Origin of the sequence: Aeromonas sp. s1(2024) (genome assembly GCF_040908005.1) — a bacterium.
GTDB classification, from domain to species: domain Bacteria; phylum Pseudomonadota; class Gammaproteobacteria; order Enterobacterales; family Aeromonadaceae; genus Aeromonas; species Aeromonas caviae.
The window spans coordinates 112361-167596 of record NZ_JBFOCW010000014.1; the positions used below are offsets into that span (position 1 = coordinate 112361).

A 55236-nucleotide genomic window follows, 5' to 3' on the forward strand; every position below is an offset into this window, starting at 1 on the left:
GGGGTGATGGGGTAGAGCATGACCACGACCGCTTCCAGCGCTTCCTGCATCAGGGCGCGATCCTGAGCGTCGCTGCCCAGTTTTGCCAGGTTGTTCATCAGCTCCATGATGGCAGCGATGGCGGTGTTGAAGGTCTGACGGCGACCCACATCGTCGCTCACCTTGGCGATGGTCTTGTGCAGCTCGCGGCGCACGGCTTTCTGGTCGCTGGTGAGGGCGGCGACGTCCAGTGCGGCAACGGCGCCACCGGATACGTGCTCGAAGGTGATGCGCCACAGGCGACGCAGGAAGCGCTGGGCACCTTCCACGCCGGAGTCGGACCACTCCAGGGTCATCTCGGCCGGAGAGGCGAACATCATGAACAGACGGACGGTATCGGCGCCGTAACGCTCGACCATCAACTGCGGGTCGATGCCGTTGTTCTTGGACTTGGACATCTTGGTCATGCCGGAGTGCATCACTTCACGACCCTCAAGGTCGACAGCCTTGGTGATGCGGCCCTTGTCGTCACGTTCCACCTTGACGTCGAGGGGGCTGACCCAGACGTTGCCGCCCTTCTCATCCTTGTAGTAGAAGGCGTCGGCCAGCACCATGCCCTGGCAAAGCAGACGCTTGAACGGCTCGTCGCTGTTCACCAGGCCCGCATCGCGCAGCAGCTTGTGGAAGAAGCGGGCATAGAGCAGGTGCATACAGGCGTGCTCGATGCCGCCGATGTACTGATCCACCGGCAGCCAGTGGTTGGCGGCCGCCGGATCCAACATACCCTTGTCGTAGTCCGGGGAGCAGTAGCGGGCGTAGTACCAGGAGGACTCCATGAAGGTGTCGAAGGTATCGGTCTCGCGGAACGCTTCCTGGCCGTTGTAGGTGGTCTTGGCCCACTCGGCGTCAGCCTTGATGGGGCTCTGGATGCCATCCATCACCACATCTTCCGGCAGCAGTACCGGCAGTTGATCTTCCGGGGTCGGCACCACGGTACCATCCGCCAGGGTCAGCATGGGGATGGGAGCGCCCCAGTAGCGCTGACGGGAAACCCCCCAGTCGCGCAGACGGTAGTTGACGGTGCGCTTGCCCTTGCCGAGCCCTTCCAGCTTGTTGGCGATGGCATCGAAGGCACCCTGGAAGTCGAGACCGTCGAACTCGCCGGAGTTGAACAGCACGCCCTTCTCGGTATAAGCCGCTTCGCTCACGTCGACGCCGCCATCAACCGGCTTGATCACCGCCTTGATGTCGAGGCCATATTTGGTGGCGAATTCGAAGTCACGCTGATCGTGGGCCGGAACCGCCATCACGGCGCCGGTGCCGTAGTTCATCAGCACGAAGTTGGCGACCCAGACCGGCACCTTGCGGCCATCCAGCGGGTGAATGGCGTAGAGGCCGGTGGCCATGCCCTTCTTCTCCATGGTGGCCAGTTCAGCTTCGGCTACCTTGGTGTTCTTGCACTCTTCGATGAAGGCGGCCAGCTCCGGATTGTTCTGGGCTGCTTGCAGCGCCAGCGGGTGACCGGCGGCGATGCCCACATAGGTCACACCCATGAAGGTGTCCGGACGGGTGGTGTAGACCTCGAGGTGCTCGGTCTGACCGTCGATATTGAAGCTGATGTTGACCCCTTCGGAGCGGCCAATCCAGTTGCGCTGCATGGTCTTGACCATCTCCGGCCAGCCTTCCAGATTGTCGATGTCGTTCAACAGCTCTTCGGCGTAGTCGGTGATCTTGATGAACCACTGAGGGATCTCTTTCTGCTCCACCGGGGTGTCACAGCGCCAGCAGCAGTTGTCCACTACCTGCTCGTTGGCCAGCACCGTCATGTCGTTCGGGCACCAGTTGACGGAGGAGGTCTTCTTGTAGACCAAACCCTTCTCGTAGAGCTTGGTGAAGAACCACTGCTCCCAGCGATAGTAGTCCGGCTTGCAGGTGGCCAGCTCGCGATCCCAGTCATAACCCAGACCCAGCATCTTCAGCTGGTTCTTCATGTATTCGATGTTTTCGTAGGTCCAGGGGGCCGGCGCCGTGTTGTTCTTGATGGCGGCGTTTTCTGCAGGCAGGCCGAAGGCGTCCCAACCGATGGGTTGCAGCACGTTCTTGCCATTGAGCCGTTGATAACGGGAGATCACATCACCTATGGTGTAGTTGCGAACGTGCCCCATGTGTAGACGACCAGACGGATAGGGGAACATGGAGAGGCAGTAGAACTTTTCCTTGTCTACTTTCTCCACCGCCTTGAAGGTTTTCTTGGCATCCCAGTGCTTCTGCACTGCTGGTTCTATGGATTGGGGAACGTATTGCTCTTGCATTGGTGACATCCGGATCTGTGAAATGAATAGATAAAACGGCTGGGAAATCCCGATAGAATACCCATATCCTGCGGCGGCAACAACCGCCAGCATCCGCCCGGTCTCGGGCCAGGTCCGGTACCCGCGAGGATTTGCAGAGCCGCGAGAGTCGCAACGAAGTGAGAATGGCAACCGCCGCCCGTATCCGCCGAGCCCGAGGTCAGGGTCTGGCTCGATCGGGATTCAGCAGAGGAGTGATGGCCATGGACAAACGTCGACAAGGGTATGAAGCCTTTATCGCCCAGCTCAAGAAGCAGTGGGAAGAGACGGAAGCGTTTCAGGGAGAGCGCCTCAACCGGATGATCGCCAAGGTGCAGGCCTATCTGGAGGCGGCCGGGGATCTGACCCAGGACGAGCTGGCGCTGATCGCCGAGTATGTGAAGCGGGATCTGGGCAACTATGACGAAGGGCGCAAGGATGAGCAGGTGGAGGAGTCCGCCTTCATGCTGGCGCTCAAGGACACCGCCTGGTCCTGGCTGGCAGACGTGACCGACCGCACCCAGGTGGAGTGGCAGGAGTTGGCGGACGAGCTGGAGCACAAGGGGGTCTACCGGGCCGGCGACTGGGTGGGGCTCGGAGTATTGGTGTGCGATCACTGCGAGTGGCGCCATACCGTGCTGCACCCGGAGCAGCTTGGCACCTGCCCCGAGTGCGGGGCCGATGAGTATCACCGTGAGCCGCTGTCTCCTTGAGCCGCCAGACTGTGCCAAGCCATAAGCCAAGCCATAAAAAGAGGCGCCCAAGGGCGCCTCTTTTGTTTATCGGGGTTGTGTGGTCTTAGCCCTTGCGTGCCCAGGGGTGGGCACGGGGGCGTAGCCACAGGGCCAGCCCCAGCAGGGCGGCGGCCAGGCCATACATGGGCCAGCTGCCAAAACGCAGATAGGGGGTCACGCCGTGGGCGGGGCGTACCTCGGCACGCAATACTCCAGCCTCGAACTGCGGGATCTGGGCGATGATGCTGCCGTCTATCTCGGTGACGATGGTAATGCCAGTGTTGGTGTCGCGCAGCAGCGGGCGGGCCAGCTCGAGGGCGCGCATGCGGGCGATCTCCATGTGCTGCCAGGGGCCGATGCTGGTGCCGAACCAGGCGTCGTTGGAGACGGTCAGCAGGAAGTCGGTATCCGGCTGCACGTTGCGGCGCACCTCGTCCGGGAAGATGATCTCGTAACAGATGGCGGCGGCAAACTTGAGCCCCTTGGCGATCAGGTTCGGCTGCACCTCGTCTCCCCGGCTGAAGGAGGACATGGGCAGGTTGAAGAAGGGGGCGATGGGACGCAGCAGATCTTCAAAGGGCACGAACTCGCCGATGGGCAGCAGGTGGTACTTGTAGTAGCGGTTCTTGTGCTCGTAGTAGTAGGACTCCTTGCCCTCAGCATCCTGTACCCCCATGCCGAGCACGGTATTGAAGAAGCGCTGCTGTTTCAGATCGTAATGGATGATCCCCGCCAGCAGGCCGGTGTCGTTCACCTTCATCGCCTTGTCCAGGCTCTCCAGATAGGTACCCATCTCCTTCTCGATGGCCGGGATGGCGGACTCCGGCCAGACGATGATGTCGGCATCCTGGTTCTCGCGGCTGAGATCCTGATACTTGCGCACGGTCGGCACCAGGGCCTCCGGATCCCACTTGAGGGACTGCTCGATGTTGCCCTGCACCAGCGCGACCTTGACCGGTTCACCCCGGGTCACCCAGTTGAGCTGCATCAGCCCCTGGGCGGCGCCCACCAGGGCGACGGGGAGCAGCAGCCAGGCCGGCTTGCGGTGCTGCCATACCAGCCAGAGGGCGGAGGCGGTGAGCAGCAGGGCGAGGGTGATGCCCTGCACCCCGAGAAGGGGAGCGAAGCCCTTGAGGGGGCCGTCTATCTGGGTGTAGCCGAACCAGAGCCAGGGGTAGCCGGTCATCACCCAGCCCCGCAGCCAGTCGGCCATCAGCCAGAGCGCCGGGAAGGCGAGCAGCCAGCGACTCCAGTGGCGGCCGACAAAGAAGCGGGCGAAGAGCCAGCAGGCCAGGGTCGGGTAGAGGGAGAGATAGGCGCAGAGCCCGGCCAGCAGCACGAAGGCGGCCGGCAGCGGAATGCCGCCAAACTCCGTCATGCTGACGTGGATCCACCACTGCCCGGGCAGGAACAGACCCATGGCGTAGCCGAAGCCGCGCCAGGCTGCCTGTTTGGGGGTGGCCTTGTCCAGCAGGGCGTAAAGGCCGAGCAGGGAGGGGATCACCAGGGGCCAGTAGCCGAAAGGGGAGAAGGCCAGCACGGCGATGGCGCCGCTGACAATGGCAAACAGGCTGGTCAGGAGTTTCGATTTCACGGGGGATCGGGGCTCGAATTGGACTGAATGGAAACACAATGGCCGACATCTTAACCGCAAACCGGGTCAACGGCGAGCCTCGCGGTCGGCGTGGGTCCAGGGGCGGTCGCGCGGCGGGAGAGAGGCAAAAAAAGCGCCCCTGACGAGAGGGGCGCGGGATGTGCGTGGTGCTGGGCGGGATCAGGACTCCGGCTGCGCCGCCGCATGATGCTCGGGGATCTTCACCTGCAACTGTTGCAGGCGACGGCGATCGGCGTGCATCACCTTGAACAGGTAGCCGTCGAGTTCGATCTCTTCACCCTTCTTGGGCAGGTGGCTGAAGGCGTGCATCACCAGACCGCCGACGGTGTCCACCTCTTCATCGCTGAACTGGGTGCCGAAGAAGTCGTTGAAGTCCTCGATCTCGGTCAGCGCGCTCACCGAGAAGACCCGCTTGCTGATGCGGCGGATCTCTTCCGGCTCATCCTCGATGTCGTCGAACTCGTCGTCAATCTCGCCGACGATGAGCTCCAGAATGTCCTCGATGGTCACGAGGCCAGAGACACCGCCAAATTCGTCCACTACGATGGCCATGTGGTAGCGCTCTTCCCGGAACTCCTTGAGCAGGCGATCGACCCGCTTGCTCTCCGGCACGATCACCGTGGGACGCAGGATCTTCTCCAGCTGGAGCGGTTCGCTGGCATGCTGGCCGCCAAAACCGAACGGCAACAGATCCTTGGCGAGCAAGATGCCCTCCACGTGATCCTTGTCTTCGTTGATCACCGGGAAGCGGGAGTGGCCGGATTCGATGATGACCGGCAGGAACTCGTCCACCGGCTGGGACTTCTCGATGGTCACCATCTGGGAGCGGGGGATCATGATGTCACGCACGCGCAGCTCGGCAATCTCGAGCACGCCCTCGATCATGTCCTTGGTGTCCTGATCGATGAGGTCCCGCTCTTCGGCATCGGCGATGACCTCTACCAGATCGTTGCGGTCTTTTGGCTCGCCCTGGAAGAGTTGGCTGAGTTTGTCGAGCCAGGTTTTCTTCGGCGAGCCGGTACTAGGGTGATCGTCGGTCATTTTCTCTCTTGGTTACTCGTATGAACACACTTGAAATCGTTGTGGCTATATGAGGATGGGCATCGGCTGTTTCAAGACGATGACCATCCGGTTCGTTACACTTCGTCGTTCAGATAAGGATCGGCGAAGCCCAGTTCCTGCATGATGTCGCGCTCGAGCAGCTCCATCTCCTCGGCTTCCTCGTCCTCGATATGGTCATAACCTAGCAGATGCAGACTGCCATGCACAACCATGTGAGCCCAATGGGCCATCAGGGGCTTGCCCTGTTCGACGGCTTCGGCCTCGACCACCTGGCGGCAGATCACCAGATCCCCGAGCAGGGGCAGCTCGAGACCCGGTGGCGCCTCGAAGGGGAAGGAGAGCACGTTGGTGGGCTTGTCCTTGCCGCGATAGGTGTGGTTGAGCTCGCGGCTCTCCGCCTCGTCCACCAGACGTACCGTCACCTCGGCCTCGGGCTGGAAGCCCAGAATGGTGCCATCGAGCCAGCATTGCAGCTGGGCCTCGGTCGGCAGGCCGTCCGGGCTGGCGCAGGCCAGTTGCAGATCCAGGGTCACGCTCATTGGGCACTCTCTTTGCTGGTGTTCTCGTTGCGGGGAGTGGCTGCGCTCTTCTCGGCCGCCTGCTGGGCATCGAATGCCTCGTAGGCCTGCACGATGCGGGCCACCACGGGATGGCGCACCACGTCCTTGGACTCGAAGAAGTTGAAGGAGAGGCCATCGACCCCCTGCAACACCTCCAGGGCGTGGCGCAGACCGGATTTGGTGCTGCGAGGCAAGTCTACCTGGGTGATGTCGCCGGTCACCACCGCCTTGGAGTTAAAGCCGATGCGGGTCAGGAACATCTTCATCTGCTCCGTGGTGGTGTTCTGGGCCTCGTCCAAGATGATAAAGGCGTCATTCAAGGTTCTGCCTCGCATGTAGGCGAGCGGCGCCACCTCGATGACGTTGCGCTCCATCAGCTTCTCCACCCGTTCGAAGCCCAGCATCTCGAACAGGGCGTCGTAGAGGGGGCGCAGGTAGGGGTCCACCTTCTGGGAAAGATCGCCGGGCAAGAAGCCGAGCTTCTCACCGGCTTCCACCGCCGGGCGGGTCAGCAGGATGCGGCGGATCTCCTGGCGCTCCAGGGCATCCACGGCGGCGGCCACGGCGAGATAGGTCTTGCCGGTCCCGGCGGGCCCGATGCCGAAGCTGATGTCGTGGCGCACGATATTGGCGATGTACTGGGCCTGGTTCGGGCTGCGGGGCTTGATGAGACCGCGCTTGGTCTTGACCGTGACCTCCTTGCCATACGGCAGGGAAGGGGCGGGTTCGTCGTCCTGCTCCAGCACGCGGGACTCCTGCACCGCCAGGTGCACCATCTCGGGGGTGATGTCACTCACCTTGCTCCCCTTGAGGGGCTGGGTTTCCACATAGAGGTGCTTGAGGATGACGGCAGCCGCCTCCACCTGGGCCTGCTTGCCGATCACTTGGAAGTGGTTGTCCCGGTAGCTTATCTCGATGCCGAGACGTCGCTCCAGCTGCTTGAGGTTGTCGTCAAAGGGTCCGCACAGGCTGGCGAGGCGCTGGTTGTCGGCGGGTTCCAGATGCAGATTCAGGGTGGAGATGTGTCGGCTCAAGGTGTCCTCTTATCGGTTGTTCCCCCGCCACGGGGCGGGGGAGAGAGTCATCAATGGGGTCTGAAGGCCGCAACGCCCAGATCATCGGGCACGTTGTCAGGACGACGGGCGAGGATCTCGCTCGGGGCCGTGGCGATGCGCAGGTTCATTTCGTCCTCGCCGCGGATGAAGCGGCCGCGCAGGGAGTAGGGGCGTACGTCGGTGATCTCCACGTCGGCGAAGCCGCCGATGAGGCGGTGCGGCCCTTCGAAGTTGACCACCCGGTTGTTCTCGGTGCGGCCACTGAGCTGCATGGGATCCATCTTGGAGGGCCCCTCCACCAGGATGCGCTGCACCGAGCCCAACATGGCGCGGCCTATGAGCATGGACTGGTGATTGATGCGGTTTTGCAGTCGGGTCAGGCGGGCCTTCTTCACTTCCATGTCGACGTCGTCCGGCAGGTCCGCGGCCGGGGTGCCGGGGCGCGGGCTGTAGATGAAGCTGAAGCTCATGTCGAAGTTGATCTCCTCGATGAGTTTCATGGTGGCCTCGAAGTCTTCGTCCGTCTCGTTCGGGAAGCCGACGATGAAGTCGGAGCTCATGGTGATGTCGGGACGCACGGCGCGCAGGCGGCGGATCTTGGACTTGTACTCCAGCACGGTGTGCGGGCGCTTCATCATGGTCAGGATGCGATCCGAGCCGCTCTGGATGGGCAAGTGCAGGAAGCTGACCACCTCGGGGGTATCACGATAGACCTCGATGATGTCGTCGGTGAACTCGACCGGGTGGCTGGTGGTGTAGCGAATGCGGTCGATGCCGTCGATGGCAGCCACCAGGCGCAGCAGCTCGGCGAAGGTGCAGACCTCCCCGTCGAAGGTCGGCCCCCGGTAGGCGTTGACGTTCTGGCCGAGCAGGTTCACTTCGCGCACCCCTTGCTGGGCGAGCTGGGCGATTTCATAGAGCACGTCATCCAGTGGCCGGCTCACCTCCTCGCCACGGGTGTAGGGCACCACGCAGAAGGAGCAGTACTTGGAGCAGCCTTCCATGATGGAAACGAAGGCGGTCGCCCCCTCGGCACGGGGTTCGGGCAGGTTGTCGAACTTCTCGATTTCGGGGAAGGCGATGTCCACCTGGGCACCGCGCCCCTCCTGCACCTGCTTGATCATGGTCGGCAGGCGGTGCAGGGTCTGGGGTCCGAAGACGATGTCCACATAGGGCGCCCGGCTGCGCAGGTTCTCCCCTTCCTGGGAGGCGACGCAGCCGCCCACCCCGATCACCAGCCCCGGTTTTTTCGCCTTGAGCTTCTTCCAGCGACCGAGCTGGTGGAACACCTTCTCCTGGGCCTTCTCGCGGATGGAACAAGTGTTGAGCAGCAGCACATCTGCCTCTTCCGGCTCCTCGGTAAGCGTGTAGCCATTGCTGGCATCCAGCAGGTCCGCCATCTTGGACGAGTCGTACTCGTTCATCTGGCAGCCCCAGGTCTTGATATGAAGTTTCTTGCTCATTGCTTCTCGTGACTGGTTTTGAAATCGGCAGGGTCAAAGGACCGGCCATTTTACTCCGCAATCCCGGTGCTGACCAGTCTGGGGCCGCCCGTCGCCATCAGGGCCGGCTTGTCGTCGGCAATTGCGCATCCCCCTCACTGTTTCTGCCGCCTCCTTGCGTTATCATGCCCCATTCGGTTCGGCCCTTGCCCCTTATCGCGGGGACTCCTTGCAGGAATCAAGTTATGGAACAGTGTGATATCGCCATCGTCGGCGCCGGCATGGTGGGCGCCGCCACCGCCTGCCTGCTGGCGGCAGAGGGGCTCTCGGTACGGGTCATCGAGACCCGGTTGCCCGAGCCCTATGCCCCCGAGCAGCCGCTGGATCTGCGGGTTTCCGCCATCAGTCAGGCCTCGGTGGCGCTGCTGACCCGGGCCGGTGCCTGGCAATATCTGCAGCAGATGCGGCTGTGCCCCTATCGCCGGCTGGAGACCTGGGAGCTGGACGGCTTCGCTACCCGCTTCGACGCGGTGGATCTCGGGCTGCCCCAGCTCGGCTACATCATCGAAAACCGGCTGATCCAGCTCGCGCTCCTGAAAAGGATGGAGGATTTCCCGACCATCCAGACCCATACCCCGGCGGCGGTGACGAGCCTGCGCCAGAGTGCGGATGACGCGGTGCTGACCCTGGATGACGGCACCGAGCTGCAGGCGCACTGGGTGCTGGCCTGCGACGGTGCCGAATCCCACACCCGGCGATTGGCCGGCATCGGGGTGTCGCGTTTCGAGTACCGCCAGCACTGCATGCTGATCAACATCGACACCGATTTTGCCCAGGAAGACATCACCTGGCAGCAGTTCACCCCGAGTGGCCCGCGCGCCTTCCTGCCGCTGCCGGGCCGCCATGGCTCCCTGGTCTGGTATGACAGCCCGGCCCGCATCCGGGCGCTGGCCGCCATGAGCAACGAGGCCCTGGCCGTCGAGGTGCGCCGCCACTTCCCGAGCCGCCTTGGCGGTTTCACCGTGACGGACAAGGGGAGCTTCCCCCTGGTGCGCCGCCACGCCAACGACTATCACGCCGGGCGAGTGGTGCTGCTCGGGGATGCGGCCCACACCATCAATCCGCTGGCGGGGCAGGGGGTGAACCTCGGTTTCAAGGACGTGGCCTGCTGGACCGGGTTGCTCGGCAAGGCGGGGGCACAGTGGCACGATCTGTCGCTGGCCGGGCGTTACGAGGGACGACGCCGCCCTGACAACCTGCTGATGCAGTCGGGGATGGATCTCTTCTACGGGGTCTTCAGCAACGAGATAGGCCCCCTCAGGCTTGCCCGCAACCTGGCGCTGAATCTGGCGGACAAGGCGGGCCCCCTCAAGGAGATGGCGCTACGCTATGCGCTTGGGCTGGTATGAGGCAGTGCGTGGCACTGCCAGGTGCCAATCGGGTGGCATATCAATCCGTGTGATGGTGCCAGCCGGTTTTTTATATGGCCGCGAGGAGTGATCCAGGCGGCGCAGGGGCAAAACGGCCTCAGGCAAGGGGGGAGCACACCATGAACAAGGCATTGCTGGTGATCGATTTCATCAACGACATCGCCCACCCGGACGGGCGCATCGCCGCCTCGGCGGCCCAGGTGATCGAGCAGAACGCCATTGTGCACGCCAATCAGGCGCTGGCTCATGCCCGCGCTCACGGCTGGCTGGTGGTGCTCATCAAGGTGGGGTTTGACGAGGGCTATCTGCTGCAACCCAGGGGTTCCCCCATGTTTGGCCGTGCCCGGCAGTTCGGGGCCCTCTCCCTGGCGGACAGCGGCACCGACTTTCACCCGGATCTCGATGTACAACCCGGGGATCTGGTGCTGACCAAACCCAGGGTCAGCCCCTTCTACGGCACGGCGCTGGAGCCCGCGCTACGGGCCAATCGCATCGAGCATCTCTATGTGTGCGGCGTGAGCACCAGCTGGGCCATTCAGGGGGCGGTGCGAGATGGCCACGATCGGGACTACGCCATCACCATCCTGGAAGATGCCTGCGCGGCGGCGGATGCCGCAGAACACCAGGCTTCCCTGCGCATGCTCGGTCGCATTGCCGAGATCATCAAGGTCGCGGAGCTGCTCTGACCACTCGTATCTAATCCACTCATTTTTCATGCCAATGCTCTGTTGAAACCGAACCAATTTCGGGCAACATGAGTGGAACCGTACTGGCCACAAGGATGAGGACATGCGTTATCAGGGCAGGATCGCGAGCTGGAATTCACAACGCGGTTTCGGGTTCATCAAGCAGGAGCAGGGCGGTGCCGATCTTTTTGTTCACATCACCACCCTGCAATTCGATGGCAGGCCGCCGGAGGTGGGGGAAAAGGTTTCCTATCTGATCGGGAGCAGCAAGGATGGCAAGCCTTGTGCCGTACAAGTGTTCTTTCCCGACCGCCCGCTCTCGCTGGCTGGCGGACCTATGCCATCCATGCTGGATCGTGGGAGCAGGGAGGATTTGAGCCCTCGGGCACCACACGCCACCACATATAGAACCCGGGAGTATCATGCTCCTCGTCGCAAGGGGAGCTGGGGTGGCAAGTTAATCCCCCTATTGGTGCTGGCGGGGTTGTTCTCCCTCTATTCCCGCTTCTCGGCCGAGTTTGCCTCACTTCCATCCGCTCCCTCTTTTAGCCAGGAGGACAGTACTTCGAACAGTACGGTTCAGGTTCCGACTTTTGTTCGTCAGTGCGATGGCCGTCAGCATTGCTCCCAGATGACTTCCTGCGAGGAGGCGACCTGGTTTTTGCAAAATTGCCCCAATACCAAGATGGATGGGGAAGGAGACGGCATCCCCTGCGAGCGGCAGTGGTGTGGCCATTAGCCAGCCGTTATGTACTTCAGGATTCCGGTTCGGGCTGCGCTCCTCTCAGAGGCTGTGGCTCTGCGGATATGCCGCCCTGACCAGGGCCAGAAAGCGATCCCGGATGGGATCGGCAAATTCCGGGTTCCACACCAGGCTGATTTCCCATTCCGACCAGGGGCCGGAGAGAGGGTAGAGGGTCACCTCCTTGCCCGCGATGAACCCTACGCTGCGCGGCAGGATGGCGTTGCCGATACCGGCGGCCACCAGGGCCACCAGGGTCTGGATGTCTTCCGCCTCCTGGATGAGACCGGTCAGCCGGTTGGCGCCGAGAAAGCGGGCGATCTGCTGGCTGAGACCCGGGCAGCGATGGCCCACCATCTGCAGCAAGGGATCGCGGATCAGCGCCCGCTCCAGGTCGAAGTCCGGCCCTGCCACCTGGGTGGGGACGGCCAGCACCAGTCTGTCCGTCAGTAACCTGTGTTCCCTCAGCTGCGGCGCATCAGGCCGTCGCATGAAGCCCAGTTGCAGCCGACCCGCCAGCAAGTGTTCCTGCTGGATGGCGGAGGTGGTGTCCCGCAGGTGGACCAGCACGTCGGGGGCCTGCTGTTTGAAACGGGCCACCAGGGAGGGGGCCAGTGCGAAGCTGGAGAGCCCGAACCCGATGTTGAGGCGTCCGGCGGCACCGCTTGCCAACGCCAGGGCATGCCGCTCGAATCCCTTGCCGTGATCCACCAGAGCCCTGGCCTGGGGCAGCAACTGGAGGCCGATGGCGGTCAGCTCGGCCCCGTGGCGGCCCCGGTTGAACAGGGTGCTGCCGAGGGCCTGCTCCAGCCCCTGGATCTGCTTGGTCAGGGCCGGTTGCGTCACAAAAAGCCGGCTGGCCGCCTCCCGGTAGTTGGCACTCTCGGCCAGCATGACGAAGGCCTGCAATTGTCTCAGGTCGAATCTCATTCCATTTGGTTATCCAATGTGGCGATTTATTGATTATAAATTATCTAATCTCCTTGTTCTAATGGTCTCGAAACGGGCCTGCTTGCCCGCTGTTCAGCCACAAGGAGTCATGTCATGTCGAGCGAACGCTATCTGTTCTTGATCAAGGGGAGCCTGGTGATGGCTCAGCCGCTGGCCGCACCGGAGACCGGGGAACTGCTGACCAGCCTGTTGCAGCAGGGGTTCGTCGTCGCCCCCTTGCCGGTGTGGGCCAGCAATGCGGAGCAGGCGCTCGCCTGTTACGAGGCCGCTGCCCAGCGGCAGGTCTTCGCCGATGCGCTGGCGGGGAGAGCCCTGTGAGCGCGGTGCGCGTGAGGGCCGCGGCCCTGCTGCTGGACATGGACGGGACCCTGGTCCACTCCACCGGCGACGTGGAAGTCGTGTGGCGGCGCTGGTGTCAGCACCATGGGCTGGATCCCGCTCCCGTGCTCGCCATGTGTCACGGCGTGCGCTCACGGGAGGTGATAGGGGCCCTGGCTCCCCAGCTGGACATGGCGGTGGAGGTGGCCCTGCTCGACGATCTGGAGATGGAATACGCTGCGGCGCCGATGCCCCTGGACGGTGCCCGGCGACGGCTCGAACAGCTGCCGCCGACGCGCTGGGCGCTGGTGACTTCCGCAAGCCGGAGGGTGGCAGAGCACCGGCTGCTGCACGCCGGATTGCCGCTGCCCCGTCTCCTGGTGTGCGCCGGGGATGTGGTACGGGGCAAGCCGGATCCCGAGCCTTATTTGCTGGCTGCCAGCCGGTTGGGACTGGCTCCGGCCGATTGCCTGGTGTTCGAGGATGCACCAGCGGGCATCGCCAGCGCCCTGCAGGCGGGTTGCCAGGTGGTGCAGATGGGGGGAACAAGGCGGTATGACGACAGGCTCAAGGGCTGGCTGCGGGACTGGCGCGGGATCGAGATCGAGGTGGCACCGGACGGGCTCCATCTTCATCTGCCCGCCCCGCTGCCGGCAGAGGCAGGATGATGACGACAAGGGGCACACCATTCAGGCGCCGCAAGATTGCCCGATGCTGGGGGAAGCCTGCTCGGCCGAATAGCGTTCCACCCGGTTGCGGCCATTGTGCTTGGCCAGATAGAGCGCCTGATCGGCGCGAGAGAGCAGCTCGTCCAGATTGAAGGGGCCCTCTCTCTGGGAGGCGATACCGATGCTGACCGTGATGCAGACGGCGGGCTCGGCTCCCTTTTCTTCCCCTGGCTGCGCGACGATTTTTCGCAGCCGCTCGGCTACCGCCATGGCCTGCTCCTCGCTGAGGCCGGGCCAGATGGCCACGAACTCCTCTCCCCCCAGGCGACAGAAGAGATCCCCCGGTCGAAGCTGGTCGCGCACCCGGGCCGCGAAGTTGCTCAACTGGTTGTCACCCTCTTCGTGGCCGTGACGATCATTGATGCGTTTGAAATGATCGATGTCCAGCATGCAGATCGCCACAGGGTAGCGCTGCACCGTGAGGTGCTGGAGCAGTTCATTGGCGGCCGACCAGAAGCCGGCCCGGTTCAGCGCACCGGTCAGGTGATCGTGGTGGGCCAGGTGTTTCATCTCCCGCAGCAGGCTGTTGCGGGCCGCCATGATGCTGGCGGCGGTCAGGGGGGTGAGAGCGATCAACATGACCCCTATCCGGACGGAGAACATCCAGTACTGGGTCTGGACATCGTGATTGATGACGAGGTGGCCGTTTGAGAGGGCGATCAGGATCAGGGTGCTGTAACTCAGGGTCAGCAGGCTGGTGGCGAAGACGGAGTAGGTGACGGCGCACCAGAGCAGCGCCGGTACCGGGAAGGCGATGGATCCCGGCCCCTCGACGAGCAGGGTGAGCAGCAGGGAGGCCACCAGGCTCAGCAGCGGCATCAATCTGGCCCAGGAGAACTCGGTGCGGTAGAGGAGGGTGCGCCAGGGGGGCACGCTGTCATGGGGAGGCAGTGTCAGGAGCACCGGCAGTATGGTCATGTAGTTCACCAGCTCGCTGGCAAACCAGAAGCCCAGCCCGTAGAGCGGGGGGCCCAGAGACAGGATGGGATTGATGATGGCGCCGACCACGCCGGCGGCGAGGGAGGCGGCCAGGGTGTTTCGCAGCAGGAGCACGAGGGAGGTGGGGCGCCTGAGGAGCTTGTCGGCAGGCGCGAGCCGATGCATCAGCAGATACCCGACGCCGATGCCGGCCAGGTTGCCGCAGGTCAGCAGGATGGTTTTGAACAGGGGCTCGCCGATGAAGAGGGCGGCAAGAAAAAAGCCCAGTATGCCGCCGGCCCAGCCCGCCGGGGTGGCCAGGCGTGGATAGCGCACCATGCAGCCGAGCAGGACCGCATTGGCAGGCCAGAAGGCCGCCAGCAGGTTGGGGGGGCGGGTGAAGATGCCGATCAGCGAGAACAGCAGTACCAGGGCGGCGACACACAACAGAGCGGACAAGGGCGTCAATGTGCATGAGGTACGTTGGCGTGCGATGTCCCCCATGGGGACCTCCTGACAAGAGAGCGTTTGTTCAGAGTATGGCTGGCACGTGACAAGGGTGAACGAGGGGGAGAGAAGAAAACGCCCCCTGGTGGAGGGGGCGTGAAGGCTTACTTGAAGACCCGGAAACGCACGTCGTCGTCGATGAAGGTCTTGTCGCCGGCAGGTTGCTCTATGCTGCCAAAAGGCATCTGGGCACGAAGCAGCCAGCTGGCGGGCAGGTCCCACTCCTTGCGCACCGCATCGTCGATGAGCGGGTTGTAGTGTTGCAGGGAGGCGCCGATGCCCTCCTGGGCCAGGGTGGTCCAGACCGCGAACTGGGCGATCCCGGTGGCATGTTCGGACCAGATGGGGAAGTTGTCGGCATAGAGAGCGAATTTCTGCTGAAGATCCTCGATGACGGCGGTGTCTTCGAAGAAGAGCACGGTGCCAGCCCCGGCGCGGAAGCTGCCGTTGATCTTGGCTTCACTCTGGGGATAGGCCTCCGGCGGCACTATCTTCTTGAGCTCCGCCTTGACGATGTCCCACAGCTTGTGGTGCTGCTCGCCGAACAGGATGACGGCGCGGGAACTCTGGGAGTTGAACGAAGAGGGGCTGTGCTTGACGGCATCCTTGATGAGGGCGGTCAGCTGGGCCTCGGAGTGGGTCACCCGGTTGCCCAGGGCATAGATGGTACGACGTGCTTTGATCTGTTCGATAAACGGACTGCTCATAACATCTCCTTGGTTGATGAATCATCACCGCCAGCGTTGCCGACAAAGGTCATCTGGCTCCGATTTCTCGAGTCATCGACTATATCACCTTGCGGGCAATAAACCGTCAACGAGGAGTAATGACTGTTTCTACTTTTTATGGATATTCACATGACGGATGTGAATATGGCCGTGAGACACCTTGATATCTTTTTTATCATTAGCAGTGGATGTTAATGACTTCAATCAATATCTTTTGCAGATTTTTAATCTATAAAATTCATCCAATATGACATTTTATAGAGAGTGACATGACGGCGGCGCTGATCAAGGAACGCTATTACATACTGACTCCGCTGTCGTTTCTCCTGGGAGGGCTGGTGCTGATCGCCACCCTGTTGCTGGCGGCAGCCAGCTACCTGAGCAGCATCGACAAGACGGTGGCGGGTTACGGTCACATGCTGGCCGCCCTCGACGCCACCCTGCTCCAGGACATGGCGCAGGACAACCGCCGCCAGCTTGGCGTGCTGGAGGCGTCCCTGGACAAGCAGGCCATCGCTGCCGGGGCATCGGCCATCAATCCCATCTGGGCCATTGCCCATCAGTTCAAGTTCGATGCCCACTTCCTCTATTTCTACAACGCGCGCACCCATCGGCTCGACGGCTATCCCGACTGGCAGCAACCGGAGGGCTACCGGGCACAGGCGCGGCCCTGGTACCAGACCCTGTCCGGCGAGGGCGATGATCTCGTCTGGTTCGGTCCCTACCCGGCGTTCGATTCGGCTCGGCAGGTACTGACCCTCATCAAGCGGGTCAAGGATCATGAGGGGCAGCTGCTTGGACTGCTGATGGTGGACATGTTGTTCAGCGCCTTGCAGAGGGCGTTGCACCGGGCGGTGGGTGAGGATCCGGTGGCTCTCTACATCACCGAGCGCAAGGGCGGCAAGCTGGTGGTGGGGCACAATTTGTCGCTGTTGCCGCCCCGCCTAGAGCGGGAGACGCAGGCGGCCGGCCTGGACGGGTTCTGGGCAGGTCGCCACCTGCAACACGCTCTGGAGGGGATGGAGTGGGATCTCAACGTCTATCTCCCCCCCTCCCATTTTCATGAAAACCTGCAAGACACCCTGCTGATGGTGGTGCTGCCCGCCCTGGCATTGCTCTGCATCTGGCTGTGCAGCCTGTGGTTTCTGGTGCGGATCTTTCGCCAGAAGCAGGCGCTGGTGCAGGGCTCGCTCAGCGGCCTCATCCGGGATGAGGCGCGAAAGGAGATCCAGCGGCGTCAGCGAACCTGGTTCGTGCACGGCAGCCTGGGGGAGATAGAACAGGTGCGAAACAGCCTGCTGCAAGGGCAGGATGCCCTGCTCCACGACCCTCTCACCGGCATCCTGAACCGGCGAGCCTTCGATCAGCAGCGGGCCGGGCTGGAGCAGGCGGGGAGGCCCTACTGGCTGGTGCTGTTCGATGTGGACAACTTCAAGCGCGTCAACGACAGCTGGGGACACGGTGTGGGGGATGCGGTGCTGTTTCGGGTGGCCACCATCATGGCGAGAACCCTGGGGGATGAGCAGGTCTACCGCATCGGGGGCGATGAATTTGCGGCCTTGCTGCCCTGGGAGCAGGCGGAGGTGGAATGCCGCCTGACCCACCTGCTCGGTCGGGTGAAAGCCCTGAAATGGCGGGAGTTCGCCGACGCCATCACCCTGAGCGCCGGCGGAGCGCGCTATCCGGATGATGCCCTGACGCTGCTCGAGCGGGCGGATGCCTGCCTGTACGAGAGCAAGCACCAGGGGCGGGATTGCTGGCATCTGGCGGCGTCGTCGCCCGTTGACGGGGAGGTTGTGACAGTATCTGTCTGACGGTGATTGCTGCAAAAAAGGGCCTTTGGGCCTAGAAAAGGGTCATGACGGGGATGATTTCTCGTGTGACCTTTTTTTTTGATGTGGTTTCAGGTGGTTAGCCTGCTTTCTTGCATCGTGTCGCGAACCGGAGACAGGGAGGGCTGGCCGTGAGGTGCCCCTTGCGGCAGTGGCGCAGGTCAGGGGGCTTTGTATAGTGCAGGGAAAAATAATCAATCATCAGGTTTGACAGGAGTACCCCATGAAAATGAAACCGTTTGGCATGAGCGCACTGGCGCTGCTGGGGGCGTTGCTGTTGGGCACAGGACAGGTGCAGGCATCCGAGACCCTCAATACCATTCTCGGCGGCGGAGCCGGCGGGGTGGCGGGCACCATGATCGGCAAGGAGCTGGGTGGCGACACCGGCGCCCTGGTGGGGGCTGCCCTGGGGGGCGCGGCCGGTGGTGCGGCCACGGCCAATAGGGGCAACAAGAACGAAGCTGCGCTCGGCGGCGCCGTCGGTGCCCTGGGCGGGGCAGCCATCGGCAAGAGCGTCGGTGGCAGTACGGGCCAGCTGATCGGCGCCGGTATCGGTGGTGCCGGTGGCTCCGCCATCGGAGCCAGGACCGGGGATGGTCACGAGAGCCGCGGCGATCGCTATTACGATGACAGGCGCTATCACAAGCACCACAAGAAACACAAAAAGCACCGCAAGCACAGATGGCATGACGACTGATGCCGCGGCAAGCTGACCGACAAAAAGGGGCCTTTGGCCCCTTTTTTTGATCCCGCTGCCGGCCCGTGAGGGGCGGCGAGCGGCCTCTTACACCAGCCGGTGCTGGCGCCTGCCAAGGGAGAAGGCGTTGATGTTGTCAATGAGCTGATCCGCGAGGCGCTGCATCGACTCTTCGCTGGCCCAGGCCACGTGGGGAGTCAGGATGAAATTGGGGTAACGCAGGGCCTGCATCAGGGGGTGATCCGGAGGCGGCGGCTCGACACTCGCCACATCGAAACCGGCGCCGCCCAGACGGCCGTTGCCGAGGGCTTCGAGCAGCGCCTGCTCGTCCACCAGGCCGCCACGGCCCACGTTGATGAGCAGGGCGCCCGGTTTCATCAGGGACAGCTCCCGCTCCCCGATGAGATGGCGGGTGTAGGGGGTGAGCGGGCAGTGCAGGCTGATCACATCCGAACTTTGCAGCAGGGCATCCAGGGGCAGTCTGTCGTCATCCCCCGGGGAGCCGACCTGGCTCTGGGCATAGTAAACCTCCATCCCGATGGCGCTGGCCCGCTGTCCCAGTGCCTGTCCCAGGGTTCCCTTGCCGATGATCCCGAGGCGCTTGCCATGCAGATCCGTGATGGGGTGGTCGAAGAAGCAGAACTGGCCGCTTTGTTGCCAGCGCCCCTCCAGCAGGGACTGGCGCCAGGCGAACAGGTTGCGCGACAGGGCGAGCATCAGGGCCATGGCGTGCTCGGGGACGGAAGGGCCCGAGTAGTTGCGGATATTGCACACGGCGACATTGGCGGCGCGGCACGCCTCCAGATCCAGGTTGTCGCTGCCGGTGGCGGCCAGGGCGATCAGGCGCAGTTCGGGCAGCTGGGCCAGTTCATCGGCCCCGATGCGCACCTTGTTGATGATGGCGATGCTGGCGCACTTGAGCCGCTCCACCACCTGATCCGGTGCCGTGGTCGGGTAGCTTTGCCAGTGATGGGGAAAATCGGGGCGGCGCAGATTGATGCCGGTGTCCAGGGTGTCGCTGTCGAGAAACACGATTTGCTGCATGAAGCCTCCTGCCATTGATGAGGCCATCATGCCAAAGATGGGGGCGGGATGACCAGTCCGCTGGCCTGGGGGGCAACTTTGGTTTGGCCCAATCCTTTTGATACTCAGTGATTGGGTCAGATCCAGCCGAGGTGGGTCAGCCAGCCCTGGATGCGCCCCGGCGTCTCCTCCAGATCCATCAGGGCATAGGGGCGGTAGTTGAGCTTGTGGCTGCGGCGGCTCTCGCTTCTGCGGGCTTCGGCCGCCAGCAGGGGCCAGCGTCCTCCCTCCTCCTGATAGAGATCCAGGGTAGGGATGCTGCCCTGGGCTATCTGCTTGGCGAGGGTCTGGTTGCTCAGCTGGTTGGGGAAGAAGCCGTCGAGCAGCACCAGGGCATCGGGGGCGGGCAACTGTTCGCTGGCGATGAGGTTGGCGGCCCAGGCGGCGCTGGTACCCTGGGCCAGCAGCAGCTTGAAGCCCCCCTCCTGCAGCTTGGCATCCCCCAGCTTGCTGATGCGGGAGGCAAACTGCTTGCGAAAATCGTCGATGACCTGCTGTTTCTTCTCGGCGGCGGGGTCGAGCTCGGTCTGCTGCGGCGAGGGGAGCAGCAGCAGGGTATCGAAACCGAGGCGCCCCAGCTCCCGGGTCAGTTGCCACAGCTGGCCGCTGCGCTGCCAGTCGGGCAGCAGGATGACCAGACCCACGTAGTTGTCGCTGTCGTGCTTGGCAAACAGTACCTGTTGCTTGTCCACCCTGGTGCTGTCGGGTATTCCCTGCCAGTCGCTGCTCTGCCAGTAGTCGGGGGGAACCAGGGGGGCTGGATCCGGGGCGGCGCCTGACGGTGCCTGCCCGGCGCCGTGGGCGGCAAAAGCAAGCAGGGTCAGCAGCAGATAGGGGCGAAATGTCATGGGGGATCCTCCAGCACTCCCTCATAGCGGCCTCGCCGGGGGTTTCTTTAGGGCAAGGGGGCACATCGGCATCGGCGGTGGCGAAGAGGGTCTGACCGGGGGCCGGACACGGGCCCGGGATTGTTCCAAATGGCAAAGCATTCCCGGTTTTGATTGTTCCATCCCGTGACCCATACATGGTTCAGTAAGGGCAGGCAGACAGGGGGGCCGGGGCATGTTGTCACTGGCCGCAGGCGGAGAATTCTTCCCCCTGTCTCGTCAGAACGAGAGATTCACCCTCACTTTCCATCGACAGGGAGCGTTATCGCCATGAGCACCTTGGTTCACTTGCCTATCCTCGACCTGAGGCAGCTGGATGCCTCGCCCGACGCCCGGGCCGATTTTCTGGCATCGTTGCGCGATGCCGCGAGAGAGACGGGATTTTTCTACCTGACCGGCCACGGCATCGATCCCGAGCTACAACAGGAGGTGCAGCAGCTGTCGCGGGCCTTCTTTGCGCTGCCTCTGGCGGCCAAGCAGCAGGTCGCCATGATCCACTCTCCCCATTTTCGTGGCTACAACCGACCGGGGGCAGAGCTGACCCGGGGTCAACCCGACTGGCGAGAGCAGTTTGATATCGGTGCCGATCGCCCTGCCTTGCCGCGCGCGGCGGGCGACCCGCCCTGGTGGCGGTTGCAGGGGCCGAATCAGTGGCCGGAGGCGCTGCCGACACTGCAACCCGTGCTGACGCGCTGGCGTGGGCAGATGACCCGCATGTCCCGTACCCTGCTCGGGGCTTTTGCCGAGGCGCTCGCACTGTCGCCAGATGCCTTCGATGCCCTGCACGGAGAGCGTCCCAACGAACATATCAAGCTGATCCGCTATCCCGGTGAGCGGGGCGCCACCCAGGGGGTCGGTCCCCACAAGGATTCGGGCTTCCTGAGCTTCCTGCTGCAGGATGACCAGCCCGGCCTGCAGGTGGAGGTGGCGCCGGATCACTGGATCGACGCGCTCCCGCTCCCCGGCACCTTCGTGGTCAACATCGGTGAGCTGCTGGAGCTCGCCAGCAACGGCTACCTGCGGGCGACCGTGCACCGGGTGGTGCCGTCGGCGCCGGGGCAGGAGCGTCTCTCCATCGCCTTCTTCCTGGGGGCCCAGCTCGACGCCGTGGTGCCCGTCTATCCGCTGCCCGAGGCACTGGCCCGTGAAGCCAGGGGGCCTGCCACCGACCCGCACAATCCGCTGCTGCGGGAGGTGGGCTGGAACTACCTCAAGGGGCGGCTGCGTTCTCACCCTGATGTGGCATTGCGCCACCATGCCGATCTGTTGCCGGCGCCCCGGGCGCTGGCGGTCGGCGAAACCACCCATTGATTGCATGGCAAGGAGCACAAGATGAACAAGCACGGACTGTTTTCCCTGAGCGGCCTGGTATTGGCCCTCGGACTCTCTCTCTCCGCCCAGGCCGCCCAGGCGCTGCGGGTTGCCGCGGATCCACTGCCCCATGCGGATATCCTCGGCGAGGTGAAACGCCAGGACCCTTCGCTGGATCTGCAGGTGATCGAGCTCAGCGGCGGCATCAATGCCAATGCCCTGTTGGTGGCGGGTGATGTGGATGCCAACTACTTCCAGCACGTCCCTTACCTGCGGGATCAGGAGAAGGCGCTCGGCACCGAGCTGGTGGTGGCCGCGACCGTACACGTGGAGCCTCTTGGCATCTATTCGAAGAAGTTCAAGCACCTGAGGGAGGTACCGGAAAAGGCGGTGATCGCCCTGCCCAACAATGTCACCAACCTGAGCCGGGCCCTCTATCTGTTGCAGCACGAGGGGCTCATCACCCTCAAGGCCGGCCATGAAGATCCGGCGCGGGATCTGGCGACGGTGCACGACATCGCCACCAACCCCAAGGCGCTCAAGATCCTGGAGATCGAGGCGCCGCAGCTGCCGCGCTCCCTCGACGACGTGGATCTGGCGGTGATCAATGGCAACTATGCCCTGGAGGCGGGGCTGGAGCCTGCTCGCGATGCCCTGGGGCTGGAGAGCGCCCAGAACAATCCCTACGCCAACATCCTGGTGACCACCCCGGCGCTCAAGGATGATCCGCGGATCCGCCAGTTGGCGCGGGATCTGGAGTCCAGGGCGATCGCCGACTTCATTCGCAAGAGCTACAAGGGGTCGGTGATCCCGGTGGCCGGGCGGCAGTCATGATAGTGCTGGAGGGGCTCGGCAAGCAGTACCCGGGGCACGGGCAACCCGCTCTGGAGGGGGTGTCGCTCGAGATTCCGGATGGGGCCATCTACGGCATTCTCGGGCGCAGCGGCGCGGGCAAGAGCACGCTCATTCGTTGCCTCAATCTGCTGGAGCGGCCAAGCCGGGGCCGCATCCTGTTCGATGGCCGCGACATCACGGCCCTGGAGGGAGCGGCCTTGCGCCGCCACCGTCAGGGGACCGGCATGATTTTCCAGCACTTCAATCTGCTGCACGCCCGCAGCGTGGAGGAGAACGTGGCGGTCCCGCTGGAAATCGCCGGAGTGGCGCGCCGGGAGCGGGCGGCCCGGGTCAGCGAGCTGTTGGAACTGGTGGGGCTTGGCGAGCACCGTCGCGCCTTTCCCTCCCAGTTGTCGGGGGGGCAGAAGCAACGCGTGGGCATCGCCCGCGCCCTGGCCGCCAATCCGCGCCACTTGCTCTGTGACGAGGCGACCAGTGCCCTGGATCCGGAGACCACGGAGTCGGTGCTGGCGCTGCTTGCCGACATCAACCGCCGCCTCGGGATCACCATAGTGCTCATCACCCACGAGCTGGAGGTGGTCAGGGCCATCTGCGATCACGCGGCATTGCTTGAACGGGGTCAGCTGGTGGAAAGCGGCGCTCTGGGCACCCTGCTGGCCAACCCCGACTCCCGCGTGCGGCAGGCCTTGTTGCCGGATCCCGAGATCCTGGGGCGTTTCATGGCGCGTCACGGAGTCACAGAGGAGGTGCGTTTATGCAGAGTCGCCTGAGTGCCGATGCCTTGCTCGAACTGATGTATCAGGGGTCGCTCGAAACGCTCTACATGGTGGGAGTGGCGGCCGTGTTCACCCTGCTGCTGGGGTTGCCGACCGGGGTGCTGCTGGTGGTGACCCGTCCCGGGGGCGTGTTGCCCTTGCCCCGTCTCAACATGGTGCTGGGGATCGGTATCAACATCGGGCGGTCGCTCCCCTTCGTGGTGCTCCTGATCGCCCTGATCCCCCTGACCCGGCTGGTGGTCGGCACCTCACTGGGCAGCACCGCCGCCATCGTCCCCATCACCCTGGGGGCCTTCCCCTTCTTTGCCCGGGTGGTGGAGAGCGCCCTCGATGAGGTGGACAAGGGGCGCGTCGAAGCCGTGCTCGCCATGGGGGGCAGCGGCTGGCACGTGGTCGTCAAGGCGCTGCTGCCCGAGGCCTTGCCGGCGCTGCTGGCCGGACTCACCCTGACGGTGGTGATGCTCATTGGCTTCTCCTCCATGGCAGGGGTGGTCGGTGGTGGCGGGCTCGGGGATCTGGCGATCCGCTACGGCTACCAGCGCTTTGATGACAAGGTGATGGCAGGGACCGTGGTCATGTTGCTGCTGCTGGTGCAACTGGTACAGGGGGTGGGGGACAGGCTGGTGCGGGCACTGGCCCATCGCCGCTAGGGGCACGGCTTCTCATCAGGCCGGCCGTGAGGTGCCAGCCAATAAAAAAGCGAGCCTTGGCTCGCTTTTTTTGCAATCACATCAAGGGGTCAACTTAGTTGACGCGACGCTTGAATTCACCGGTACGGGTGTCGATTTCGATCTTGTCACCGATCTCCACGAAGGCGGCAACGGCCAGCTCGTAGGAGGTGCCCTTCAGGCGGGCAGGCTTGGTCACTTTACCGGAGGTGTCGCCACGGGCGGCCGGCTCGGTGTACTCGACTTCACGCACGATGGTGGTCGGCAGTTCTACGGAGATGGCTTTCTCGTTGTAGAAAGTCACTTCGCAGAGGTCTTCCATGCCGTCTACCAGGTAGTTCAGGGCATCACCCAGGTTGTCTTTCTCGACGTCGTACTGGTTGTACTCGGTGTCCATGAAGACATACAGCGGGTCGGAGTAGTAGGAGTAGGTGCACTCTTTACGCTCCAGCTGAACGACTTCCAGCTTGTCGTCGGCCTTGAAGACGGTCTCGGTGGCGCTGCCGTTCAGCAGACCCTTCAGCTTCATCTTGACCACGGCGGAGTTACGGCCGGATTTGTTGAATTCAGCCTTCTGGACCACCATCGGCTCGGTGCCGATCATGACTACGTTACCAGCGCGGATTTCCTGTGCGGTTTTCATGTAAAAAATTCCTGTTCGTGAAACGGACGGATAAAAACTGCCAGATTATATACGGCTTTCTAAAAATTTCACCAACCTCGTGACGAGATCCCCGTCCGCCAGCAGCCTCTGTGGCCAGGTGCGCCCATGTTGCTGCCATATGGCCGCGTATTGCGGCCATTGTGCCCAGAGTTCACCGGTGTGTTCCCCCCGGTTGAGGGCATGGTTGAAGCGGCGCAGCCACTGACCGGCCGGCGCTGGCAAGGGGGAGAGGTAGTGGTCGAGAAAACCGTCCAGCTTGACCATGTGGGCATCCTCTTCCTGCTGGTAGATGTGCCAGAGGAAGGGGCGCCCTGCCCACTGGGCCCGCACGAAGGAGTCCTCCCCGCGCACCAGGTTGAGATCGCAGCTCCACAGCAGGCGATCGTAGCCCCTCTGATCGGTCATCGGCAGCAGCTTGACGGTGAGGTTGCCCGCCTGGAGCAGCGCGCCTGCCTTGGCCGTCGGAATGGCCTCTACCAGCCCTGCGCCGATGAGCACGTCGTCGAGGGAGCGCCCCAGCGGCAGCAGCAGGGTGACGGGGGTGACGCTCTGGCGCCAGCCCTCGACCAGGCTCCTGAGCGCCTCGCTCTCGTAGGTAAAGAGGCTGACCCGCAGCTCGTCTTCTCGTTGGGGTGGCAAGCCGAGGCTGGCCCAGTAGGCGGCCAGTCCCGCTTCATCCTGTTGCCAGCGCTCGCGCTCGACGATGAGGCCGTGCTCGCACAAGAGGCCGCCGGTTCTGGCGGTGAAACCCGGGAAGAAGAAGTACTTGTCGAGGCGCCGGCTGCCGACCTGCTGGGGCGAGGCGAGGCCATGGCAATCCTCGACCCAGCTCTCGGCCGAGAGGTATTCGAGGTTGATCCAGCAGGGGGGCGTGGTCTGCTCGGCCATGCGTTCGATAAAGGGGGCGGGCAGCTCGCAGGCAAACGCCTCGATGACCACCCTGGCCGGGGTCATGTCGGCGGGGAGGCGCTCGTGCCAGTGCTGGACATAGATGCCATCGACCCACTGACCGTCCTGTGCGGGGTCGAGCGCCGGGCAGATGCGGGCGAAGCTAGCCAGATCGTCCACCCAGAGCCGCACCTGCACCTCACTCTTCTGCGCCGGGAGCGCGCCTTCCTGTTTGAGCTGGCGGGCGAGTCGCCAGGTGACGCCGATGTCACCGAAGTTGTCGACGACGCAGCAGAAGATGTCCCAGTCGAAGGGGGGGAGAGGGCTTGTCATGGCGCGGGATCCCAGATGCAAAAAAACCGGTGCGCAGGGTAGCACACCGGTTGGTCGGCTTCTAACCGTCAGCGCGTGACGGGGTCTGTGGCAGGTTACTCCTTGCCGTAGACGTTGTTCTCCTGCTCGCGCACCCGGATGAAGGTGGTGCGTTTGGTGAGCTCTTTCAGCTGGCTGGCCCCCACATAGGTGCAGGTGGAGCGCACCCCGCCCAGGATGTCGCGCACCGTGTTCTCCACCGGACCGCGGTAGGGCAGCAGCACGGTTTTGCCTTCGGAGGCGCGATACTCGGCGACACCGCCGGCGTGCTTGTCCATGGCGCTGGCCGAGCTCATGCCGTAGAACTTCATGAAGGGCTCGCCATCGACCTCGACGACTTCGCCGCCGCACTCTTCGTGAGCGGCCAGCATGCCCCCCAGCATCACGAAGTCGGCGCCGCCGCCAAATGCCTTGGCCACATCCCCCGGGCAGGTGCAGCCGCCGTCACCGACGATCTGGCCACCCAGGCCGTGGGCCGCATCGGCACACTCGATGATGGCGGAGAGCTGCGGGTAGCCGACCCCGGTCTTGACCCGGGTGGTGCAGACCGAGCCCGGGCCTATGCCCACCTTGACGATGTCGGCGCCGGAGAGGATCAGCTCCTCCACCATCTCGCCGGTCACCACGTTGCCAGCGAGGATGACGTGGTTCGGGCAGGCCTCGCGGATCTTGCGCAGAAACTCGACGAAGTGCTGGGAGTAACCGTTGGCCACGTCCACGCAGATGAAGCGCAGGGCGCTGGACATCGCGAGGATCTGGCGGGTCTTGGTGAAGTCCTCCTCCGAGGTGCCGGTGGAGACCATTACGTGGCCCAGCAGGGCCGGGTCGGTCTCATTGACGAAGGTTTGCCACTGCGCAAGGCTGTAGTGCTTGTGCACCGCCGTCATCATCTCGAAGCTGGCCAGGGTACGCGCCATGGCGAAGCTGCCGACGGTATCCATGTTGGCGGCGATGACGGGCACGCCCTGCCATCGGGTCTGGGTGTGCTTGAAGGTGAACTGGCGAGTCAGGCTGACTTGGGAACGGCTCTTGAGAGTAGAGCGCTTGGGGCGAAACAGGACATCCTTGAAACCGAGCTTCAAGTCTTCTTCGATACGCATTGCGAATTCCTTATTGAGCCTTGTGTGAGAGCTCACTTTGCAGTGGCAACTTTTCGGCAGGCGCAAAAAAACCGGTGGTTTTCAGGCCCTCCGGTTTACAGCAGTGTAGGCAAAAATCCCGTCAGAACAAGACTGATAATTCACGCACCGCTGTGGTAGCCTTTGGCGTCACAACCTGAGGATGGCCGCCAGCGTCATCCCGCACCCTGTTCTCCCCTCGTTTTCCTGCTGCATTCCCCACTCACGCGCCGTGCCCGGCATGGATTGTCGCCTGTTGGCACCGCGTCCAGAGCCTGCTCCCCTGCGCGCCAGAATCCGGTTGACCCGGCAGTTGGCTGTGATACATCTGGGCGCAAGACTGACAAGGCGAGAGAGCAAGATGGGCAAGAGAATGGTGGCGGCAGCCATGATGTGGGCGCTGTGCGGCAGCGCGATGGCGGCCCAGACCAGCTATGGCTGGATCGAGAAGGGGGTGCTGATGCCCTACGGGGTGGCGGTCAAGATGAAGCTCGATACCGGTGCCCTCACTTCGTCGCTGGATGCCCGCGACCTGAAGCATTTCAAGAAGGATGGCAAGCCCTGGGTGCGCTTCAACCTGGTGCTGACCGATGCCAATACCGACAAGGTGGTGCGCCGGAGCGTGGAGCGGCCGGTGGAGCGCAGCGTGACGGTGCGCGGGGCGGGCGGCATGGAGGAGCGCCCGACGGTGACCATGTCCGTCTGCGTCGGGGACCAGGTCTACAAGGAGTGGTTCACCCTGCGGGATCGCAGCAAGATGATCTACCCGGTGCTGCTGGGGCGCCGTCTGCTGGCGGAGCTGGGACCGGTGGATTCGAGCCGGACCTTCACGGTACAGCCCACCTGCGACTAGGGTGGTGGTGCCATGAAAAACGGGGGCCTGGCCCCCGTTTTTCATGGCGTGCGCAAAGGCTGACCCCTCATGCCTGGCGCGAGGCGGGAAGCAGCACGCTCACTTCGAGCCCCCCTTCAGGCCGATTGTGGATGTCGAGATCCGCTCCGTGAAGCTGGGCGATGCGCGAAACGATGGCCATTCCAAGGCCCACGCCATCCCCCTGCTGGGGATTGACCCGGAAGAAGCGCTCGCACAACCGGGAGAGGGCGGCGGTGGGGATGCCGGGGCCGTTGTCCCGCACATCCACCCGGATCCGGTTGCCCACCTGGCTCACCACCACGGCGACCTCGCCGCCCACCTGGGTGTAGCGCAGCGCATTGTCGATGAGGTTGCCGAACATCAGCTCCAGCAACATCGCCTGTCCCATTACCTGCACCTGTTCGGCGCCCTCCAGGGACAGCTGTTGATCCTTTTTCAGGGCGATGGGGGCCAGGGTCGCCAGGGGGCTCTGCAACAGGGGGTGCAGAGGGAGGGCGGTGAGGGCCGGGCTCTGCTGGTTGTCGATGCGGGCCTGGGTCAGCAACTGGCGGATCAGCCGATCGCTGCGATCGAGGGCCAAGAGCATCTTGCGCAGGGCCTGCTCCCGGCTCTGATCATCCTCGGCCGTCATGGCGTTCTCGCTGTGGATGCGCAGCACCGCGAGGGGCGTGCGCAGCTCGTGGGCGGCCTCGTTGGTGAACTGTTTCTCCCGATCCAGGGTGTCAGCGAGGGCGTGCATCAGCCGGTTGATCTCCCCCACCAGCGGCGTCAGTTCCTCGGCCTTGATGGCGAGATTGAGGGGGCTCAGGTTGGCGGGATGACGCTCGCCGATGGCTTGCGCCAGCTGGTGCAGCGGTGACAGCCCCCGGGTGATCAGCCACCACAGCAGACCGAGCAGGAAGGGCAGGGTGATGAAGAGGGGCAGCATGGTGAGGGTGGCCATCTTGCTGGCCAGTTCGCTGCGTTCGTCATCCCGCTCCGCCACGATGAGCCAGGTCTGTTCACCTTCGTTGTAGAGGGTAAAGGTGCGCCACTCGTGGTGATCCTTGGTCTCGCTGTTGAAGCCCCGCTCCAGGGTGGTCAACGGTTGGGCCGGGGCATTGGGCGAGCGCAGCAGCACGGCGCCCTGCTCGCTCAGCAACTGGAAGTAGAGGTTGTGTTCGAATTCATGGCCATAGGGGGTGAACTCGTTGTCCTGGCCGAACTGGAAGAAGCCGCCCTTCTCGATGTGGGGCGTCTCGGGGACGGCCTGCACCCACTCCTGGTACACGGTGCCGTTGCGCGGCAGCTCGCCGCTCTGCTTGAGATAGCGGCTGAGCAACTGGTTGGTGATGCGGGCGGACTGGGCGAGACGGGCATCAAACAGCTCTTCCATTTCGTGGTTGGCCTGCAGGTAGCCGATAAGGCCGCTGATGGCGAGGCTGAGGCTGACCAGGGCCAGGATGCCGGAGAGCAGGAAACGGCGGATGGAACGGACACGGCTCATGGGGCGGAGGCTCCTCTTGCGCCCTGGACGTCGAGCTGGGGCACGATGTAACCGACGCCGCGAATGTTGCGGATGAGCTCGGGGAAGAATTTCTTGCGCAGGTGGTGAATGTGCACCTCCACCGCGTTGCTCTCTGCCCCCTCGTCCCAGCCGTAGAGGCTCTGTTGCAGTTGATCCCGGCTCAATACCCGGCCGCTCTGGGTGATGAGCTCCTGCAACAGCTTGTACTCGTGGGGGGTGAGCTTGACCGGCTCGCCCCGATAGGTGACCTGTTGTGACGCGGGGAAGAGCTGCAGCTCCCCGTACTCCAGCACCGCCTGGGCCTGCCCCTTGCTGCGCCGCACCAGGGCGCGCAGCCGGGCGTTGAGCTCCTGCAGGGCGAAGGGTTTGACCATGTAGTCGTCGGAGCCTGCATCCAGCCCCAGCACCCGGTCGTCCAGGGCATCACGGGCGGTCAGGATGAGCACGGGCAGGGTCTGCCCCTCCCGGCGCAACTTGCGCAGCAGGCTGATGCCGTCGATGTCCGGCAGGTTGAGATCCAGGACAAGGGCGGCAAACTCCTCGCTCTTGAGCGCCGAGAGGGCCGGCATCCCCTGCTGGAGCCAGTCCACCGTGTAGCCGCTGCTGCGCAGGGCATCCACCATGCCGTCTCCCAGCATCACATCATCTTCCACCAACAGGATCCGCATTGTTCTCTCCCTCAAACGACACTGCCCACCAGTATGCAAGCTGGTGGGCAGAGTTGAAATAGCACACTGTGCTGCTTGTGTTTACAGCTTGGCGAGACGCTCGCGAATTTCCATTCTGCGGCCCTCGTCCGCCACCTCGCGGCCAGGGCGCGCCGGGGCGGCCAGGGCCTTGTCCAGATAGACCTTCGCCTGTGCCTTGTCACCCTGATCCAGCAGGAAGTCGCCGTAGAAGAAGTTGGGGTCGATGCCGGTGGGATTGATGGCCAGCGCCTGCTTGAGCAGCTTCTCCGCCTTCTCGTCGTCACCAAAGCCCACCGGCCAGCCCGGTACCTGGTAGTAGAGGGAGCCCAGGCTGGTGTAGGCCGAGCCTTCCAGCGCCTTGGGATCCTGCTTGATGGCGATCTCGAGCTTGGCCTTGGCCTCCTTCACCAGACCAAGGGCGCCGAGGCCGCCCTTGGCCCCCGCCCAGGTGCTCTTGACGATGGCGGACCAGATCAGCAGATCGGTGCGAAATGCCTCCTTGGCACTCGCCTCATCGGCCTTGGCACTCAGGCTCTCCAGGCAGCTCTCCTTGGCTTTTCCGGTCTGCTGGTACTGGCAGTGGGCCCACTCCTGCTGAATGGTGGGCAGGGCATCGGCGGCCTGTGCCAGACCGCTTGCCAGCAGGCCTCCCAGGACGAGCAACAGGGGGCCGTGACCAAATCGGGGACGGAAAGTGGTGTGCTTCATCTCAATGTTCCTTCTCGTTTGTCGCACAGGCGGGATCGCTCCTGTGATCGGGGGCAGGGGAGGCGGTGCGGCGGGCGTGGCGCTCGATGATCGGGCGCTGCTTGGCCAGGGCCATGTCCACCAAGGCGGGCAGCAGGCCGTTGAGCCGCACAAAGAGCTTTTCCGGCCAGCCAAGCCAGCGGCGGCGCGTTTCGTTGCACAGGGCGATGACGGCCTCCTCGGCCACGTCCTGTGGGCTGTCGGTCCGGGTGCCGAGCTCGGCATTCATGGCATAGGCCGCCTCGGAATTGAGGTGGGTGCGGGTGGCGCGAGGGGCAAAGTGCAGCACCTTGATGCCGGTTCCCTCCAGCTCCCGCCCCAGGGACTCGCTGAAGCCGCGCATGGCGAACTTGCTGGCGCAATAGACGCTGTAGCCGGCAAAACCGATGGCCCCGAGGCTGGAGCCGATGTTCATGATGATGGCGGGCTTGCGCAGCCGAGGCAGCAGGGCCCGGGTGAGCTGGATGGGCGCCTCGACGTTGAGCAGCAACTGGCGTGTCACCTGCTCGCTGCTCTGATCTTCCAGCCAGGCGAACTGGTTGCAGCCCGCACTGTTGATGAGCACGTCCAGCCCCTCGTCCAGGGCCGGATGTTGCAGCAGCTGCGCCCGCTCATGGGGAGAGCCAAGATCGGCCGTCACCGTCTGGTGGCGATCCGGATGAGGCAGCTCCCGGCGCAGGCGCTCCAGGGCGCTGGCCCGACGACCGTGCAGCAGCAGATGGGCACCCTGGGCCGCCAGTTCATGGGCCAGGGCTTCACCAATGCCGCCACTGGCGCCAGTCAGCAGTATGCGTTTGCCTTCAAGCTTCATTGGCAGGATCCCGTGAGCTGATAGAGCATGTCGCCATAGAGGCGGTAGACCACCTTGGCGGCGTGAATGATGGCGGCCTGATCGGCGGCATCTTCCACCCGGTTCATCAGGGATTCGAAGAATTTGAGGTGCTCCTGGTCCAGGGCCCCGTGGGAGCTCAGGTAGCTCATGGCCTGAGGCGGCAGACCCAGACCGCTCTTGAGCTGGTCGGCGACGGTCAGGGCGATGGCTACGCTGGTGCCTTCCAGCACCTGCACCATGCCGAAGAAGCCCATGGGATTGCCGCGCTGGATCTGGTCGTAGAGGAAGGCCACCATCAGCTCGATGGGCAGGCCCGGCTGGCCGTGGCGCACCTCCTCGGCATCACCGCCGCAGGCACGGATGTCGTTCAGGATCCACTCCTGATGGCCGTACTCCTCGTCGATGTACTCCCTGATGGCGCCTCGCACCCATTCGTACTCCTGCCCCAGTTTGCCGCCGGTGGCCATCAGGAGCGGCACCGTGTGGCGCACGTGGTAGTAGGCCTGTGCCAGGAAGGCGAGGTAGGTGTCACGGCTGATGTCGCCGCGGCGGCAGGCCTCGATGATAGGGGCGTTGAACAGGCGTTCGCGCTCGCAGGCGGTGGCTTGTTGCAGGGTCTGGTAGAAGCTCATGAGGTCTCTCCTGTGAGGCATTGGCTGATCTGCCGGGAAAAATGGTGATAAATCTCGTTGCGACGGGGGCGCCCGTTGGCCGTCAGCAGGCCAGGGAGCTGATCCAGGGCGACCGGCAACCAGTGGTGGATGCGGGCGTAATCGGGCAACTGCTGGTTGAGCCGGGCAATCTGCTCTGGCAATTGGGACTGGCTGCCCGGCAGCGGCTGGATAAGGGCCACGTTGGCGGGCTGACCGTCACCGAAGATGACGATGCGGGCGATGGCCGGGCAGAGCTGGGCCTGGGCTTCCACCCACTCCGGGGAGAAGTTGCGGCCAAAGGCGGTGATCTGCACGTTCTTCTTGCGCCCCGTGATATGGAGATAGCCCTCCTCGTCGATCCGACCCAGATCCCCTGTGGCGATCTGGCTGCCCGTCTCGCCCTCTTCCCCCAGGTAGCCCAGCATGGCGCTGCCGCTGACCATGACTTCGCCGTCTGCGGCGATCGTCACCTGGCAGTGGGGCAGGGGCAGGCCGACGCTGCCGGGACGATCCCCGTGGGGGCCGTTCAGGGCGACCACGGAGCCGCATTCGGAGAGACCGTATCCCTCATAGACCGGCAGCCCCGCCGCACGGGCGTGAGCGATGAGTTCGGGGGCGACCTTGCCGCCGCCCACGGCGACGAAGCGCAGGGTGCCGAGCTGTGTTGCCAGGGCAGGGGTATTGAGGCACAGGGCCAGCAGCAGGCGCAGCAACTCGGGTACCAGCACCAGGCTGTGGCTGGGCCAGCGCAGCAGTGCCTGGGCCAGGGCCGCAGGATCCAGCTTGCTGGAGCCCGAGAAGCCGAGTTCCCCCAGGGAGGGGATGCGGCTGCAGGCGCCGGTCAGCAGCGGTACATACAAGCCGGTCAGGTTCTCCAGCAAGGTGGTGAGGGGCAGCAGGGTCAGGTGTTTCTCAACCCGGGCAGGGGCCACCCGCAGGGCAAGGGATCCGCAGACCGCCGTCATCTGTTCCAGCGACAGGCAGACGCCCTTGGGTTGCCCCGTGGTGCCCGAGGTATAGGTGATCTTGGCGGTGCCCGCAGGCAGCTCGGGGAGGCGGGCCGGGATGCGGCGCCACAGGGGCACGGCCTGCTCATCGGGCCTGCCTGCCATGAGCACGAGGGGTGAGGCGGCTTGCCACCCCTGGTGCTCCGGGCCGACCAGGGCGTCTGCTCCGCTGCTTTCAAGCAGCCACGTCTGCTGCGCCGGACTGAAGAAGTGGGGAACCGGTATGACCACGATGCCGGCCCAGGTGCAGGCGAGATCGATCAGTGCCCAGGGCAGGCCGTTGTCGAGTTGCAGGGCCAGGCGGCGGATGCCGGCCCCTTGCAGCACGCCTGCCAGTTGCTGGATCTGCTGCCACAGGCTCTGGTAATCCAGCTCACCCTGGCTGCCTAGCAGCGCAGGCTGGTGCGGGGTCTGGCTGGCATGGTGGGCGATGGTGTCGAACAGCGTCATTGCGCGCACCTCCTGTCGATGTCGGCATGGTTAAAAAGGCGGGGCATGGGCCCCAGCAGGTTGAGCAGCAGGCTGCTCTGTGCGAGCACCTCGCGCCCCTGGTTGATGTCGCCTGCCATCACCTTGGGCTGGCAGCGGTAGTATTCGCCCCAGGCGCTGGCATCCTCCCCCACCTGATGGGCCTGGGCGGGGGCCAGCTCCACCGGGTTGAGACGCAGGCGGGTAAAGCTGTTGCGCAGCTTGGCGGTGCCGGTGAACACCACGTAGTCCAGGGCGTTGTCACACAGCAGACGGCACAGCGCGGCAAACATCAGGCGGGCGTGACCCGGTTCGCTGCAGGCAAGATTGCCCACTTCGATGATGCGGTGGCGGGCCGGACGGACCCCGAGACGGGTCTTGATGGCGGCCTCGACAGGCTGCTCCAGATATTGCTCCAGATAGAGCGGTTGCTCGTGCTCGCCATGGCAGGCCTGGTTAAGGCCGCAGGCACCGACCAGCACGCCATCTGCCCGGTAGAGCCCGAGCAGGCAGGGCAGGAAATGGGGAATGCGGGCGTTGAACTCGAGGGTATAGGCGGCCTGGATATAGGTTTGCAGCGCCATGACCTGCTGCGGGGATTCGGCCAGGATCAACCGGTAGGGGGCTTGGATCTCGATGGTCATGGTTGGCTCCTTCTCTTGCGATGGGATGAGAGTAAAAGGGCAAACTTAAGAAACCCTTAAGTCGCAAAAAAAGACGAAAAAAACTGGCGGGGGGTGAACGGGGGTCGATGGGGGCTCCAGACAAAACAGTTGCCAGCAGCGGGCGTGGCAGGCAATCTGCCCCGCTGTCGCCACCCGAGGAGCTGCCATGTCATCCCCTATTCACTGTCCCCTGTGTCTCTCCCCTTGGCACCATGCCCTGCCGGTGGCGGGCAAGGGCTATTACCGCTGCCTGGCGTGCGAGCTGGTCTGGATGGACGAGGCGGACCACCTGGACGAGGGGGCTGAGAAGGCGGTCTATGACGGGCACGACAACCGGGTGGACGATCCCCGCTACCGGGCCTTTCTGATGCGTGCCTTTGGCGAGGTGCTGGCCCGGGTGTCGCCTTCTGCCAGCGGCCTCGATTTTGGCTGCGGCCCCGGACCTGCCCTTATCGCCATGGGGCGGGAGGCGGGCTTCGAGATGGCGGGCTACGACAAGTTCTATGCCGACGACCCCGAGTGCCTGGCAAGGCAATACGACTTCATCACCAGCACCGAGGTGATAGAGCACATCGCCACCCCCCGCGCCGTGCTGGACACGCTCTGGGGCTGCCTCAAGCCCGGCGGGGTGCTGGTGTTGCAGACCCAGCGGGTGCTGGGGGACGAGCGCTTCAAGACCTGGCGCTATCGCCACGATCCCACCCACATCGTCTTCTTCGCCGAGGCCTCGTTCCGTGCCCTGGCGGTCCGCTGGCAGGCAGAGGTCGAGTTTCCTCATGCGGATGTGGCGGTGTTCACCAAACCCTGAGCCGGGCGTTTTCATTTGGCCATGAGTTGGGCATGCTGGTGGCCTGATACCCAGGAACGGATGCCCCTATCTCCATGTCGATCCCCCACCTCTCATTGCAAGACGCCCGCCACCTGCAACTGGCGGCCCAGGGGCTGCTGACCCCGCGCCGCGCCAGAGCAACCCCCGCCGACCTGCTCGCCTGCATTCGCCGCATGGCGTTGCTGCAGATAGACACCATCTCCGTGGTGGCCCGCAGCCCCTATCTGGTGCTGTTCAGCCGCCTTGGCCACTACGATCCGCGCTGGCTGGAACAACTGCTGGCCGATGGTGATCTTTTCGAATACTGGGCCCACGAGGCCTGTTTCGTCCCCCGGGAAGATTACCGGCTGCTGCGCCATCGCATGCTGGATCCCGCCGCCATGGGCTGGAAGTTCTCCGCCCAGTGGCTCAAGACCCACGGCGGCGAGATAGCGCAGATAGTCGAGCGCATACGCCAGGATGGCCCGGTGCGGGCGGCAGACTTCGAGCGCAAGGGGGGCAAGGGCAACGGCTGGTGGGACTGGAAGCCCGAAAAGCGCCACCTGGAGGTGCTGTTTACCGCAGGTCAGCTAATGGTGCGCGAACGGCGCAATTTCCAGCGGGTCTACGATCTCGCCGAGCGGGTCATGCCGGAGTGGAATGACGAGCGGGATCTGCCGAGTCCTGATCTCGCCCGGCGGGACATGGTGCGAGCCAGTTGCCGGGCGCTGGGGCTGGTCAAGACCGGCTGGGTGGCGGATTACTATCGCCTTAAACGGGGGAAATACGACGCCCTGCTCCACCAGCTGGCGGACGAGGGGGAGCTGTTGCCGGTACGAGTGGAGGGGTGGCAGCACGGAGCCTTCGTTCACGCCTCCCTGGCCGATGAGCTGGTCCGGGCCCAGGCGGGCACCCTCAAGGCGAGCCACACCGCCGTGCTCTCGCCCTTTGACCCGCTGGTGTGGGATCGCAAGCGGGCCAGCGAGTTGTTTGGCTTTGACTATCGCATCGAGTGCTATACCCCGGCCCCCAAGCGCCAGTACGGTTATTTCGTGCTGCCGTTGCTGCATCGCGGCAAGCTGGTGGGCAGGATGGACGCCAAGGCCCATCGCAAGGAGGGGGTGTTTGAGGTCAAGAGCCTCTATCTGGAAGACGGGGTCAGGGTGACCCGGACCCTGGCCCAGGATCTGGGCAAGGCCATCCAGAAGCTGGCGGAGTGGCACCAGACCCCGCTGGTGCGTTATGGCAACGTTCCTGCTCCCTTGTTGGCTCAATGGCAGGAGGTGGCACGCTGAGGAAGGACGCCGACCCTCGCATCAAGCCGGGCAGGACCAGGGCTACGGCGGCGGCGATGCGCGCGCGGATGTCGCTGCCCGGCGCCAGCAAGCCGAGCGCCATCTGGCGCAGCGGCTCCGCCATGGTCATCGCCAGCAGCAGGTCGCTGGTCTGGGCGGTATCCAGCTCGCGCAGCCAGCCCAGTTGCTGCTGGCGCTGTAGCCACGCCGCCAGCGTCGCTCTGCCGCGGGCAATGCCGTTCTCCTGATAGGCCGCCAGCAGGGCATCGCGCCCCGCGAACTCATGCTGCAGCAGTCGGAACATGCCCACCGCCGGTGCGCTCAGCACCTGGCTGGCAATGGCTTGCAAGCCCTGCACCAGCATCTCTCCCAGTACCTCGGGGTGGGTTGCATCCTGCTCGAAGGCCGGTTGAAAGGCATCGGTCCAGCTGCGCACCGCCTGCGCTACCAGCTCGTCGCGATTGGCGGCGAAGCGGTAGAGGGTCTTCTTGGCAACCCCCGCCTCTTTGGCCACCGCATCCACGGTCGCAGCGCCGTAGCCCCCCTTGAGCAACAAGGTCAGCGTCGCCTCGGCGAGGGCGGCGCGAAGGTCGGCTTCCGGGGTGACCGGACGGCCTCGTGAGCGTGTTTCTTCATCGTTCTGGTGCGACATATGGGCTCCTGGAAAGCATTGACAGACCCAGCATACAGGCATAGCGTAATTTAAGAAACGAACTTCGTTTCCTAAATTTATGGGAGTCATATCATGCATCCTTCTGCCCTGTTTGCCCCTTGGGGCGTCAATGACATCAATGAGTTGCTCAGGCCGCAACCCCTTCGCCTGGAAATGGGTCTGACCCGCAGCACCGACGGCCTGCTGACGGTCGCCATCCGTACCGATCTGCACGGTTGCAAGGGGCGCATGCTGGATTGGTGGTTCACCTTCTTCGAGACGACCCAGCACATCAGGTGGTGGCACCCCCACGATCATGTCGAGCACCGGGGCTGGGATCATCACTGGAAAAAAGGGGAGCGCTATGTGGGAGCCAGCATAGAGGCGGTGGAGTGGCTTGCCGAGCTGCCGCCGGTGGCAGCTCGCCTCAAGTTCCACGGTGCCGAAGAGGTGTTCGCCCCGCAATCGCTACACGAGGCGCGGGAGACGCAGGCTCTCTCTGCCGCCATCTGCGCCCGTATCGGCTTTGGCAACGAGGTGGCGCTGGATGACAACGGTGCGCCGCTGGATGGCGAGATGCTGCACCTGGCGCGCGATACCCCCTATGGCTGTGTGCTGCGCAGTCGTTTTCTGCTGGGCAAAGCCTGCGCCAACCCGTTTGACGAGGTGCCGGACGAGATAGGCTTCAACCTGATGCGCCACTGCTACAGCGAGTTCAGTTATCTGGCGCAGTTTCTGCCGTCGCTCTACTACGCGGAAAACGGCCGTGAACCGGCACCGCGACTCTGGTGACGGATGCCGAACGAGCGCGCAGGCCAGCTGCCGGGTGGAGATGAACCGCGGAAGATGGTCATAAAAAAACCGGGCACTGGGCCCGGTTTGTTATGCAGTCAGGATGTGCTTACTGGAGCACCAGCACCATCAGCAGGCCGACGGTGATGGCGGATACCAGGAAGGCGAAGCCATAGAACACATAGTGGTGCAGCTTGGTGGTGTGGATCCCCAGATCATGCAGGCCGTGGTAGATGCGGTGCATGCCGTGCCAGACGGGCAGGGCGATGATGACCAGCAGGATGCAGGCACCCCACCAGGAGCTGGCGAATGCCAGCACGCGCTCGTAGCTCATGGTCTCCACATCCATGATGCCCATGGGCACCAGCAGACCGGTGATGAGGACAATGACCGGCAGCAGCATGGCAACCACCATGCCACCCGCACCAAACAGACCCCAGTAAATTGGCTCGTCAGAACGTCTCATATTTATTCCTCAAATCATGATTGAGTGATCGTGGCCAACGTTTCTGAGTGAGAGCCCGGTACCAAACAGTCACCAATAACCGGGTTCGTCAGAACGTCTTATGGTTTTCTCCTCAGGCCACGATGATCAGGACAAGCAGGGATACCGCCGCCAGCGCCACATACTGGGCGATGACGATCGGCTTCTCCGGCACCAGGTCTTCGCCACGGAAGATGCGCATGGCTTTCGGGGCCAGGGCGAACCAGGTCTTGGCGTGGAACAGGCAGGCTGCCAGGGCGATGACGTGGAACAGGATGGCAATGGGGCTCTGCAGGGATTCCAGCCAGCCATTGAATGCCTCCTGACCCTGTACCAGGCGCAGCAGACCCCACATCAGCACGACGGCGTAGATGGAGACGAAGATGCTGGTGCCTTCGCGGATCATGTAACCGGTGTAGAAGGCATTCTTCAGCCACCAGTCTTTCTTCATTTCGCGCACGTAGGGCTTACGTTTGCTCTGGGTGTTGTTCATGGTCTCACTCCTGGTCTCAATCCGGCTTGAACATGGCGATCATGTAGTCCTTGGCGCTCTCGACCTTGCCAAGCTGGATGGCGGCGGCCGGATCCACCCCTTTCGGGCACACTTCGGAGCAGTAGCCCACGAAGGTACAGCCCCAGACGCCCTCGTCCTGGCTGATGATCTTCATCCGCTCCCTGGACGCGCTGTCGCGGTTGTCGGCGTTGTAGCGATAGGCCAGTGCCAGGGCCGCCGGACCGGTGAACTTCTTGTTGATGCCATATTGCGGGCAGGCCGCGTAGCACAGACCGCAGTTGATGCACATGGAGAACTGGTGATACTTCGCCATGTCAGCCGGCGTCTGGGTGTACTCGCCATCGCACAGGCTGCGCGGCTCAGACGGGATGATGTAGGGCTTGATGCTCTCCAGCTTCTCGATGAAGTCGGACATGTCGACCACCAGATCGCGCTCGATGGGGAAGTTGTTGAGCGGCTCGATAGTCATCTTGCCCGGCAGGTAATCCCGCAGGAAGGTCTTGCAACCGAGTTTCGGAATGCCGTTGACCATCATGCCGCAGGAGCCGCAGATCGCCATCCGGCAGGACCAGCGGAAGCTCAAGGTGGAGTCCAGATGATCCTTGATGTATTGCAGCGCATCCAGCAGGGACATCTCTTTGAGGTAGGGCACCTGGAAGGTCTGCATCCAGGGCTCGTTATCCTGCTCGGGACGGTAGCGCAGGATTTCAATTTCGATCATCTCAGCCATTCTTCTTAGCCTCGTCTTGTTTCTCACCCTCGGAACCGTACACGCGCTTGGCCGGTTGGGATTTAGTGATCTTCACATCGGAATAGTCGATGGTCGGGGCCCCTTCGCCGTTGTAGAAGGAGAGAGTGTGCTTGAGGAAGTTGACGTCATCGCGCTCCTCGTAACCGTCCAAACGCTGGTGGGAACCGCGGGACTCTTTGCGGTTGATGGCGGAGTGCGCCATGGCTTCCGCCACGTCCAGCATGTAGCCCAGCTCGATGGCGTACAGCAGGTCGGTGTTGAAGACCGAGGACTTGTCGTTGATCTTGATCTTTTTGTAACGGGCTTTCAGCTCGTTGATCTTGTCGATGGTACCCTGCATCAGCTCTTCGGTACGGTAGATACCGACACCGGCTTCCATGGACATGCCCAGTTCGTTGCGGATATCCGCCGGGTTTTCGGTGCCGTCGATGTCGAGCAGGGAGAGGTGCTGCTTGATGAGCGCCTCGGCCTTGGCGACCAGCGCCTGGGTGTTGCCGTGTTGCTGGGTGGCGGCAAACTCGGCTGCCTGCTCACCGGCCACCTTGCCGAAGACCACGATCTCGGACAGGGAGTTGGAACCCAGACGGTTGGCGCCGTGCAGACCGACGGAGGCACATTCGCCAGCGGCATAGAGACCGGCCAGACGAGTGGCGCACTTGCCGTCAGTTTCGATGCCACCCATGGTGTAGTGGGCGGTCGGACGTACCGGAATCGGCTCTTTCACCGGATCCACACCCACGTAGGCCTTGGCCAGTTCGCAGATAAAGGGCAGACGCTCTTTCAGGTACTTCTCGCCAAGGTGGCGCAGGTCAAGGTGAACCACGTCGCCCATGGGGCCCTGGATCACGCGGCCTTTTTGCTGCTCCTGCCAGAAGGCCTGGGAGAGACGGTCGCGCGGACCCAGCTCCATGTGCTTGTTCTTCGGCTGGCCGACCGGGGTTTCCGGGCCCAGACCGTAATCTTGCAGGTAGCGATAGCCATCCTTGTTGAGCAGGATGCCACCCTCACCACGACAACCTTCGGTCATCAGGATGCCGGTGCCCGGCAGACCGGTCGGGTGATACTGGACGAACTCCATGTCCCGCAGCGGTACGCCGTGGCGGTAGGCCAGGGCCATGCCGTCACCGGTGACGATGCCGCCGTTGGTGTTGTAGCGATAGACACGACCTGCGCCGCCGGTGGCCAGCACCACGGACTTGGCCTGGATGAAGCGGGTGATGCCGTTCTGGATGTCAAAGGTGACGACACCCTGGACGCGGCCATCTTCCACGATGAGATCCAGACAGAAGTGCTCGTCGAAGCGCTTGATGGTCGGGTACTTGATGGAGGTCTGGAACAGGGTGTGCAGGATGTGGAAGCCGGACTTGTCGGCGGCGAACCAGGTGCGGGGGATCTTCATCCCGCCGAAACGGCGCACGTTGGCCTTGCCGTCCGGTTTGCGGCTCCAGGGGCAACCCCAGTGCTCCAGCTGGATCATCTCGTTGGTGGCGTTGTTGACGAAGTACTCGACTACGTCCTGCTCACACAACCAGTCACCACCGGAGACGGTGTCGTTGAAGTGGTTTTCCAGGGAGTCGTCATCACGGACGACGCCTGCGGCGCCACCTTCGGCGGCCACTGTGTGGCTGCGCATCGGATAGACCTTGGAAATCAGGGCGATTTCCAGCTCCGGGTGGGCTTCTGCAATGGCGATTGCGGCACGCAGGCCACCGCCACCGGCACCGATGATGGCAACATCGGTCTTGATAATATCCACATCTGCCTCCTTAGGGATAGATTTGCTGGGCACGATTTTGCTCTATGAAAAAAATTCAGGCTTGATGCAAGTCAAACTGCTTTGTTTTAGTGCTTGGCAACGGTGATTTTTATTACAACCACCCCATTCCTTGGATGAAAATGCCGTCATTATCGCCATCCATCAGTGATCTGGATCAGCCGTACTCGCTACTCTGGTGATTTTAACTCCAAGATTATACGTAGTTTTCTTTCAAAAAAATGAGAAATGCCTCTCTTTTTGGGTATTACCCATAAAGTTTTTAAGTTTTTTATCAAAACAGTTTAATGATAACTATTATCACGATGACATATCGAGGTTAGGCATCAAAAAAGTAATGCGAATATAGCCATGACAGACTGGGCCCGTCTCCCACACATGGGCAAAAGGAGATGTCGATCACAGGGTTGAGGGTCTCGAAAGGGGATTATAACCGTTGAAACAAAAAGGGTTTATAAAAAAAGGGGCCTGAACGGCCCCTTTCTTCCCATGGTCGATCAGATGCGGAACATGCCGACCTGATTATTCAATTCACCTGAAATATTTTTAAGCTGGGCCGACAGATTGCGGGAGCTGTCCGCATCCACTGCCAGCTCGTCCGAGACATCCTTGACCGCCTGGATGTTGCGGCTCACCTCGTCGGTGACGGCACGCTGTTCCTCGGCGGCGCTGGAGATCTGGGTCGCCATGTCGGAGATCTGGTTGATGGAGGTGGTGATCTGCTCCAGCGCCTGGGTCGCATCGTTGGCATCTTCCACGCTGTTCTGGGCCAGCAGCTGACCCTCGTGCATGGTACTGACGGCGCCCTGGGTGTTGCGCTGCAGGGTCTCGATCATGCTGCGGATCTCGACGGTGGAGCTGTGGGTGCGCTGGGAAAGCACCCGCACCTCGTCGGCCACCACGGCAAAGCCGCGTCCCTGCTCGCCAGCCCGGGCGGCCTCGATGGCGGCGTTGAGCGCCAGCAGGTTGGTCTGCTCGGCGATGCCCTGGATGGTGGAGAGGATGGTGTTGATCTCCTGGGCGTTCTTCTCCAGTTCCTGAATGATGCCGGAGGCCTGCTTGACCTGGGTGGCGAGATCCGTGATGGAGCGCTGGTTGCGGGCAATCACCTGCTTGCCGTGCTCGCAACTGCTGGAGGAGCTGCGGGCCGCTTCCGCGGTCTGCTCGGCGTTGCTGGCCACTTCGACGGCGGTGGCGGACATCTCGTGCACTGCGGTCGCAATCTGGGAGATCTCGTTTTGCTGGCGGGCCAGCCCCTGGTTGGATTTCTCCGCCATGTCGTGGGAAGACCTGGCCTGCTGGTTGAGCTGGGTGGAGGAGTTGGAGATGTCCTGCACCATGACGTGGATGCGCTCGATGAAGGTGTTGACGTGCTTGGCGACGGTACCGACCTCGTCTTCACGCTCGATCTTGATGCGACGGGTGAGATCGCCGTTGCCGCGGGAGAGATCGGCAATTGCCTCGCCCAGGGTTTTCAGCGGTGCCAGGGAGCCGTTGATGGCGACATAGGAGAAGCCTGCCACGATGAGGATGGTCAGCAATCCCTGGAGGAGGGCGGAGGTGACCATGCGGGAGACGGACTGGTAGGCGACCGCTTCGTCCACCACGATGCCGAAATACCAGTTGGTGTTGGGGATCTCGGTGAGGTCGAATACGCTTGCCTTGCCGCTGATATCCATCTCGGAGATGGTGTTGTCATGGGCCAGCTCGTTGACCTTGGCTGCCGTCAGCTCCGGGGAGATGGCGGTGGCGGGTTTGAGGGTCAGATCCTTGTCCGGGTGGGCGATGATGGTGCCGTTGCTGTCCACCAGAATGGCATAGGTGCCTTCCGAGTTCATGGCGAGTACGTCTTTCACCAGACCGTCGATGGAGACGTCACCGGCGATGACGCCGTCGGTGTTGCCACGACTGAAGGGCTCGGCGATGGTGATGATGAGCTGGCCGGTGGTGATGTCGGCATAGGGGGCCGTGATGGCGAGCTTGCCGGCGGCCATGGCGTCCTTGTACCAGGGGCGCTGGCGCGGATCATAGCCGGCCGGCAGATCGGTCGGCTTGCTCTGGATCATCCGGCCATCCTTGGTGCCCACGTAGACGAGATCGAAGTTGCCCGCATTCATGGACTGGGCCAGGTGGCTGAGGGGCTCGTCTTCCTTGGCGAAGGCTTCCTTGGTGGCGGTGACGAGATTGATGCGGGCGTCGAGCCAGCGGGAGATCCCCTTGACGTTGGCGACCGAGCTGTCGTCGATGAAGCTCCAGATCAGCCGCTGGGTTTCACTGCGCAACTGGGAGGTGTTGTACCAGACCTGCAGGCCGGTGATGACCAGAATGATGGCCCCGATGGAGAGGACCAGCTTGTTCTTGATGGATAGGTTCATGTTTACATCCTTGTGAGCGTCAGTCAGAGATCCATGGTGTTTGTTATTGTTATGAGCCAACACTGTATCGGCTGGCTATGGACTTTATGTATCCCGGTGCACCGCATTTTTTCAATTCTTTTCACCTCCTTGTGGCCTGCCAGGCCGCGCCGATACTCAGCTGAATCGATCTGGCCGGTTGGTGAAGATGCCATCGACACCCATGCTGGCGAGGGCGCTCCCATCACTCACTTCGTCGACTGTATAGACCAGGATCTTGAGCCCCCGGCGATGGGCATCCGCCACCAGGGTCTCGTCGACGAAATCCACGTCGCAGTTCAGTGACCAGGCCCCCAGCGTCTCGGCGAAGGCGGCGCCGTCGAGGGGCAGGCTGGCGGTCAGGGCGCCGATCCTGATTTCCGGTCGCAGTCCCTTGAAGCGTAACAGCTCGGGATGATGAAAGGAGGAAACGATCCAGTGCGCCTGTGTAAAGCCAAGCTCGGCCTCGGCCCGCCTGGTCAGGGCGGCCACCGGCTCGGCGGTGTGGGCACCCTTTAGCTCGATGTGCAGTTCGCAGCGCCCCGCCACCAGTGCCATCACCTGCCACAGGGTCGGGATCCGCTCCTCGTCCCCCGCATCCAGGCTCGCCAGGTACTCCCGGGATTGCCCGGTCAGCACACCCTGGCCGTTGGTGCAGCGCTCCAGTCGCCGGTCGTGGAAGACCCAGAGCTCTCCGTCGGCCCACTGCACGTCCAGCTCGATGGCTTTGGCACCCAGATCCAGCGCCAGGCTCATCGCCTTGAGGGTATTCTCCGGGGCCAGGCCGCTGGCACCGCGATGGGCAATGATCTGCATGATGGCTCCTGTTGTCGTCTTTGGGGGCTTCATCCCCGGCTCATCCGGATGTCGATCTGCTGATGTGGCAGATGCATGCCGACCTGGCCGAGTTTCTCCAGGATCAGAGAATGTACCTCGTGCGTAATGGGCATCCGGTGATCCATGTTGTTGACGTAGAGCCGGATCTCGTAGATGAGGGCCGAGTCGGTGAACTCGATGAGGAACACCTCCGGGGCGGGCGTATCCAGCACCAGGGTGGACTCGCGCACGCTCTGCTCCAGCAGTTGCTGTACCTGCTTGGGATTCTGGGTCAGGCCGATGCGAATGCGCAAGCGGACCCGGGTGATGGCATCGGACAGGGACCAGTTGATGAACTGCTCGGTGATGAAGGCCTTGTTGGGGACGATGATCTCCTTCCTGTCCCAGTCCACTATGGTGGTGGCGCGGGTCTTGATCTTGGTGACGGTGCCGGTGAGATCACGGATGGTGACGGTGTCACCCAGGCGGATCGGTTTTTCGAACAGGATGATGAGGCCGGAGACGAAGTTGGCGAAGATCTCCTGCAAGCCGAAGCCCAGCCCCACGGAGAGTGCCGCCACCAGCCACTGGGTCTTGGACCAGTCGATGCCGAGCATGGAGAAGCCGGTGAGAGCGCCAATCAGCAGTACCAGGTACTTGCTCACCGTGGTGAGGGCGAAGCCGGTGCCGGGGGAGAGGCTCAGATGCTGGAGCAGGGTGAGCTCCATCAACCCTGGCAGGTTGCGGGCGGTGACCACCGTCAGGATGAAGGCGAAGACGGTCAGCATCAGATCCTGCAGGGTGATGGCGGAGAGCTGCTCGATGCCGGCCACCTTGCTGCTCACCTGCCACACCTCGATGCTGCTGAGGAAGCTGAATGCCGAGTTGAGATCCGACCATTGCACCACCACCAGCATGGTGAAGCCCAGCATCAGCAGAGTGCGCACCAGGCCGAGGGACTGGGCGCTGATGGTATCCAGATCCAGCTCGGGCTCCTCCACCACATCGGGGATCTCGGAGCTGAGATCGTCCTCTTCCCGCTCCCGCTGCGCCAGGATCTCGGCCCGCTTCTGCTTGGCGCGATCGAAGGCGAGTCGGCGGCGCTGGATCAGCATCCAGCGGTGGGCCAGATAGTAGACGAGCAGGCAGCCGAGCCCCGCCAGCAGGCTCAGCTCCAGCTGGCGCAGCAGGGTGCGGGAGGTGTAGAAGTAGCCGAACAGGGCGCCCAGCACCGCCAGCAGCGGGGCCAGCATCAGGCTGTTCCAGATGAAGTGGTGCAGCAGATGGGGCTTGGTCATGTCTGCCTGACCCCAGGTGAGGGGCAGTTTTTCCCTGTTGAGGCGGGCAAAGAAGAGCAGCAGCCAGAGGGCCCCGATGATGAAGGCGAGGCGTCCCAGGGAGTCGTAGAAGGCGTGCTCCTGATAGCTGCTCGCCATGCCCTGCACGAAGAAGCTCGGGATCAGCACCAGCAGCAGGGTACGAAATTGTCCCCATACTCGCTGCACCCGCTCCTTCTGCCAGCGGAAGTGGAGTATGAGGATCCCCTTCTCCAGAGTGAGGTGGCGCGCCACCAGCAGGGCCAGCAGCAGGAACCAGATTTCACCCAGGCCCCGGGCCACCGCCACCGCGAAGGGATATTGCCAGGCGCCGTCCAGCAGGCCGTGCACCATGAGCACCATGGCGGGCAGCGGCAGGGCGGCGAGCACGGAGCGCACCAGCAACCGGCTGGTGAGGCTGAACTTGTCCTGGGTTACCTTGCCGATGCGCGGGGCAATGTACTGGCTGTATTGAATGAGGTGGCGGGCCAGTTTCAGCCAGCACCAGGCCAGCCCCAGCAGCCCGAGGCCAGCCAGGGTCAGGCTCAGGGGGTTGTTCTCGGCGATGGCCCTGGGCAGTTGCAGCCAGTTGGCCGGGTTGAAGGCAAGGCCGAGGGCGGCCGGGACGCCGAGCAGCACCGCCGGGCTCAGGGGGCGCACGTCCGGCATCCAGAACAGATGGCTGGCGCTGAGTTCGCGGATCTCGTCGATCTTGCTGTTCTGACGGCTGTAGAGCAGCTTGAGGCGGGTCTGCTCCTGAATGAGGGTGTCGGAGGCATCGTTGAGCCGGGTCAGCAGTTGCCGCCTCGCCTTGAGCAGGTTGTCCAGCACGGCGCGCTGGGCCCTGTCCAGGGTGATGCCGTCTCCACTGAGCAGGCTGTTGCGCAGCTGGACCGGATCCTTCAGGGCATCCTGCTCGGTCTCGTACTGGTATTTGGCCATACGCGCCTTGACGATGGCTGACTCCAGCCGCTCCAGCGGGAAGTAGGCGGGCAGATCGGCCAGCTTGCTGCGCAGGTTCTCGCCGTAGGCGTTGCTTATCTGCAACCACTCCAGCTGTTCGCGCACCGAATTGACCAGCTCGTTGAGCCCGGAGAGGGAGGTGTCCACCCCCCGTTGCTCGTCCTGCACCCGTTCAATCTGGTCCTCGAGAGCCCCCAGTTGGAGGGAGAGGGCCTGGTTTTGCTGCTGTTGCTCCTGCAAGAGGGGGAGGTCAGAGGTGAGCTGGCGGCGCAGGCGTTCGCTCTCGGCCAGGGCCTGCTCGGTCTTGTCCCGGCGCAGCTGGTTCTGCTGGGCAAGCAGACTGGTCTGCCACTCATCCTCGTCGGTGATGGCGAGGTTGAGCTCCTGCAGCTTGAGCTTGCCCAGATCGTTGCGCTGCTGGGCGGAGAGCTGCTCCAGCTCCAGCATCTGGATCCGGTCGGAGAGGCTCTGCTCTTTGAGTCGGGTGGCCAGTTGCTGGGCCTCCTGCAACCTGTCCGACTCGTTGCTGAAGCTCAGGCGATCGAGCAGGGAGCGGGTCTGGAGCAACTGCTTGCGCAACTCGTCGACCCGCAGGTGATACTCCTGGCCCGTGCTCTCAAGCTGGTTGAGGCTGTCGGTCACCGCCTGACGCTCCTTGCGCAGGTTGAGCTGGCGGTTGCTGCTCAGGCTGATGGCCTGGCGCAGGGCATCCTCCTTGAGGGAGGAGAGGGACGGGCGAGACTGGGGCTGATAGTTGTGCAGCCCCTCCTTGAGACGGGCGGACTCCTTGGGGTAGTCGATGAGGATCTGCTGGTAGGCCTTGCCCTGTTCCCGGTAGCGCTGGGCATCCCGGGCATATTGCAGCGCCTGCTGGTAGCTCTCCCGCAGTTGCTGGTTTTCCGGGGTATCCGTCTTGGGGATGCTTTGCAGCAGCTCCTCTACCTGAGTGATGGCATCATCAGCCTGGACAGCGGAGAAGGGGAACAGGCTGAGACAGAGCATCAGACAGAGCAGGCGTTGCAACATGGCGCACGTTTCCGTTCAGGAGAAGTCGCCCTAGCCTAAAGCAGGGGCCGGGGCGGGTAAAGCCCTCAAGATGAATGATCCACGGCACAAATAACGGGTGATCCGGGTCTTGTTTGGCTATTATTCTGGCCGTTCCCCTTCATTGAGCAATTTATGTCCTCCGTCGATCTGGGCACGGCCCCCCTTTCCCGCCTCTTCTTGCGTTACGTCACCCCCACGGTGGCCGCCATGCTGGTCACCGGCATCTATGTCACCATTGACGGCATCTTCGTCGGCCATATCCTGGGCCAGGACGGGCTGGCCGGCATGATGCTGGCGTACCCCATCTGCGCCGTGCTCTACGCGGTAGGGGCCCTGATCGGCATGGGATCCTCGTCGCTGGCCTCCTTCTATCTGGGCAAGGGGGAGCAGGCCAGGGCGCGCCACATCGTCGGCAATGCCCTGGTGATGGTGCTCATCGCCTCCGCGCTGCTCGCCTTCATTGGCATTCGTTACGGCAAGGCCATGCTTGTCTGGATGGGGGCGCAGGGGGTCATCTTCGACGCAGGCTTCGCCTATCTGCAGTGGTACGCCTGGCTCGGGGTGTTCGCGGTGCTCTCCATGGCCTTTACCGCCCTGCTGCGCAACGACGGGCGACCCGGCCTCACCACCTGGATCCTGGTGGGGGGCGGCGTGCTCAACGTGCTGCTCGACTACCTGCTGATGGCGGTGATCCCCTGGGGGCTGGCGGGGGCCGCCATCGCGACCATGCTCTCCCAGGCGGTCACCGGGGGCCTGTGCCTGTGGCACTTCTTCACCCCCCGCAGCCAGTTGCGCATTCGCTGGGATACCCTGGTGCCCGACTGGCGGCTGATGGGGGAGACATTGCGACTCGGGGTGTCGAGTTTTCTGATGTACCTCTACCTCTCGGTGGTGCTGGCGCTGCACAACAAGGCGCTGCTCTCGGTGGGCACTTCGCTGCACGTGGCCGCCTATGGGGTCATCAGCTACAGCGAGGCCTTCTTCTATCTCATCTTCGAGGGGATCGCCATGGGCATCCAGCCTATCGCCAGCTTCAATGCCGGGGCGGGCAACTGGGCACGGGTGCTGCGGGTGCGCAACTTGGCATTGGGAGTGACCATGGCGGTGGCACTGTGCGGGATGATCCCGCTGTATCTGTGGCCAGAGGCAGTGGTTTATCTGTTTGCGGGGGACAATGCTGCCCTGTTGCCGGTGGCGACCCTCGGTATCTGGCTCTACTTCTGGGGGCTGCCCATGGAAGGCTTGCTGCTGGTGGGGGCCACCTACTTCCAGGCCATCAACCGGGCCCGCATCGCTTCCCTGCTCACCGGCGGCAAGCTGGTGCTGATCGGCGGTTTCCTGTGGGGCTTCTCCTCCCTGTGGGAAGTGGCCGGTGTCTGGCTGGCGCTGCCCACTTGCAGCACTCTGCTGGTCCTGGTGATGTGGCGGGCGATGAACAGGGAGGGGCGCCAGCACAGCGCTGCCTGAGATGTGGTCATGCGTCCATGAAAAAGGCAGCCTCGGCTGCCTTTTTCATTTTGAGTGCCCCTGCCTGTGGGCAGTAGGTCGCCGGACTCAGGGCTTGAAGGCGCCGATAAAGATGGCGGGGTCGACGCGGGCGTCGTTGAGGCTGACGTTCCAGTGCATGTGGGGACCGGTGGCGCGGCCGGTGGAGCCGACCCGGCCGACGATGCCGCCGCGGGGCAGGCTCTGGCCCAGTTTCACGTCCACCTTCGACATGTGACAGAACATGCTGATGAGGCCCTGGCCGTGGTCGACGAACACCGTATTGCCGTTGAAGAAGTAGTTGCCGATGAGGATGACCTTGCCAGCAGCTGGTGCCTTGATGGGAGTGCCGGCTCCGACCGCGAAGTCGAGGCCGGAGTGGGGGTTGCGCTCCTCGCCGTTGAAGAAGCGGCGCAGCCCGAAGGGACTGGAGAGCGGGCCCTGGACCGGCTTGTCAAACAGCAGGTTGCTCGGCTGAGCCGGGCTGAAGGTCTGGTAGGCGCGGGTCTGTTCGGCAAGCTCCCGGTTGATGCGGGTCATGTCTTCGGCCAGCGGATTGACCTGGCGGCTGTTCTTGAGCTTGATGTGCTGCTCACGGTAGTGCTTGGTGCCGACCGTGAAACTCAAGGTGCGGCCATCGCTGGTGGTTACCTGATGGGGGCCGGGCGCGCTCTTGAGCGGGATGCCGACGATGGCGATCCACGTCTTCCCGTCTTCCTGTACCACCAGCACAGGCTTGTCCTGATAGCGCACTGCGGGCGCCTTGGCCCCGCTTCCCAGTGGTACCACGGCCACGCCCCCCGGCACCGGGTGGTTGAGCAGGCGGCTGATAAACCCCGGTTCGGCGTGAAGCGCAGGGCTGCCGAGCAGCAGGAGAAGAAAGAAGAGGCGGCGCATGATGGCTCCATCGGATCAGGGGGAAAGCAAGAGGGGGGAGATGATGCCACATTCTGGCGGTGCTGTCCGTCAACCGTGGCCGATAAACTCATCGGCTGCGGCCCAGAAGGACGCAACGGACACGCCATTGCAGCGAGGTGAATGCTCTGGTTGCGGGTGCCAGCCTTCCCTTCGACCTTGCCAGCCTGAGCAGGGGGCCGCTGCGCTACAGCTTCTCGGGGGTGCTCGCGAGCGACAACCGCTTCATCACCACCAGCCTGGCCGGTGTCGGGGTGGGCATGGTCGAGCAGGGGGCCCTGACCCCTATTCCATTCGATACCGCCATCGCGGTACCCTACTCGGCGGCGACCCAGGCCACCGACCACAAGGTGAGGCTCTACCCGACCCGGCTGCCGGGCCAGGTAGTACGCACCGGCCCCTACACCGGCACCATCATGGTCACGGTGAGCGTGCCCTGAGGAGACGCCGCTTCGCCCCTATTTTTCGACGAGGTCAATGATGAACAGTGACAGGGCCCTGCGCCACGAACCCAAACGCCATGGCATAGGACAGGGCTGGATCTGGATCCGCACCGGATTCGACATCTTCAACAAGGGGATGGGTGCCAGCGTGGCCATGATAGTGCTCTGGTTTGTGGTGGGCATCGTGCTGGATCAGCTGCCAGCGGGGGGCTTGATCTCCCAGTTGCTCTACATGGTGTGGGGGGCTGGCTGGGTGGCGGTGGCGCGGCGGGGTCACCATGGCGAGGCGCTGCAATTTGGCGACTTCTTTGCCGGTTTCCGCCATCGGTTGACCCCCTTGATGCTGGGGGGCCTGATGGTGCTCGGCCTCATCATGGGGATCCTGATGATCTGCGTGTTCCTGCTGCACCAGTGGGGACTCACCGGCCTGTTGTCCGCGGATCCGGGCTCCCTGGCGCTGACCCCGGAGCAGGCACAGGGCTTCCTCGTCTGCGCCCTGGTGGGATTGGCACTGTTCGTTCCCGTGCTGATGGCCATCACCTTCGCCCCCGCCCTTATCCTCTTCCATCAGGTCGGGGTCTGGCAGGCAGCCAGGCTCAGCTTCAAGGGATGTCTGCGCAACATGTGGCCCTTCCTCTGGTGGGGGCTGCTCGGGGCCGTGCTGATCTTCTTTGGCGCACTCCTGATGCTGGTGGGCCTGCTGGTGGTGCTGCCTGCCATCAACTACTCCATCTATGCCGCCTATCACGACATCTATCTGGAGGATCAGGAGGCCGAGGAGGGAGAGACCCCGGTCAAGGCATTCGGTTTCGAAGCCTGACCGGGCACAGGATGGAGCAAAGAGGGGCCGCGAGGCCCCTTTTTTGTGCGGCTCGCAGGGATCAGAGAGAGGGAGGGGCTTCCTGCCACAGGGGATCGTCCGCCATCCGCTCCACGAGAAAGTCGAGGAAGCTGCGCAGCAGGGGGGACATCTGTTTGCGGGTGCCATAAACGGCATAGACGCCGAGGCGCTTGGGCTGCCACGGGGTGAGCAGGGGGACCAGAGCGCCGCTTGCCAGATGGGGGTGAACCGAGTAGGCGGGTTGCAGGCTGATCCCCGCCCCGTCCAGGGTGGCGGCCAGCAGCAGGTTGGAGATGTTGGCGCTGAGGTTGCCGCTCACCGGGACGGATTCGGGACCATCGGGCCCCAGAAACTCCCACAGGCTCTTGCCGAAATAGGTGTAGGTGAGGCAGTTGTGCAGTGCCAGATCCTGCACCTGCTGCGGCAGGGCATGGCGGGCCAGGTAGGCGGGGCTGGCGCACACCACCGAGTGGCAGGTGCCGAGCCTGCGGGCCACCAGGTTGGGATCGAGGTCGTTGGTGATGCGCAGGGCGAGATCGATTCGCTCCTCCACCAGATTGACCGTCCGGTCCAGCAGCAGGATGTCGATCGCCGTGCCGGGGTAACGGGCCAGGTAGTCGTTCGCCGCCCCGACCAGCAGGGCTTCGGAGAGAGAGTAGCTGCAGGTGATGCGCAGTTGCCCCTTGGGGGCCTCGTCATGGCGGATGGCCAGGTGTTCCATCTCTTCCCCCAGGGCCAGCATGGCTCTGGCCCGGTTCAGCGCCTCTTCTCCCGGCCCGGTCAGGCTCAGCCGGCGGGTGGTGCGGTGCAGCAATCTGGCCCCCATCCAGCGTTCCAGCTCGGCCAGGTAGCGCGACACCATGGCGCGGGACATCTCCAGTTTCTCCCCGGCGCCGCTCAGGCTGCCCTGTTCCACTACGCAGACAAAGACCCGCAATGCGGTCAGCCTATCCATCTTGTGCCCCTATATGCTCGATTTGTGCAACAGTGATGCGCCCATTATGCGGTATTTGTATCGATGGTGATGCAATAAACTGCGCTCATTCCATTAATCCACACCGATGAGCGTTATCTGATGAACAACACACTGCGTACCCTGACCCTGACCAGCCTCCTGATGACGGGTTCCGCCCTGGCGGCCCCCCTGACCGTGACCGTCTACAACCCCGGCGAGAAGGCCATCTTCCCCGTCTCCTCCTCACTGGTAACCGGTGACAAAGAGGCCATCCTGATCGATGCCCAGTTCGATGTGCAACATGGTCAGGCGCTGGTGGACATGATCAAGAAGAGCGGCAAGAAGCTGACCACTGTCTATATCAGTGCCGGTGACCCCGACTTCTACTTCGGTCTGGAACCCGTCATGGCTGCGTTCCCGGATGTCAAGGTGCTGGCCGACCAGCATGTGGTCGACCATATCAAGCAGACCAAGGATGCCAAGCTGAGCTACTGGGGCCCGATCCTGGGCAAGGATGCACCCAAGAGCCTGACCGTGCCGCAAGTGATGACGGCCAGCCACCTGACGCTGGATGGCGAGAAGATTGAAATCAAAGAGATGAACACCCCGAATGCCTACCTCTGGGCCCCTTCCATCAAGACGGCCTTTGGTGGTGTGCCGGTCTACAGCGGCGTGCACGTCTGGATGGCGGACAGCCAGTCCAAGGCCGCTCGCAGCCACTGGGTCAAGGCGCTGAACAATCTGCTGGCGCTGAAACCTGAGCGCGTGGTGCCGGGTCACTTCCTGGGGACTGCGCCCAAGGGTACCGAAGCCGTGACCTTCACCCGTGACTACGTGCAGCGCTTTGAGCAAGAGCTGGCCAAGACCAAGCACTCCGGCCAGCTGATTGAAGCGCTGAAGAAGGCTTACCCCTCCCTGCCGGTCGATGATGGCCTGGCCATCGGTGCCAAGGTCAATACCGGCGAGATGAAGTGGTAACTCCCTGACGCCTACATCCCTGTGTTTTTTTCCGGGCCCGAGGGCCCGGTTTTTTATCCAGCATTGAAGCGAGAATGATGATGAACGAAGCGCAAACAACCCTCCATTATGTCTATGACCCCCTCTGTGGCTGGTGCTATGGTGCCGCCCCCCTGCTGAAAGCCGCTGCCGAGATCCCGGGCCTTCGCATCGAACTGCATGGGGGGGGCCTCTGGATGGGCGCCAGGCGCCAGGCCATGGGACAGCCCCTGCGGGACTATGTGCGCCCCCATGACGAGCGCATCCATGCCCTCACCGGACAGCGCTTTGGTGAGCGCTACTTCAACGAGCTTCTGCTCAACGAGTCACTGCTCCTCGACTCCGAGCCGCCCATACGCGCCGTTCTGGCGGTGAGCGAGCTTGGCGGCGACGGCCTTGCCTTGTTGCACCGCATCCAGGAAACCCACTACCGGGATGGGGAATGGGTCGGTTCCCCGACACGGCTGGCGGCGCTCGCGCGGGAGCAGGGGCTGACACCGGAAGCATTCGCCCTGGCCTTTGGTCGGGTCGATCTTGTGGGCCATCTGGCCACAAGCCAGGCGTGGCTGCGCCGGCTCGGCGGGCAGGGGTTCCCGACCCTGGGATTGATGCAAGGGGAGCGCGTCGTTGCGCTGCCTGTCTCCTCCTATCTGGGAGAGCCAGCGGCGTTCGCGGATCACATCACCTCCCTGATGGGGTGAGTCTCTCGCCCATCGCCTGCGGCTTGTCAAAGGAGAGGGAGAGGGCAGACCCGTCTGCGCGCCTCCCTTGTCCCCCGCACCGTTCTTGTGCATGCTATCGGCCTCATTGAACGGCAGGATGCAGTACCTATGAACCTTCGCGATCTCGAATATCTGGTAGCGCTGGAAGAGGAGAAACACTTTCGCAAGGCAGCGGAGCGCTGCTTTGTCAGCCAGCCGACCCTGAGTGGCCAGCTGCGCAAGCTGGAAGATGAACTGGGGGTGATCCTCATCGAGCGCACCTCCCGCAAGGTGCTGTTCACGCCCGCCGGCGATGCCATGGCCCGTCAGGCGCGCAAGGTGCTCAAAGAGGCGCGAGAGCTCAAGAGCATAGGCCAGCACTTCGCCGAGCCCATGTCCGGCGAGATCCACATCGGTTTCATTCCCACCGTGGGCCCCTACCTGCTGCCCCACATCATCCAGGATCTGCGTGAACACTTCCCCAAGCTGGAGTTCTACCTCTACGAACATCAGACCCAAGTGCTGCTCAAGCGGCTGGAGGAGGGGGAGCTGGATTGCCTCGTGCTGGCGGAGCTGGAAGGGATGGAGGGGTTTGGCGCCATCCCCCTCTATCAGGAGCCCATGTGGCTGGCCGTGCCTCAGCATCACCCGGAGGCGAGCGCCAAGGCGGTGCCCCTGCACAATCTCAAGGGCAAGAAATTGCTGATGCTGGCCGACGGTCACTGCCTGCGGGATCAGGCGATGGGTTTCTGTTTTGCCGCAGGCATCGGTGAGGATCAGCGCTTCAAGGGCACCAGTCTGGAGACCTTGCGCAACATGGTCGCCGCTGGCAGCGGCATGACGCTGGTGCCCAGGCTCGCCGTGCCCGCCAACCCGGAGGAGGGGGGTGTCAGCTATCGCCCGGTAATCAACCCCGT

General features: G+C 63.3%; 52 protein-coding genes and 1 pseudogene (2 of these 53 only partly in view). 22 read left to right on the top strand and 31 right to left on the bottom strand.

From position 1 onward, the window contains the following. On the bottom strand, window positions 1–2291 hold the 5' portion of the coding sequence (gene leuS / locus AB5Y70_RS03690; protein ID WP_043153199.1) for a leucine--tRNA ligase. The gene continues 286 nt to the left of window position 1, outside the view; the window shows 2291 of its 2577 coding nt (coding positions 1–2291); its start codon is at window positions 2289–2291; its stop codon lies off the left edge, out of view. A 242-nt stretch (window positions 2292–2533) separates the two neighbouring features. Here leuS and AB5Y70_RS03695 point away from each other — a divergent pair, with 242 nt between their 5' ends. Beyond that, window positions 2534–3022, top strand: coding sequence for a zinc ribbon-containing protein (locus tag AB5Y70_RS03695; RefSeq protein WP_041215952.1), 489 nt, complete (start codon window positions 2534–2536; stop codon window positions 3020–3022). A gap of 85 nt (window positions 3023–3107) precedes the next feature. Here AB5Y70_RS03695 and lnt read toward each other — a convergent pair whose 3' ends face one another. The 5 genes from lnt to miaB all read right to left on the bottom strand — a co-directional run bounded on the left by lnt (window position 3108) and on the right by miaB (window position 8798). After that, window positions 3108–4637 carry an apolipoprotein N-acyltransferase gene (lnt, locus tag AB5Y70_RS03700; RefSeq protein ID WP_043153198.1) on the bottom strand — a complete coding sequence of 510 codons (1530 nt, stop codon included), beginning with the start codon at window positions 4635–4637 and terminating at the stop codon, window positions 3108–3110. Window positions 4638–4817: 180 nt separating this feature from the next. Further along, window positions 4818–5699 carry a CNNM family magnesium/cobalt transport protein CorC gene (corC, locus tag AB5Y70_RS03705; protein ID WP_010673769.1) on the bottom strand — a complete coding sequence of 294 codons (882 nt, stop codon included), beginning with the start codon at window positions 5697–5699 and terminating at the stop codon, window positions 4818–4820. A 95-nt stretch (window positions 5700–5794) separates the two neighbouring features. Then, entirely contained in the window at window positions 5795–6259 is a 465-nt protein-coding gene (ybeY, locus tag AB5Y70_RS03710) for an rRNA maturation RNase YbeY (protein WP_043153196.1), read from the bottom strand. Next, window positions 6256–7314 carry a PhoH family protein gene (locus AB5Y70_RS03715; RefSeq protein ID WP_010673771.1) on the bottom strand — a complete coding sequence of 353 codons (1059 nt, stop codon included), beginning with the start codon at window positions 7312–7314 and terminating at the stop codon, window positions 6256–6258. The genes ybeY and AB5Y70_RS03715 overlap by 4 nt, the downstream gene beginning before the upstream one ends. 50 nt (window positions 7315–7364) lie before the next feature. Next, the gene (gene miaB / locus AB5Y70_RS03720) at window positions 7365–8798 is read right to left on the bottom strand and encodes a tRNA (N6-isopentenyl adenosine(37)-C2)-methylthiotransferase MiaB (RefSeq protein WP_010673772.1); all 1434 of its coding nucleotides are present in this window, start codon (window positions 8796–8798) and stop codon (window positions 7365–7367) included. Window positions 8799–9022: 224 nt separating this feature from the next. On the opposite strand from miaB, the gene AB5Y70_RS03725 reads away from it, so the two are divergent. The 3 genes from AB5Y70_RS03725 (at window position 9023) to AB5Y70_RS03735 (ending at window position 11632) form a co-directional block, all read left to right on the top strand. Further along, entirely contained in the window at window positions 9023–10186 is a 1164-nt protein-coding gene (locus AB5Y70_RS03725; RefSeq protein ID WP_043153194.1) for an FAD-dependent monooxygenase, read from the top strand. Between the two features lie 140 nt (window positions 10187–10326). Further along, on the top strand, window positions 10327–10893 hold the full coding sequence (locus AB5Y70_RS03730; protein ID WP_043153192.1) for a cysteine hydrolase family protein: 567 nt from the start codon (window positions 10327–10329) through the stop codon (window positions 10891–10893). Between the two features lie 103 nt (window positions 10894–10996). Continuing rightward, window positions 10997–11632 (top strand): cold shock domain-containing protein, encoded by a 636-nt coding sequence (locus AB5Y70_RS03735; RefSeq protein WP_043153190.1) that lies wholly within the window; start codon window positions 10997–10999, stop codon window positions 11630–11632. Window positions 11633–11677: 45 nt separating this feature from the next. Here the strand turns inward: AB5Y70_RS03735 and AB5Y70_RS03740 are convergent, their stop codons facing one another. Further along, entirely contained in the window at window positions 11678–12565 is an 888-nt protein-coding gene (locus AB5Y70_RS03740; RefSeq protein WP_043153188.1) for a LysR family transcriptional regulator, read from the bottom strand. A gap of 114 nt (window positions 12566–12679) precedes the next feature. On the opposite strand from AB5Y70_RS03740, the gene AB5Y70_RS03745 reads away from it, so the two are divergent. Together AB5Y70_RS03745 and AB5Y70_RS03750 are read left to right on the top strand one after the other, a co-directional pair. Continuing rightward, on the top strand, window positions 12680–12904 hold the full coding sequence (locus tag AB5Y70_RS03745) for a hypothetical protein (RefSeq protein WP_010673776.1): 225 nt from the start codon (window positions 12680–12682) through the stop codon (window positions 12902–12904). Then, window positions 12901–13572 (top strand): HAD-IA family hydrolase, encoded by a 672-nt coding sequence (locus tag AB5Y70_RS03750; RefSeq protein WP_043153185.1) that lies wholly within the window; start codon window positions 12901–12903, stop codon window positions 13570–13572. Before AB5Y70_RS03745 ends, AB5Y70_RS03750 begins: the two co-directional genes overlap by 4 nt. A gap of 21 nt (window positions 13573–13593) precedes the next feature. Here the strand turns inward: AB5Y70_RS03750 and AB5Y70_RS03755 are convergent, their stop codons facing one another. Further along, window positions 13594–15054, bottom strand: coding sequence for a GGDEF domain-containing protein (locus tag AB5Y70_RS03755; protein WP_223919828.1), 1461 nt, complete (start codon window positions 15052–15054; stop codon window positions 13594–13596). A 107-nt stretch (window positions 15055–15161) separates the two neighbouring features. Continuing rightward, window positions 15162–15764: a nitroreductase family protein gene (locus AB5Y70_RS03760; protein WP_010673779.1), complete on the bottom strand. Its 603-nt coding sequence runs from the start codon at window positions 15762–15764 to the stop codon at window positions 15162–15164. A 290-nt stretch (window positions 15765–16054) separates the two neighbouring features. Between AB5Y70_RS03760 and AB5Y70_RS03765 the strand changes: the two genes are divergently transcribed. Both AB5Y70_RS03765 and AB5Y70_RS03770 read left to right on the top strand, forming a co-directional pair. Continuing rightward, a complete protein-coding gene (locus tag AB5Y70_RS03765) occupies window positions 16055–17599 on the top strand; it encodes a sensor domain-containing diguanylate cyclase (protein WP_043153183.1) in 1545 nt (514 codons plus the stop codon). A 241-nt stretch (window positions 17600–17840) separates the two neighbouring features. Next, on the top strand, window positions 17841–18314 hold the full coding sequence (locus tag AB5Y70_RS03770) for a YMGG-like glycine zipper-containing protein (RefSeq protein WP_039041096.1): 474 nt from the start codon (window positions 17841–17843) through the stop codon (window positions 18312–18314). A gap of 87 nt (window positions 18315–18401) precedes the next feature. Here AB5Y70_RS03770 and AB5Y70_RS03775 read toward each other — a convergent pair whose 3' ends face one another. Together AB5Y70_RS03775 and AB5Y70_RS03780 are read right to left on the bottom strand one after the other, a co-directional pair. Then, on the bottom strand, window positions 18402–19358 hold the full coding sequence (locus AB5Y70_RS03775) for a D-2-hydroxyacid dehydrogenase (protein ID WP_043153180.1): 957 nt from the start codon (window positions 19356–19358) through the stop codon (window positions 18402–18404). Between the two features lie 116 nt (window positions 19359–19474). Continuing rightward, the gene (locus AB5Y70_RS03780; protein WP_039041094.1) at window positions 19475–20245 is read right to left on the bottom strand and encodes a DUF3530 family protein; all 771 of its coding nucleotides are present in this window, start codon (window positions 20243–20245) and stop codon (window positions 19475–19477) included. A 309-nt stretch (window positions 20246–20554) separates the two neighbouring features. Here AB5Y70_RS03780 and AB5Y70_RS03785 point away from each other — a divergent pair, with 309 nt between their 5' ends. The 4 genes from AB5Y70_RS03785 to AB5Y70_RS03800 are packed head-to-tail and all read left to right on the top strand — an operon-like array spanning window position 20555 to window position 23876. Then, window positions 20555–21595, top strand: a complete 1041-nt coding sequence (locus AB5Y70_RS03785) for an isopenicillin N synthase family oxygenase (RefSeq protein WP_039041093.1) — start codon at window positions 20555–20557, stop codon at window positions 21593–21595. Window positions 21596–21616: 21 nt separating this feature from the next. Next, window positions 21617–22429 carry a MetQ/NlpA family ABC transporter substrate-binding protein gene (locus AB5Y70_RS03790; protein ID WP_010673785.1) on the top strand — a complete coding sequence of 271 codons (813 nt, stop codon included), beginning with the start codon at window positions 21617–21619 and terminating at the stop codon, window positions 22427–22429. Beyond that, window positions 22426–23220 carry a methionine ABC transporter ATP-binding protein gene (locus AB5Y70_RS03795; protein WP_080988624.1) on the top strand — a complete coding sequence of 265 codons (795 nt, stop codon included), beginning with the start codon at window positions 22426–22428 and terminating at the stop codon, window positions 23218–23220. Before AB5Y70_RS03790 ends, AB5Y70_RS03795 begins: the two co-directional genes overlap by 4 nt. Further along, window positions 23205–23876 (top strand): methionine ABC transporter permease, encoded by a 672-nt coding sequence (locus tag AB5Y70_RS03800; RefSeq protein WP_041212539.1) that lies wholly within the window; start codon window positions 23205–23207, stop codon window positions 23874–23876. The genes AB5Y70_RS03795 and AB5Y70_RS03800 overlap by 16 nt, the downstream gene beginning before the upstream one ends. A gap of 94 nt (window positions 23877–23970) precedes the next feature. Here the strand turns inward: AB5Y70_RS03800 and efp are convergent, their stop codons facing one another. The 3 genes from efp to AB5Y70_RS03815 all read right to left on the bottom strand — a co-directional run bounded on the left by efp (window position 23971) and on the right by AB5Y70_RS03815 (window position 26918). Beyond that, entirely contained in the window at window positions 23971–24537 is a 567-nt protein-coding gene (gene efp / locus AB5Y70_RS03805) for an elongation factor P (protein WP_010673788.1), read from the bottom strand. A gap of 45 nt (window positions 24538–24582) precedes the next feature. Beyond that, on the bottom strand, window positions 24583–25779 hold the full coding sequence (gene earP, locus AB5Y70_RS03810; protein ID WP_049636558.1) for an elongation factor P maturation arginine rhamnosyltransferase EarP: 1197 nt from the start codon (window positions 25777–25779) through the stop codon (window positions 24583–24585). A 95-nt stretch (window positions 25780–25874) separates the two neighbouring features. Then, on the bottom strand, window positions 25875–26918 hold the full coding sequence (locus tag AB5Y70_RS03815) for a GMP reductase (RefSeq protein ID WP_049636557.1): 1044 nt from the start codon (window positions 26916–26918) through the stop codon (window positions 25875–25877). A 391-nt stretch (window positions 26919–27309) separates the two neighbouring features. On the opposite strand from AB5Y70_RS03815, the gene AB5Y70_RS03820 reads away from it, so the two are divergent. Then, a complete protein-coding gene (locus tag AB5Y70_RS03820; protein ID WP_041212542.1) occupies window positions 27310–27789 on the top strand; it encodes an ATP-dependent zinc protease in 480 nt (159 codons plus the stop codon). A gap of 67 nt (window positions 27790–27856) precedes the next feature. On the opposite strand, the gene AB5Y70_RS03825 is transcribed toward AB5Y70_RS03820, so the two are convergent. The 7 genes from AB5Y70_RS03825 to AB5Y70_RS03855 form a co-directional block, all read right to left on the bottom strand. After that, entirely contained in the window at window positions 27857–29296 is a 1440-nt protein-coding gene (locus AB5Y70_RS03825) for an ATP-binding protein (RefSeq protein ID WP_049636556.1), read from the bottom strand. Then, complete coding sequence (locus AB5Y70_RS03830; protein ID WP_041215642.1) at window positions 29293–29985, bottom strand: response regulator; 693 nt, start codon at window positions 29983–29985, stop codon at window positions 29293–29295. The genes AB5Y70_RS03825 and AB5Y70_RS03830 overlap by 4 nt, the downstream gene beginning before the upstream one ends. A gap of 81 nt (window positions 29986–30066) precedes the next feature. Then, window positions 30067–30714 (bottom strand): tetratricopeptide repeat protein, encoded by a 648-nt coding sequence (locus AB5Y70_RS03835; protein WP_368175935.1) that lies wholly within the window; start codon window positions 30712–30714, stop codon window positions 30067–30069. A gap of 1 nt (window position 30715) precedes the next feature. Next, on the bottom strand, window positions 30716–31564 hold the full coding sequence (locus AB5Y70_RS03840) for an SDR family oxidoreductase (protein ID WP_039039562.1): 849 nt from the start codon (window positions 31562–31564) through the stop codon (window positions 30716–30718). Beyond that, a complete protein-coding gene (locus AB5Y70_RS03845; RefSeq protein WP_042865119.1) occupies window positions 31561–32217 on the bottom strand; it encodes a TenA family transcriptional regulator in 657 nt (218 codons plus the stop codon). The genes AB5Y70_RS03840 and AB5Y70_RS03845 overlap by 4 nt, the downstream gene beginning before the upstream one ends. Next, a complete protein-coding gene (locus AB5Y70_RS03850; protein WP_219596701.1) occupies window positions 32214–33695 on the bottom strand; it encodes an AMP-binding protein in 1482 nt (493 codons plus the stop codon). Before AB5Y70_RS03850 ends, AB5Y70_RS03845 begins: the two co-directional genes overlap by 4 nt. Then, the gene (locus tag AB5Y70_RS03855; protein ID WP_368175936.1) at window positions 33692–34357 is read right to left on the bottom strand and encodes a thermostable hemolysin; all 666 of its coding nucleotides are present in this window, start codon (window positions 34355–34357) and stop codon (window positions 33692–33694) included. Before AB5Y70_RS03855 ends, AB5Y70_RS03850 begins: the two co-directional genes overlap by 4 nt. A 187-nt stretch (window positions 34358–34544) precedes the next feature. Between AB5Y70_RS03855 and AB5Y70_RS03860 the strand changes: the two genes are divergently transcribed. Further along, a complete protein-coding gene (locus AB5Y70_RS03860; RefSeq protein ID WP_049636553.1) occupies window positions 34545–35186 on the top strand; it encodes a class I SAM-dependent methyltransferase in 642 nt (213 codons plus the stop codon). Window positions 35187–35260: 74 nt separating this feature from the next. Beyond that, window positions 35261–36481, top strand: coding sequence for a winged helix-turn-helix domain-containing protein (locus AB5Y70_RS03865; protein ID WP_049636552.1), 1221 nt, complete (start codon window positions 35261–35263; stop codon window positions 36479–36481). A 13-nt stretch (window positions 36482–36494) separates the two neighbouring features. Here the strand turns inward: AB5Y70_RS03865 and AB5Y70_RS03870 are convergent. Continuing rightward, window positions 36495–37133 (bottom strand): annotated as a pseudogene (locus AB5Y70_RS03870) (TetR/AcrR family transcriptional regulator); the annotation flags it as partial. A 93-nt stretch (window positions 37134–37226) separates the two neighbouring features. Here AB5Y70_RS03870 and AB5Y70_RS03875 point away from each other — a divergent pair. After that, entirely contained in the window at window positions 37227–37925 is a 699-nt protein-coding gene (locus tag AB5Y70_RS03875) for a hypothetical protein (protein WP_049636551.1), read from the top strand. A gap of 109 nt (window positions 37926–38034) precedes the next feature. Here the strand turns inward: AB5Y70_RS03875 and frdD are convergent, their stop codons facing one another. The 7 genes from frdD to mscM all read right to left on the bottom strand — a co-directional run bounded on the left by frdD (window position 38035) and on the right by mscM (window position 47962). After that, on the bottom strand, window positions 38035–38391 hold the full coding sequence (frdD, locus tag AB5Y70_RS03880; RefSeq protein WP_010673803.1) for a fumarate reductase subunit FrdD: 357 nt from the start codon (window positions 38389–38391) through the stop codon (window positions 38035–38037). A 112-nt stretch (window positions 38392–38503) separates the two neighbouring features. After that, window positions 38504–38902 carry a fumarate reductase gene (locus AB5Y70_RS03885; RefSeq protein ID WP_049636550.1) on the bottom strand — a complete coding sequence of 133 codons (399 nt, stop codon included), beginning with the start codon at window positions 38900–38902 and terminating at the stop codon, window positions 38504–38506. A 16-nt stretch (window positions 38903–38918) separates the two neighbouring features. After that, window positions 38919–39653 (bottom strand): succinate dehydrogenase/fumarate reductase iron-sulfur subunit, encoded by a 735-nt coding sequence (locus AB5Y70_RS03890; RefSeq protein WP_042065016.1) that lies wholly within the window; start codon window positions 39651–39653, stop codon window positions 38919–38921. Next, complete coding sequence (gene frdA / locus AB5Y70_RS03895; protein ID WP_010673806.1) at window positions 39646–41430, bottom strand: fumarate reductase (quinol) flavoprotein subunit; 1785 nt, start codon at window positions 41428–41430, stop codon at window positions 39646–39648. Before frdA ends, AB5Y70_RS03890 begins: the two co-directional genes overlap by 8 nt. A 515-nt stretch (window positions 41431–41945) precedes the next feature. Next, the gene (locus tag AB5Y70_RS03900) at window positions 41946–43823 is read right to left on the bottom strand and encodes a methyl-accepting chemotaxis protein (protein WP_043156361.1); all 1878 of its coding nucleotides are present in this window, start codon (window positions 43821–43823) and stop codon (window positions 41946–41948) included. Between the two features lie 156 nt (window positions 43824–43979). Beyond that, window positions 43980–44657 (bottom strand): glycerophosphodiester phosphodiesterase, encoded by a 678-nt coding sequence (locus AB5Y70_RS03905; protein WP_042014533.1) that lies wholly within the window; start codon window positions 44655–44657, stop codon window positions 43980–43982. A gap of 29 nt (window positions 44658–44686) precedes the next feature. Beyond that, complete coding sequence (gene mscM / locus AB5Y70_RS03910; RefSeq protein WP_045525588.1) at window positions 44687–47962, bottom strand: miniconductance mechanosensitive channel MscM; 3276 nt, start codon at window positions 47960–47962, stop codon at window positions 44687–44689. A 153-nt stretch (window positions 47963–48115) separates the two neighbouring features. Here mscM and AB5Y70_RS03915 point away from each other — a divergent pair, with 153 nt between their 5' ends. Next, window positions 48116–49450 (top strand): MATE family efflux transporter, encoded by a 1335-nt coding sequence (locus tag AB5Y70_RS03915; RefSeq protein WP_049636549.1) that lies wholly within the window; start codon window positions 48116–48118, stop codon window positions 49448–49450. 87 nt (window positions 49451–49537) lie between these two features. On the opposite strand, the gene AB5Y70_RS03920 is transcribed toward AB5Y70_RS03915, so the two are convergent. Beyond that, window positions 49538–50365, bottom strand: coding sequence for a M23 family metallopeptidase (locus tag AB5Y70_RS03920; RefSeq protein ID WP_049636548.1), 828 nt, complete (start codon window positions 50363–50365; stop codon window positions 49538–49540). A 137-nt stretch (window positions 50366–50502) separates the two neighbouring features. On the opposite strand from AB5Y70_RS03920, the gene AB5Y70_RS03925 reads away from it, so the two are divergent. After that, window positions 50503–50823, top strand: a complete 321-nt coding sequence (locus AB5Y70_RS03925) for a hypothetical protein (protein ID WP_049636547.1) — start codon at window positions 50503–50505, stop codon at window positions 50821–50823. 40 nt (window positions 50824–50863) lie between these two features. Then, a complete protein-coding gene (locus AB5Y70_RS03930) occupies window positions 50864–51646 on the top strand; it encodes a BPSS1780 family membrane protein (RefSeq protein WP_045525644.1) in 783 nt (260 codons plus the stop codon). A 61-nt stretch (window positions 51647–51707) separates the two neighbouring features. Here AB5Y70_RS03930 and AB5Y70_RS03935 read toward each other — a convergent pair whose 3' ends face one another. After that, window positions 51708–52622, bottom strand: coding sequence for a LysR family transcriptional regulator (locus AB5Y70_RS03935; protein WP_041212561.1), 915 nt, complete (start codon window positions 52620–52622; stop codon window positions 51708–51710). Between the two features lie 120 nt (window positions 52623–52742). Between AB5Y70_RS03935 and AB5Y70_RS03940 the strand changes: the two genes are divergently transcribed. The 3 genes from AB5Y70_RS03940 to oxyR form a co-directional block, all read left to right on the top strand. Then, entirely contained in the window at window positions 52743–53600 is an 858-nt protein-coding gene (locus AB5Y70_RS03940; protein WP_010673815.1) for a Vmh family MBL fold metallo-hydrolase, read from the top strand. 74 nt (window positions 53601–53674) lie between these two features. After that, window positions 53675–54319 (top strand): DsbA family protein, encoded by a 645-nt coding sequence (locus AB5Y70_RS03945; protein WP_043155970.1) that lies wholly within the window; start codon window positions 53675–53677, stop codon window positions 54317–54319. A gap of 129 nt (window positions 54320–54448) precedes the next feature. After that, window positions 54449–55236 carry the 5' portion of a DNA-binding transcriptional regulator OxyR gene (oxyR, locus tag AB5Y70_RS03950; RefSeq protein WP_043155969.1) on the top strand. It continues 109 nt past the right edge of the window, so 788 of the gene's 897 nt are visible here — the first part of the coding sequence; its start codon is at window positions 54449–54451; its stop codon lies off the right edge, out of view.

Excerpts from the sequence above, each read along its gene's own strand:
- AB5Y70_RS03695 (WP_041215952.1), top strand. The coding sequence starts at position 2,534 with ATGGACAAACGTCGACAAGGGTATGAAGCCTTTATCGCCCAGCTCAAG.
- corC (WP_010673769.1), bottom strand. The coding sequence starts at position 5,699 with ATGACCGACGATCACCCTAGTACCGGCTCGCCGAAGAAAACCTGGCTC.
- ybeY (WP_043153196.1), bottom strand. The coding sequence starts at position 6,259 with ATGAGCGTGACCCTGGATCTGCAACTGGCCTGCGCCAGCCCGGACGGC.
- miaB (WP_010673772.1), bottom strand. The coding sequence starts at position 8,798 with ATGAGCAAGAAACTTCATATCAAGACCTGGGGCTGCCAGATGAACGAG.
- AB5Y70_RS03725 (WP_043153194.1), top strand. The coding sequence starts at position 9,023 with ATGGAACAGTGTGATATCGCCATCGTCGGCGCCGGCATGGTGGGCGCC.
- AB5Y70_RS03730 (WP_043153192.1), top strand. The coding sequence starts at position 10,327 with ATGAACAAGGCATTGCTGGTGATCGATTTCATCAACGACATCGCCCAC.
- AB5Y70_RS03735 (WP_043153190.1), top strand. The coding sequence starts at position 10,997 with ATGCGTTATCAGGGCAGGATCGCGAGCTGGAATTCACAACGCGGTTTC.
- AB5Y70_RS03740 (WP_043153188.1), bottom strand. The coding sequence starts at position 12,565 with ATGAGATTCGACCTGAGACAATTGCAGGCCTTCGTCATGCTGGCCGAG.
- AB5Y70_RS03745 (WP_010673776.1), top strand. The coding sequence starts at position 12,680 with ATGTCGAGCGAACGCTATCTGTTCTTGATCAAGGGGAGCCTGGTGATG.
- AB5Y70_RS03755 (WP_223919828.1), bottom strand. The coding sequence starts at position 15,054 with ATGGGGGACATCGCACGCCAACGTACCTCATGCACATTGACGCCCTTG.
- AB5Y70_RS03760 (WP_010673779.1), bottom strand. The coding sequence starts at position 15,764 with ATGAGCAGTCCGTTTATCGAACAGATCAAAGCACGTCGTACCATCTAT.
- AB5Y70_RS03765 (WP_043153183.1), top strand. The coding sequence starts at position 16,055 with ATGACGGCGGCGCTGATCAAGGAACGCTATTACATACTGACTCCGCTG.
- AB5Y70_RS03770 (WP_039041096.1), top strand. The coding sequence starts at position 17,841 with ATGAAAATGAAACCGTTTGGCATGAGCGCACTGGCGCTGCTGGGGGCG.
- AB5Y70_RS03775 (WP_043153180.1), bottom strand. The coding sequence starts at position 19,358 with ATGCAGCAAATCGTGTTTCTCGACAGCGACACCCTGGACACCGGCATC.
- AB5Y70_RS03780 (WP_039041094.1), bottom strand. The coding sequence starts at position 20,245 with ATGACATTTCGCCCCTATCTGCTGCTGACCCTGCTTGCTTTTGCCGCC.
- AB5Y70_RS03785 (WP_039041093.1), top strand. The coding sequence starts at position 20,555 with ATGAGCACCTTGGTTCACTTGCCTATCCTCGACCTGAGGCAGCTGGAT.
- AB5Y70_RS03790 (WP_010673785.1), top strand. The coding sequence starts at position 21,617 with ATGAACAAGCACGGACTGTTTTCCCTGAGCGGCCTGGTATTGGCCCTC.
- AB5Y70_RS03795 (WP_080988624.1), top strand. The coding sequence starts at position 22,426 with ATGATAGTGCTGGAGGGGCTCGGCAAGCAGTACCCGGGGCACGGGCAA.
- AB5Y70_RS03800 (WP_041212539.1), top strand. The coding sequence starts at position 23,205 with ATGCAGAGTCGCCTGAGTGCCGATGCCTTGCTCGAACTGATGTATCAG.
- efp (WP_010673788.1), bottom strand. The coding sequence starts at position 24,537 with ATGAAAACCGCACAGGAAATCCGCGCTGGTAACGTAGTCATGATCGGC.
- earP (WP_049636558.1), bottom strand. The coding sequence starts at position 25,779 with ATGACAAGCCCTCTCCCCCCCTTCGACTGGGACATCTTCTGCTGCGTC.
- AB5Y70_RS03815 (WP_049636557.1), bottom strand. The coding sequence starts at position 26,918 with ATGCGTATCGAAGAAGACTTGAAGCTCGGTTTCAAGGATGTCCTGTTT.
- AB5Y70_RS03820 (WP_041212542.1), top strand. The coding sequence starts at position 27,310 with ATGGTGGCGGCAGCCATGATGTGGGCGCTGTGCGGCAGCGCGATGGCG.
- AB5Y70_RS03825 (WP_049636556.1), bottom strand. The coding sequence starts at position 29,296 with ATGAGCCGTGTCCGTTCCATCCGCCGTTTCCTGCTCTCCGGCATCCTG.
- AB5Y70_RS03830 (WP_041215642.1), bottom strand. The coding sequence starts at position 29,985 with ATGCGGATCCTGTTGGTGGAAGATGATGTGATGCTGGGAGACGGCATG.
- AB5Y70_RS03835 (WP_368175935.1), bottom strand. The coding sequence starts at position 30,714 with ATGAAGCACACCACTTTCCGTCCCCGATTTGGTCACGGCCCCCTGTTG.
- AB5Y70_RS03840 (WP_039039562.1), bottom strand. The coding sequence starts at position 31,564 with ATGAAGCTTGAAGGCAAACGCATACTGCTGACTGGCGCCAGTGGCGGC.
- AB5Y70_RS03845 (WP_042865119.1), bottom strand. The coding sequence starts at position 32,217 with ATGAGCTTCTACCAGACCCTGCAACAAGCCACCGCCTGCGAGCGCGAA.
- AB5Y70_RS03850 (WP_219596701.1), bottom strand. The coding sequence starts at position 33,695 with ATGACGCTGTTCGACACCATCGCCCACCATGCCAGCCAGACCCCGCAC.
- AB5Y70_RS03855 (WP_368175936.1), bottom strand. The coding sequence starts at position 34,357 with ATGACCATCGAGATCCAAGCCCCCTACCGGTTGATCCTGGCCGAATCC.
- AB5Y70_RS03860 (WP_049636553.1), top strand. The coding sequence starts at position 34,545 with ATGTCATCCCCTATTCACTGTCCCCTGTGTCTCTCCCCTTGGCACCAT.
- AB5Y70_RS03865 (WP_049636552.1), top strand. The coding sequence starts at position 35,261 with ATGTCGATCCCCCACCTCTCATTGCAAGACGCCCGCCACCTGCAACTG.
- AB5Y70_RS03875 (WP_049636551.1), top strand. The coding sequence starts at position 37,227 with ATGCATCCTTCTGCCCTGTTTGCCCCTTGGGGCGTCAATGACATCAAT.
- frdD (WP_010673803.1), bottom strand. The coding sequence starts at position 38,391 with ATGAGACGTTCTGACGAGCCAATTTACTGGGGTCTGTTTGGTGCGGGT.
- AB5Y70_RS03885 (WP_049636550.1), bottom strand. The coding sequence starts at position 38,902 with ATGAACAACACCCAGAGCAAACGTAAGCCCTACGTGCGCGAAATGAAG.
- AB5Y70_RS03890 (WP_042065016.1), bottom strand. The coding sequence starts at position 39,653 with ATGGCTGAGATGATCGAAATTGAAATCCTGCGCTACCGTCCCGAGCAG.
- AB5Y70_RS03900 (WP_043156361.1), bottom strand. The coding sequence starts at position 43,823 with ATGAACCTATCCATCAAGAACAAGCTGGTCCTCTCCATCGGGGCCATC.
- AB5Y70_RS03905 (WP_042014533.1), bottom strand. The coding sequence starts at position 44,657 with ATGCAGATCATTGCCCATCGCGGTGCCAGCGGCCTGGCCCCGGAGAAT.
- mscM (WP_045525588.1), bottom strand. The coding sequence starts at position 47,962 with ATGTTGCAACGCCTGCTCTGTCTGATGCTCTGTCTCAGCCTGTTCCCC.
- AB5Y70_RS03915 (WP_049636549.1), top strand. The coding sequence starts at position 48,116 with ATGTCCTCCGTCGATCTGGGCACGGCCCCCCTTTCCCGCCTCTTCTTG.
- AB5Y70_RS03920 (WP_049636548.1), bottom strand. The coding sequence starts at position 50,365 with ATGCGCCGCCTCTTCTTTCTTCTCCTGCTGCTCGGCAGCCCTGCGCTT.
- AB5Y70_RS03930 (WP_045525644.1), top strand. The coding sequence starts at position 50,864 with ATGAACAGTGACAGGGCCCTGCGCCACGAACCCAAACGCCATGGCATA.
- AB5Y70_RS03935 (WP_041212561.1), bottom strand. The coding sequence starts at position 52,622 with ATGGATAGGCTGACCGCATTGCGGGTCTTTGTCTGCGTAGTGGAACAG.
- AB5Y70_RS03940 (WP_010673815.1), top strand. The coding sequence starts at position 52,743 with ATGAACAACACACTGCGTACCCTGACCCTGACCAGCCTCCTGATGACG.
- AB5Y70_RS03945 (WP_043155970.1), top strand. The coding sequence starts at position 53,675 with ATGATGATGAACGAAGCGCAAACAACCCTCCATTATGTCTATGACCCC.